Genomic DNA, 43,409 nt, shown 5'->3' with positions numbered 1-43,409 from the left:
CCTGGCGCCGACGGCGCTCCCGACACCGCCGACAGCGCTCCCGTCGACGCCGACCCCGCTCCCGACTCCGCCAAAGACACCCCACACACCAGCTGACGGGATTCGGCGTTCGAGCCGGCTCGGATCACCTCGCCATCACGGGCACCCCGCTGGTGGGTCGGTTACAGTGGGATTTCACGGTTTGCGGCAGCCCATACCCGCGACCGACGTGCTCCACGGGCCAGCGCTGTCCCAGAGGACATCATGCATGCGATTCGTCACGAATCCGGTGGAGGTATTGATGTTGTTTTCGGCGCTCCCTGCCAAGCAGGGCCTGTACGACCCCGAGGCCGAGGTCGATTCCTGTGGTGTGGCGATGGTCACCGACATCCACGGCCGACGCTCACACTCGATCGTCTCCGACGGGTTGCTGGCGCTGGAGAATCTGGAACATCGTGGCGCGGCCGGCGCCGAGGCCAACAGCGGTGACGGTGCAGGCATCCTGATCCAGTTGCCCGACGAATTGCTGCGCGCCAGTGTTGATTTCGAACTTCCCGCGCCGACCGCATCGGGAGTCAACACCTACGCGGCGGGCACCTGCTTCCTGCCGAGGGACCCCGACCTGCGCTCGACGGCGATCGCTCGGGTGACCGACCTCGCGGCCGCCGAGGGCATCACGATCCTCGGCTGGCGCGAGCTCCCGGTCGACGCCGAGGGCGCCGATATCGGCGAGACCGCACTCGATTGCATGCCGCACATGGTGCAGCTGTTCGTCACCGTCGACCCCGGGCCAGGAGTCACACGCATCGGTGGCATCGACCTCGACCGGGCGATCTATCCCTTCCGCAAGCAGGCCGAGCGGGTGACCCCGGAGATCGACGCCGAGGGCACCGGACTCTATTTCCCGTCGCTGTCGAGCCGCACGATCGTCTACAAGGGCATGCTCACCACGATGCAACTGCCGCTGTACTACCCGGATCTGCGCGACGAACGGTGCACGAGCGCGATCGCCATCGTCCACTCGCGTTTCTCGACCAACACCTTCCCGTCCTGGCCGCTCGCACATCCCTTCCGATTCGTCGCCCACAACGGCGAGATCAACACCGTCCGCGGCAACCGCAACCGGATGCGCGCGCGGGAGGCCCTGCTGGAGACCGACCTGATTCCCGGTGACCTCAAGCGCGCGTTCCCGATCTGCACGCCGGAGGCCTCCGACTCCGCGTCGCTCGACGAGGTGCTCGAGCTGCTGCATCTCGGTGGACGCAGCGTCGCCCACGCGGTGATGTTGATGGTGCCGGAGGCGTGGGAGAACGTGCCCACGATGGATCCCAAACGGCGGGCGTTCCTGCAGTTCAACGGCTCGCTCATGGAGGCGTGGGACGGGCCGGCATGTGTCACCTTCACCGATGGCACCGTCGTCGGTGCGGTCCTCGACCGCAATGGCCTGCGCCCGGGACGCTGGTGGCAGACCCGCGACGGGCGGGTGATCCTCGCCTCCGAGGCCGGAGTGCTCGACGTGCCGGTCGACGACGTCGTCTCCAAGGGTCGGCTCGAGCCGGGCAAGATGTTCCTCGTCGACACCGCCGCCGGTCGGATCATCCCCGACGAGGAGGTCAAGGGTGACCTGATCAACGCCGAGCCCTACGACGAATGGCTGCACGCGGGTCTTCTCGACATCGCGACGTTGCCGCCGCGACCGGTCTACACGCCGAATCACGACACCGTCGTACGCCGACAGGTCTCGTTCGGATACACCGAGGAGGATCTGCGTGTCCTGCTCACCCCGATGGCGGCCTCCGGCTACGAGCCGCTCGGCTCGATGGGCACCGACACCCCGGTTGCGGTGTTGTCCAAGCGTTCTCGCCTTCTCTACGACTACTTCGTCGAACTCTTCGCACAGGTCACCAACCCGCCGCTGGACGCCATCCGTGAGGAGATCGTCACCTCGATGGCCCGGGTCATGGGACCCGAGCAGAACCTGTTGCGCCCCACCGCGGCATCGTGCCGACAGATCTTGTTGCACTGGCCGGTCATCGACAACCACGATCTCGCCAAGCTCGTCCACATCGACGACGACGGCGACAACCCCGGGTTGTCGGCCAAGGTGCTCCACGGGCTGTACGAGGTCGCCGACGGCGGGCCGGGATTGGCTGCGGCACTGGAGGATCTGCGGTTGCGCGCCAGCCAGGCAATTGCCGAGGGGCATCGCACCCTGGTGATCTCCGACCGCCACACCGACCGCGAACACGCACCGATCCCGTCGCTGCTGGCCACCTCCGCGGTGCATCACCACCTGGTCCGCACCAAAGAACGCACCAAGGTCGCGCTGGTCGTCGAGTCCGGTGATGCCCGCGAGGTCCACCACATCGCCCTTCTCATCGGATTCGGTGCGGCCGCGGTGAATCCGTATCTCGCACTGGAATCGATCGAAGATCTGATCGCGCAGGGCGAGCTGATCGGGGTGGCCGCCAGCAAGGCCATCCGCAATTACGTCGAGGCACTCGGCAAGGGTGTGCTGAAGGTGATGAGCAAGATGGGTATCTCCACCATCAGCTCCTACACCGCCTCGCAGGCGTTCGAGGCCGTCGGCCTGTCCTCGGAGGTGGTCAGTGAGTACTTCACCCGGACCGTCTCCCGCATCGAGGGTGTCGGCCTCGACGAACTCGCCGAGGAGGTCCGGATGCGCCACCATCGCGCGTTCCCGGAGAACCCGACCGAGCAGGTCTATCGCCGACTCGAGGTGGGTGGCGAGTACCAGTACCGCCGCGAGGGTGAACTGCATGTGTTCACCCCGGAGACGATCTTCCTGCTGCAGCACGCCACCAAGACCGGGCGCGACGACGTGTTCCAGAAGTACTCCGACGAGGTCGACCGCCTACAACGCGAGGGCGGCACGCTGCGCGGTCTGTTCGAACTCGATCTCGGTGCGCGCGACCCGATCCCGCTCGAGGAGGTCGAGCCGGCCGAGGAGATCATGAAGCGTTTCAACACCGGCGCCATGAGTTACGGCTCGATCTCGGCCGAAGCGCACGAGACCATTGCGATCGCGATGAACCGCATCGGTGCCCGGTCGAACTCCGGGGAGGGCGGCGAGGACGTCGACCGGCTCTACGATCCGGAGCGGCGCAGTGCGGTCAAACAGGTGGCGTCGGGCCGGTTCGGTGTCACCAGCGATTATCTGATCAACGCCACCGACATCCAGATCAAGATGGCGCAGGGAGCCAAACCCGGTGAGGGCGGCCAGCTTCCGGCGTACAAGGTGTACCCGTGGATCGCCAAGACCCGCCACTCGACCCCGGGCGTGGCACTCATCTCGCCGCCGCCGCATCACGACATCTACTCGATCGAGGATCTCGCCCAGCTGATCCACGACCTCAAGAACGCCAATTCGCAGGCCCGAATCCACGTGAAGCTGGTCAGCGCAGTCGGCGTCGGCACGGTCGCCACCGGTGTGTCCAAGGCGCATGCCGACGTCGTGCTCATCTCCGGTCACGACGGCGGCACCGGGGCCTCGCCGCTGACCTCACTCAAACACGCCGGCACGCCGTGGGAGATCGGTCTGGCCGACGCGCAACAAACGTTGATGCTCAACGGTTTACGCGATCGCATCACCGTCCAGTGTGACGGCGCGCTGCGTAATGGTCGGGATGTGATCATGGCGGCGTTGCTCGGTGCCGAAGAATACGGATTCTCCACCGCGCCGCTCATCGTGACCGGCTGCATCATGATGCGTGTGTGTCACCTCGACACCTGTCCGGTGGGTGTGGCCACCCAGAATCCGCAGTTGCGTGCGCGGTTCAGCGGGCAGGCCGAGCACATCGTCAACTTCTTCCGGTTCATCGCCGAGGATGTGCGGAAGTATTTGGCACAGTTGGGTTATCGGACGCTCGACGAGGCGGTCGGCCAGTCGCAGCGGTTGCACACCGATGCCGCCGTCGCGCACTGGAAGAGCAAGGGCCTCGATCTCAGCCCGATCTTCCGTCGGATCGAGGACAAGGGTCCAACGCGTCGGGTGCGCGGCCAGGACCACGGACTCGACAAGGCGCTCGACCAGACGCTGATCCAGCTCGCCGAGGGAGCGCTCGAGGACGCACACCCCGTCACCCTGGAACTGCCGGTGCGCAACGTGAATCGCACGGTGGGCACGCTGCTCGGCGCCGAGGTCACCCGCCGCTACGGTGCCGCCGGACTCGCCGAGGACACGATCACCGTCGAGCTGACCGGCTCGGCCGGTCAGTCGCTGGGCGCATTCCTGCCGCCGGGTGTGACGATCAAACTCAGCGGCGACACCAACGACTACGTCGGAAAAGGCTTGTGCGGCGGCAAGATCGTGGTGGCACCGGACCCCGACGCCTGGTTCATCGCCGAGGATCAGGTCATCGCAGGCAACACCATTCTCTACGGCGCGACATCCGGGCAGGTGTATCTCCGCGGCCGCGTCGGCGAGCGGTTCTCCGTGCGCAACTCCGGTGCCACCGCCGTGGTCGAGGGCGTCGGCGACCACGCCTGCGAATACATGACCGGTGGTCGGGTGGTGATCCTCGGGCCGACCGGACGCAACATGGCGGCCGGCATGTCCGGCGGGATGGCCTTCGTCTACGACCTCGATCCCGCCAAGGTCAACATGGCGATGGTCGAGCTGATGCGCCCCGACCCCGACGACCTGCGCTGGCTCCATGAGCACATCACCATCCACACCGAGCTGACCGGGTCGGCGATCGGGGCGTCGATGCTGGCCGACTGGCCACGACGGTGCCTCGCGTTCACCAAGGTCATGCCCACCGATTACAAGCGTGTCCTCGACGCGGCCCAGATGGCCGAAGCCGAAGGGCGCGACGTTGATTCAGCGATCATGGAGGCGGCACGTGGCTGATCCGCGCGGATTCCTGGAGGTCCCGAAGAAAGAGGCCCGATACCGGCCGGTTGCCGAGCGCATCCGCGACTGGGGCGATGTCTACGAGCACGCCGACAACCCGATCAAAGTGCTCTCCGAGGTGAGCGATCAGGCCCGGCGATGCATGGACTGCGGTATCCCGTTCTGCCACTCCGGAACCGCGGGTTGCCCGCTGGGCAACCTCATCCCGGAATGGAACGACCTCGTCCGACGCGGACGATGGGACGCGGCAAGCGAACGCCTGCACGCGACCAACAACTTTCCCGAGTTCACCGGAATGGTGTGCCCGGCCCCGTGCGAGGCGGCGTGTGTCCTGTCCATCTCGGAGAACACCACCGGCGGCAGCGTCACCATCAAGCGGATCGAGAAGACGATCGCCCACGAGTCCTGGGCCGAGGGCATCATCGGACCCGAGCCGCCCGCCCTCAAGACCGGCAAGTCGGTCGCCGTGGTCGGCTCCGGACCGGGCGGCCTCGCCGCCGCCCAGCAACTGACCCGCGCCGGCCACGACGTCACCGTCTACGAGCGTGACGACCGGCTGGGTGGACTGCTGCGCTATGGCATCCCCGAATACAAGCTGCAGAAGTCCGACATCGACCGCCGTATCGCCCAGATGCGCGCCGAGGGAACGGAATTCGTCACCAGTTGCAACGTCGGCACCGACCTGTCGGTGGCGGAGCTGCGCGAGCGCCACGACGCCGTCGTCCTCGCGATCGGTGCGATGGCCGCCCGCGACAACCCGGTACCCGGGCGCGACCTCAACGGTGTGCACCTCGCCATGGAGCATCTGGTCCCGGCGAACCGCGAATGTGAGGGCGACGGCCCCGCGCCGATCACCGCCAAGGGCAAACACGTCGTCATCATCGGTGGCGGCGACACCGGTGCCGACTGCCTCGGCACCGCGCATCGGCAGGGAGCGGCCTCGGTGGTCCAACTCGACTACAACCCCGAACTGCCCTCCGATCGCGACGACACCCGATCCCCGTGGCCGACCTGGCCGCTGGTGATGCGCACCTCCAGCGCGCACGCCGAAGGCGGCGAACGCAAATATCAGGTGGCAGTGCAACGATTCGTCGGTGACGAACACGGCAACGTCACCACGTTGGTTCTCGCCGAAGTCGCCGTCGTCCGCGAACCCGACGGCCGACGGGTGATCACGCCGGTCAGTGAAGAATTCGAGATCCCCTGCGAACTGGCGCTTTTCGCGATCGGATTCGAAGGTGTCGAACGAGGACCGCTACTCGACGGGCTCGAACTCGCACCCAACGGACGCGGTGCGCTGTCCTGCGGCAGTGACTGGCAAACCGACGCCGACGGGGTATTCGTCTGCGGCGACGCGCACCGCGGTGCGTCCTTGGTGGTGTGGGCGATCGCCGAAGGTCGTTCGGCGGCAAGGTCGGTCGACGAATACCTGATGGGTGCCTCCGATCTTCCGTCACCGGTCCGCCCGGCGGCGTTACCACTTTCGGTGCGTTGACAATCCACCGAGGCCGCCGCCGCGATCACGGCACAGCCGTCGGGCGGCGCGCCCGGACTGCGACCCCGATCGGGCTGAACACAATGAAACGGTAGCGCCGCCACTGACCTCGGGGGAGTGGACGAACGCGGTGTGGCCGGGTGATGACCAGTGGCCGCCACCGATAGAGATGCTGATCCGACACGACTAAGGTGAGCACCGTGACACGTCGTACCAAGATCGTCTGCACCCTGGGTCCCGCCACCAACTCCGAGGAGCGTCTCAAAGAGCTCGTCGAGGCGGGCATGGATGTTGCTCGACTCAACTTCAGCCATGGCAGCCATGAGGACCATCGCACCGTCTACGAGCGTGTGCGTCGCGCGGGCGATGCCGCGGAGAAGGCCGTGGGCATTCTCGCCGACCTACAAGGACCCAAGATCCGGCTCGGCAAATTCGTCGACGACGGCGCACTCAACGGACAGGTCATGTGGGCCACCGGAGAAGAGGTCCGCATCACCGTCGACGACGTCGTCGGGACCCACGACCGCGTCTCGACGACCTACAAACAACTCGCCGAAGACGCCGAAGCCGGAGACCGCCTCCTCGTCGACGACGGCAAGGTCGGACTGAAGGTCACCGCCATCGACGGCAACGACGTCGTCTGCCTGGTCACCGAAGGTGGTCCGGTCAGCAACAACAAAGGCCTGAACCTGCCGGGCGTCAAGACCTCGATCCCCGCCCTGAGCGAAAAGGACATCGCCGACCTCGAGTTCGCGCTGCAACTCGGCGTCGACCTCGTCGCCCTCTCCTTCGTGCGCAGCCCGGCCGACATCGAACTCGTCCACGAAGTGATGGACCGCGTCGGCCGCCGCGTTCCGGTGATCGCCAAACTGGAAAAGCCCGAGGCCGTCGACAACCTCGAAGCGATCGTGCTGGCCTTTGACGGAGTCATGGTCGCCCGCGGTGACCTGGGCGTGGAACTGCCGCTCGAGCAGGTCCCCCTGGTGCAGAAGAAAGCCATCCAGATGGCCCGCGAGAACGCCAAACCGGTGATCGTGGCCACCCAGATGCTGGACTCGATGATCGAGAACTCCCGGCCCACCCGCGCCGAGGCCTCCGACGTCGCCAACGCCGTCCTCGACGGTGCCGACGCGGTGATGCTCTCCGGCGAGACCTCCGTCGGCAAATGGCCGATCGAGACCGTACAGACGATGACCCGCATCTGCGTGGCCGTCGAAACCGGCTCACGCGACGTACCGCCGCTCTCCCACGTTCCCCGCACCAAACGCGGCATCATCTCCTACGCCGCCCGCGACATCGGCGAACGCCTCGAGGTCAAGGCCATGGTGGCCTTCACCCAGTCCGGCGACACCGTCCGCCGACTGGCACGGCTGCACTCCCGTCTGCCGCTGCTCGCGTTCACGCCCACCCAGGCCGTACGCAGCCAACTCGCCCTGAGCTGGGGAACCGAGACCTTCATCGTGGATCACGTCGACACCACCGACCACATGATCGATCAGGTCGACCACCAGCTGCTGCGCATCGGTCGGCTCAAGGACGGCGACGTCGTCGTCATCGTCGCCGGCGCTCCGCCCGGCACCGTCGGATCGACCAACATGATCCACGTCCACCGGATCGGCGAGCAGGACCACTGAGTTGTTGGCGCGGACTCCGTCCGCGCGTGCCCGGCGAGCTGGAGGCACCGTGTCTTCCTCCTCATCGCATTGTCGCTTCGCTCCTCGCTCTTCGTCGTGCAGACACGGCGCGCTCGCCGGGCGGTGAGTGGGGAGCACACGGGCGCGCGCTTCGTCGTGCAGGCGTGGCGCGCCCGGTGAGCGGTGGGCTGTGCGCGCCGCGGTCCCGGTGACCACCGGGCACGCGGGGGTCCCTAGTCTGTTCGCATGACTGCGGACCCCACCAGCGACCTCGGCAAGCTGCTCGAACTGCTCGACGTCGAGCAGCGCGACGCCGACCTGTTCATCGGGCAACACCCCGAACAGAAGACGGCGCGCACCTTCGGTGGGCAGATGCTCGGTCAGGGTGTGGTGGCGGCAGCCCGCACCCTGACCCGCGGAACGCCGCCGGTTCATGCCCTGCACGCGCACTTCATTCGCGGCGGCGACGTCAACGAGCCGTTGGAGTACCACGTCGACCGGTTCCGCGACGGCAAGTCCTTCGCGAATCGGCAGGTCACCGCCAAACAGAAGGGTGAAGAGATCTTCACCATGCTGGTGGCATTCCAGGACAACTCGGCCGGTCTCGAACACGCGGTGGAGATCCCACAGGTGCCCTATCCGGAGGAATTGCCGCCCCTCGGTGAGCATTTCAAGGGTTTCGAGGATCGGATCGCGACCTTCGTCGACGCACTGCACCCGATCGACATCCGGTTCGCCAACGACCCGTCGTGGAAGATGCGTGAAGCAGGGGAGAAGCTGCGCGACAACCGCGTGTGGATGAAGACCGACGGCCAGATGCCCGACGACCCGATCATGCATGTGGCCGCCATGTGCTACGCCTCCGACACCACCGTCCTCGACTCGATCATCACCACACACGGCTTGTCGTGGGGCATCGATCGACTCTTCGCGGCCACCGTGAACCATTCGATGTGGTTCCACCGTGACTTCCGCTTCGACGAGTGGATGCTCTACGCGACGCGGTCCCCGGTGGCGACCGGATCGCGCGGGATGGGTTCGGGGCGGTTCTGGATGCGGGACGGAACACTGGCCACCTCCGTCGTGCAGGAAGCACTCATCAAGTACTTCCCGCCCAAGAAGTAGCGCGCCCTCGCCCACTTCGACGGACCAGAAGCCCCTGGAACTGGGAATTTTACCGTCTCATTACCTTTTCTTCGGATCGGCTGTGCCGGTGGATGCCCGCGGCTAGTGTGATGCACATCATCACCCAGACCACTCTCGCCGGGGGCAACCATGTCCGAATCCGAACCGATCCTCTTCCCGCACGAGAGCGGCCGCTCCGTCGCCACACTGCCCGAGGCCTTCCAGGCGACGGTCGGCATGCGCCCGACCGCGATCGCGCTGCGCACCGTCGGCGGTATCCGAGAGGTCACCTGGGCCGAATACGGACGCCGGGTCGAGGCGATCGCCCGCGGTCTGGCCGCGCTGGGCGTCGGCCCCCGCGACACCGTGGGCATCATGCTGACCAATCGGCCCGAGTTCCATCTCGTCGACACCGCGGCGCTGCACCTCGGTGCGGTGCCGTTCTCGATCTACAACACCAGCTCCCCGCAGCAGATCGAGTACCTGTTCGGCAATGCCGGCAACGCCGTCGTCGTCACCGAGCAGATATTCGGCCCGGCCGTCCGCGCCGCGTCCACCGCGGTGACGACGACGATCGTGGTGGACGGCCCGGCCGCCGACGCGATCACTCTCGACGACGTAGAACATTCCGGCGCAACGGATTTCGACTTCTCCGCCGCGTGGCAGGCGGTACGGCCCGAGGATCTCGCCACCATCATCTACACCTCGGGCACCACCGGTCCGCCCAAGGGTGTCGAGATCACCCACCGCAACATCATCTCCGAGTTGACCTCACTGGCCGAGGTCGTCGACGTCGGCTTCGACGACCGCGTCATCTCCTATCTGCCCGCCGCACACATCGCCGACCGGGTCTCCTCGCACGCGGCCAACATGGTGCGTGGTATCCAGGTCACCACCGTCCCCGATCCGCGGGAGATCGGCGCCGCACTCCCCGAGGTCCACCCCACCTTCTTCTTCGGGGTACCCCGCGTCTGGCAGAAGATCCGGGCCGGCATCGAGGCCAAGCTCGCCGAGGAAACCAGCCCGGTCAAGAAGAAGCTGGGAGCCTGGGCGATGAGAACCGGTGCCGCGGCCGCACAAGCGCAGCTCGACGGCCGTACGCCCAACGCCATCGCCACCGCCCAGCACACCCTCGCCGACAAGCTCGTCCTGCAGAAGGTGCGGTCGGCGATCGGCATGGACCAACTCACCTTCGCCGGGTCGGGTGCCGCCGCGATCCCGCCGGAGGTGCTGCAGTTCTTCCTCGGGCTGGGGATACCGGTGCTGGAGGTGTGGGGCATGTCGGAGACCACCGGCGTCTCCACGATGACCACGCCGGAGAACATGAGGCTCGGTACCGTCGGCAAGCCGGTGTCGGGTGTCGAGGTCACGCTCGCCGACGACGGCGAACTGCTGATCCGGGGGCCGGTGGTCATGCGCGGTTATCGCAAACAGCCTGACAAGACAGCCGAGACGATCGACTCCGACGGGTGGCTGGCCACCGGTGACATCGCCGAGATCGACGCGGACGGCAACGTGCGGATCGTCGACCGCAAGAAGGAACTCATCATCAACGAGTCCGGAAAGAACATGTCGCCCACCAACATCGAGAACGCGCTGAAGGCGGCGTCGTCGCTGATCGGTCAGGTCGTCGCGATCGGCGACGCCAAACCGTTTGTGTCGGCGCTCGTTGTGCTCGATCCCGACGCCGCGGCGGCCCGCGCGAAGGCGCTGAACATGCCGGACGCCGACGTCGCAGCCCTCACCGGGCATCCGCAGGTTATCGAGGAGGTCATCGGCGCGGTCCGTCTCGGCAACGGCCGACTCTCACGTGTCGAACAGGTCAAACGATTCACCATCGTGCCCGAGGCGTGGGAGCCCGGCGGCACCGAACTCACCCCCACGATGAAGTTGCGGCGCAAGCCCATCGCCGACAAGTACGCCGAGCACATCGAGTTGCTCTATGCCGCCGACGCCGGTGACGGTGTGATCGACCTTCGCTGAACGGCCACCGCAGCACCCCACACCACCAGATACAGCGTCATGCCGCCGATCTGAATGCGTTGTGCGAGCCCCAGCAGCCAATCCCCGGACAGGTTGTCGGCGGCCAACATCCAGACCGTCGCGACAGAGATGACCACCAGGATCGTCAGGCCGAGCAGACGCAGCACCGGCCAGATCGGCGTTCGCCGGGCCGCGACCACGCCGAGGATCATCGCGATGAAGATCGCGAATACCGCCACACTGCTGGTGAAGGCGTGGATGTGATGGAGTTGGGGCAACAGCCCACTCGGCTCCGACGGGCAATTCGGGTCGACGTGCGGAATGCACTCGATGGGCGACAATGCGTCGGTGATGGTGGACACCCCGAACACCACGAGCGAGACGAGCGCCCCGCGGGCGAAGCCGCCGGCCACCGCGGGACGAGGAATGAACGCCAGCACCCCGGCAAGCATGGCGCACACCGCAGTGATGACGTCGCCGTAGACGTAGACCAGCCGATGCGGGCGGTGCTCCGCGTCGAGTTCACTCATGAAGCTGCGCAGCGGATCCAGAGGCGAGGCCCAGAAGAACTCCAGCACCCACGACGAGTAACAGACGCCTGCGGCGGCGATGAGGATGCCGACGACGATCAGGCGCGGCGACAGCTCCCGGACAGACAGCACCTCGTCAGGTTATGTCATCGGTGTTCACCCACCGTCGACCCCACGTTCGCCGTACCCATGCACCGGCGACACCTCTCCGACGCTGTGATCCGAGTCACTACCTGTCACATTCTCGGCCTGCGTGGTGTCTCGGGTATGTCAGATCCCCGGCAGTCAAGGAGTGAGAACCATGAGTGAACAACACAGGGTGGTGGTCGTCGGTGGCGGGTACGCCGGCACGATGGCAGCCAACAGACTGGCCGCAGAGTCGTCGTTCGATGTGGTGATGGTGAATGCGCGCGACCACTTCGTCGAACGTATCCGGCTTCATCAATGGGCGGCCGGCACCGCCACGCCCACCCGCGACTTCGAGACGCTGCTCTCCGCGCGCGTCCGCCGCATCGTCGCCACCGCGGAACACATCGACGCACCTGGACGTCAGGTCGGCCTCGACTCGGGTGACCGGCTCGACTACGACTGGCTGATCTACGCCGTCGGCAGCTCCGGCAGTGCGGCGATCGGCAGTGCGGCGATCGGCAGTGCGGCGATCGAGGGTGCCGCCGACCACGCCCAGCTGGTCACCGACTGGGAATCGGCCACCCGCCTGCGCAACCGGCTGGCCGAGCTGCGAGGCGCCGGCCGCGTCACCGTCGTCGGCGGCGGCCTGACCGGGATCGAGACCGCCGCCGAACTCGCCGAGGCCGGCCACCGGGTCACCCTCGTCACCGCCGACGAGATCGCCTCGAGTCTGTCCGTCCGTGGGCGTGAGCGGACACGCCGCGCGCTCGAGCATCTCGGCGTCGTCTGCCACGAGCACACCCGGGTCGAACGCATCGGCGCCACAACGGTGACACTCGTCCACGCAACAGGCGAGTGCGTCGAGGCGGCCACCGACATCACCGTCGTCACCACCGGTTTCGCGGTACCCGATCTCGCACGCCGCAGCGGGCTGACGTGCGACCACCTCGGTCGGCTGTGCACTGACGCCGCCCTGGTCAGCGTCGACGACGAGCGCATCCTCGGAGCCGGTGATGCCGTCGCGCCGGCGGGTAACGTGCCCCGCATGAGCTGTCAGGCCGCAATGCCGCTCGGTGTGGCCGCCGCGCAGTCGGTGCGTTCGCTGGCCATCGGTGAGCACCCGGTCGCGGCGTATCCCGGGTTCGTCGCGCAATGCGTCAGCCTCGGACGGCATGCAGCCACGCTGCAACTCACCCACAAGGACGATTCGCCGACGCGCGGCGTGGTCACCGGCCGTGGGGCCGCGCTGATGAAGGAGCTGATCTGTCGGGGCACGATCTGGGGTCTGCAACTGGAGGCCCGGCATCCGGGGATCTATCCGGCCGCCCGCTCGACGGCCTCGGTCGACCACCGCGACCCGACCCCGAACGGACAGGTCGTGCGGTGAGCACCGGTGGCACACGCGACGAGCACCTGCGGATCTTCCTCGATCACCGCCCGCTGCTGTTCACCATCGCCTACGAGATCCTCGGCTCGGCCACCGAATCCGATGACGTGCTGCAGGAGAGTTACCTGCGCTGGTCGGAGGTCGATCTCGACGCCGTCGACGACCCGCGGGCCTATCTCGCGAAGGTGGTCACCCGGCAGGCGCTCAACGCCGCACGCGCCGGACAACGGCGCCGCGAGGACTATGTCGGTCCGTGGTTGCCCGAACCCATCGTCATCGACGTTCGCGATCCCGCCGACGACGTCGTCCTCTTCGAAGCGGTGTCGACGGCGATGATGGTGGTCCTGCACTCGCTGGGACCGGACGAACGTGCGGTGTTCCTGCTCCGTGAGGTGTTCGGGTTCGCTCATGCCGAGATCGCCGACATGACGCAGAAGTCCGTTGCCGCGGTCCGGCAGATCTCCCACCGGGCCCGCGAACACGTGCAGGCGCGACGGCCGCGGTTCGCTGCCGACGCCGACACGGGAACGCAGGTGGCGCACGCTTTTCTGGCCGCAGCGGCCACCGGTGACGTGCAGGCGCTGCTCGAGGTGCTCGCGCCCGACACGGTGTATCTCGCCGACAGCGACGGCAAGGCGCCGGCGGCGCGGCGCCCGATCCACGGTGCCGATCAGGTCGCGCGGATCATGGCCAACCTGATGCGCCTTGCTGAGAAGCGGCAGATGCAGGTCGGCGAGATGGAGGTCAACGGGATGCCGGGATTCACCGTGGCGGTGTCCGACGATCCGGGTGCGATCCTGTGGCTCGATGTGGTCGACGGTCTCATCCGGCACGTCTTCGTCATGCGGAATCCGGCCAAGATGGCAGCGGTGCATACGGTACGGGAGATCTCACGTCACTGAGGTGGCGCGTGCACATCTGCGGTTCAGGCGACCTGCCGGTCGGCGGAGTGGACGTCGTGCAGTTGTCCAGCCGGGTCGACGACCATGATCACCGGGCCCATCGTGTCGGTGGCGCGTTCGATCAGTGCCTCGATCTGCGTCGGATCGGCCGGATCGCAGACGACCGCCCAGACCCGGTCGTGGACGGCGGCGTCCACATAGGAGACGAGATCGCGCGTGTGACGCCCCGCGACCACCGCATTGCGGCCCGAGCGCAGAACCTGATCGATGACGGTGCGCGACCGCAGCGAGCCGTCGGTGACGACGAGGACGGTGTCGGTGAAGGAGTGCTTCGTGGTGTGCATACCGATCATCACACTGCGCGCAGCTGGGATGGCACCGCGATCACGCTGGCAGTTGGCTGGACGTCGCGCGGTGGGTCGCCACGGCGGCGCATTCGGTGATCCTCGATCAGGGAATCGCGAAGGCCGCCAACAGCATTCGCGCACAGGTGTCGACCAGTCGCCGGCGGTCGGCGGTCGCCGGGCGGGCCAGGGCCACGCGGAGACACAGGCTCGCGGTGGCACCCATGGTGAGGAACACCAGGTCGTCGAGCTCCGCGGGCGACAGATCCGGCCGGAAGCGCGTCGGGAGGATGCGGCCCAGCGGGACCAGTGGCGCCTCGATCTGTCCCCAGGCCGATCCGAACTCGGCGTTGTCGCCCGCCAGCGATGCCGCGATCACCGGCGCGTGCCGCTCGAACGAAGAAGTGAGGGCATCCACCACGGCGGTGATCGCGGCGAGTGGTTCGGCGTCGATCGCCTGCCCGATACCGACGGCGAGGTCCGAGCTGATCTGCTGGATCGCCTCCTGCCGGAGATCGAACAGGATGTCGCCGACGTCGGCGAAGTAGCGATACACCGTCCCGATGCTGACATCGCAGTGATCAGCGATGTCCTGGGTGGTCGGGAGACCGTCGGGCCGCTCGGCAAGCAGCGTCGTGGTCGCGTCCAACAGTCGCCTGCGCATCGCGACGGCGCGCGGCTGACGCGGCGCGACGCGCGTGCGAGCGCCCGCCGCGGAGCTGGCAGGGGTTCGGGCCATGAAATGAATGGTAAGTGAGGATTCCTCGTGTTTGGCTGGTGTCATGACTCTTGTGCCGCCCACCGGGTTGGTGAACACCGACCGAGCCCGCACGTTGTACGGACACGCGGGAGACACCTGGATCGCCGCCATGTGGCGTGCCGATGATCTCGCCGACGCCGTCGTCGCCGAACGGGGGTCCGCCGCTCTGATCCGCCCTGCTCTCGCCGATGGCATCGGCTCGCTGGCCGAAGCGCCACCGGCACTGGTCGCGCTGTTCGACTCGATCGAGCGCGAACCGGACTGGCTCGACCACGATCGTTGCGACCGCGCCGCCGACGCCCTGGTGCGGCACTTCCCGGCCATGGCGATCGTGCTGGCGGCGGCCTCGCTGCTGCGCGGCGCGGGCAACAGCATCGCGGGCAAGCCGTTGGCGCTGACCGGACGGTACTCGACGATGCCGGGCGTGCGTTCGGTGGAGGTCGGCGAGTGGCTGCGTCGGGTGTTGACGCCGGGCGGAATGCGCCGTGACGGTGCGGGTTTCGCCTACACGGTGCGGGTGCGGATGATCCACGCGCACGTCCGGGCACATCTGCTGCGCAGCGGCATTTGGGAGCACGATGCGTGGGGTGTCCCGATTCCGCAGCCGTACATGGCATTCACGCTTGCCGAGTTCGGGCACATCGCGATCGAGGCGATGGGCACACTCGGGGTTCGTTTCACCGCGGACGAACTCGACGACATCTATCACCTGTGGCGCTACGTCGGCCACGTGATCGGCATGGACGACGACCTGAATCCCCGAAACGAGGCCGATCACCGGCGGATCGAGGAACTGTACCGATTGACCTCGCCCGGCCCCGATGCCTACGACCGCGAATTCGTCACCGCGCTCAACGCCGACTATCTGATTCCCGAGTTCGCCAACACCATGTCGTTGCCGCAGCGGTGGCGGGTGCCGATCGCCACGGCCGTCATGGAGGGATACGAGCGGGTCTTCCTCGGCGACGCCGACGCCGATGCGCTCGGCATCCGTCATCGCCGGATCGCCCGGCTGCTCCCTCGATTATCCGGGGTCATGCAGCTCATCAGCCGCGGACAAATCCGCCGCGCCGGCGGGCTCGACGAGTTCACCCGACGCGCCTACGCCGACCGGGACACCGAGATGGCGCGCATGCGTGCCGCCTACGCGATGACCCACGACATGGTCGATACCGCGCCGGACCGGGCGTCCGTCTGAGCGTCGCCCGTGTGACGCCCGGTCTGTTCGTCGCCGATCGCGGTCACCGCGCCCGCGTCGAGGAGGCGCTCGAGGTGCAACTGTGCGGTCCGACGCTCCACCGATCGCACCCACGGCGCCTCGACATGTGGGCGATACACCAGCCGGTGCGCCACGATCTCGTCGAAAGTCCTTGGCTGTCGTAGGAATTCGAGTAGCCGTTCCTCGCGCTCGAGAATCCGATGACGGTAGGCCGCGAGCCGGTTACCGAACTCGGAACGCCCGGTCACCACACCTTTGTGGTGGAAGGTTCCGTACCAGCGGGCGTCGATCTCGCCGACCCGGTCGATGGAGGCGAGGAAGTCGTCGAGACTGGACCCGAGATCGCCGTACATCGGCCCGAACGACGTCAGGTCGATGTCGGCGATGTAGAGAAACCCGGCAGGTTCGATCAGCACGCCGCAGTGCCCGGCGGTGTGTCCGGGCAGATGGATGACCGTTGCGGTGTGGTCGCCAAGGTCGAAGGTGTGGCCGTCGGTCACACCCAGGACGCCGTCACGTACGGCCGGCAGGTGGTAGTCGTCGGTCATCACCGTGGTCATCGCGGCGCGGAGATCCGGGTCGAGTCCGTAGCCGGCGATGAGGGTGTCGAGCGAGCCGACGGCGGCCGCGTCGTGACGGTGGGCGAAGGTGTCGGCGGTGAAGTGCCGCAGCCCGGCGATGTGGTCCTCGTGCGCGTGACTGATCATCACCGCGTCGGCGCCGACTGGGTCGTCGTCGAGGGCGAGTGACGGATCGATCACCAGCACCGCGTCCGATCCGCGGACCACGACGGTGTTGCCGTACGGTACGACGCCGCCGTTACCCGCCGTCAGGACGTCGACCGCCCCGAAGCGGTTGACGGTGTACATCTCTCAGCCCTGCGCGGTCAGGGAGGCGACCACGCCGCCGTCCACGAGCAGATCGGTGCCGGTGACGAACGACGATTCGGGGCCGAGGAGGAAGGCGGCCGCGGCGGCGATGTCGGACGCGGTGCCCAGCCGTCCGGTGCCCGAGCCCTCGATCATCGACCGCATCGTCTCTCCGCTGGCGCCGGCGAGTTCCTGGCGACCCATCGCCGTGGCGATCACCCCGGGAGAGATGCTGTTGATCCGGGCGCCGCGGGCGCCCCAGCTGCGGGCTGCCGCGCGCACGCGGATGTGGTTGGCCTGCTTGGCGATCCCATACGCCAGTGCCGGATTCGAGGCGACGTCACCCTGCAGGAAACCCAAGCCGAGCAGGTCCTCTGCGGCGGTGGCGGCCAATGCCGCGGCCTGATCGGCCGGCAGCGGCCCGAACATGTGCCCGGCCATGCTCGCGATCACCACACCCGCACCGCCGGGGGCGATGACCTCGCCGAAGACGTCCAGCGACAGGGCGACCCCGAGGAGATCGACTCGCAGGATCGCCTCCGCGCTCGCCTGCACCGGCGACAAACCGGCCGTGTGGACGACCTGGTCCACGGCGCCGAGCCCGGATGCATGCTCGGCCAGTGCCCGCAGCGAATCCGCCGACGCCACGTCCACCGGATGGCCGGACACGTCGAACCCCTCGCCGTCGAGGGCGTCGACCCGCGCGTCGAGAGCGGTCGCATCGGCATCGGCGAGCAGCACCCGCCGCCCGCCGCCCTGCCGGCGCGCGATGGCCACACCCATGCCCCCGGTTCCGACGACGACCAGCACACTGCGGCTCATTGCAGACCTTCTCACCGTTGACTCCAGATCATCTGATGCCGCCGAATCTTCCGGTCCCCGGCGGGGATGTCAAGGGCGGGATGCCAAGGGGGATGTCACCGACCGTCGAGCTCGGTGCGATCCCGAGGGCGTTGCGACCGGACGGGATACGCTGGCACTCATGCGTGTGGTGTCATCCGATGACCGATGCCCGTGTACCTCCGGGCTGACCTTCGGCGAGTGCTGCGGACCGCTTCTCGCGGGTCGGCGGCGCGCACCGACCGCGCAGGCATTGATGCGATCACGATTCACCGCGTTCGCCGTCGGCGATCGGGAGTACCTGCTTACCACCTGGCATCGACGTACCCGCCCCGGCGATCTCGAACTCGACGACGAGATCGACTGGTATCGCCTCGACGTCACCGAGACCTCCGGCGGCGGTCCGTTCGACGATGCAGGCGAGGTGTCCTTCGTCGCCCACCACCGAGCCGACGGAGCGCGCCGGACGATGTCCGAGCACAGTCGCTTCATGCGCGAGCACGGCCGGTGGTACTACGTCGACGCGCTCGGGGTGAGGTGATCGATCGGGGGTGACTCAGATTTCCTCGGCGAGCACGGTCGAGGCGATGCGGAATGCGGAATTGGCATCGGGCACCCCGCAATAGATGGCGCTCTGCAGGATGACCTCCTTGATCTCCTCGACGGTCAGTCCGTTGCGGCGGGCGGCGCGGATGTGCATGGCGAGTTCTTCGTGATGGCCGCGCGCGATCAACGCGGTGAGGGTGATCATCGACCGGCTGCGCCGGTCCAGTCCCGGGCGCGTCCAGACCGTTCCCCAGGCATAGCGGGTGATGAACTGCTGGAACTCCTCGGTGAGGTCGGTGATGGCGGCGTTCGCCCGGTCCACGTGGGCGTCGCCGAGAACCTCACGGCGGACCGTCATTCCGGCGTCGTAGGGATCGGTGTACGGATCGGTCACGAATGGGCTCCTTCGAGATAGCGGTGCGCGCGCGCCACGACGTCGTCGACCAGGATGTCGGTGGCGCCGAGATAATCCGGCGACGCCGCATGTCCCGCCAGTCGTGACATCGTGTCCTGCTCGGTCAGAATGCCTTGGGCCGATGCGAGATTGGCGGCGGCGCGGTCGGGATGGAACTGTACACCGAACAGCAACTGCGCGGCCTGGGCGGCGGCGGTGACGGTGTGACGGCTCAGGGTGCGCAGCGTCGACCACTCGGCGTGCCAACCCCCGTCGGAGCGTTCGTCGATGCTCGCCGCCGACGCGGCATGCAGGGTCGCGGCGAGGCCCGGTGCGACCAGCGCGGCCCGTCGGAGCAACACCGTGAGGACAGGATTGTTCTTGTGCGGCATCGTCGATGACCCGCCACCGCCGCCCTCGGTGAACTCGCCGATCTCGGGACGTCCGGCGATCGCCAGATCACCTGCGAGGTGCCCCCATGCGTCGCAGCAGGTCACCAGCGCGTCACCGATGCGGGTGGTGGTGGCGCGGGTGGTGTGCCACGGCGGTGAAGCTGCCAGACCCACGGTGCCTGCCGTTGCGGTCACCAGTGCCCGCGCGGCCTGCACCGAACCGGTCAATTCGACCGGTGCTGCGAGAGTGCCTGCGGCGCCACCGATCTGGACGGGAATCGGCGGGAGGGCGTCGAGGGTGTCGGCGGCGTCGAGGATGGCGGTCAGCCATACGCCGAACTTGCGTCCCGCGGTGCTCGGCAGTGCCGGCTGGGTCAGTGTGCGCGTCAGCAGGGGGGCGTCACGGTGGGCCTCGATCAGTGCCTGTAGCGCCCGGACCTGCGTCCGCACGTGGTCCTCGACGCGGCGCAGGACGTCTCGCACACACATCATGAGTGCCGTGTCGAGGGTGTCCTGACTGGTCAGTCCCCGGTGCAGCCACCTTGCAGCGGTGTCGCCGGTGCGCGAGCGCAACAACGACACCAGGCCGCTGACGGGGTTGCCGTCGGCCTCGGCGTCCACGGCGATGGCCGTGAGATCGTCGGCCCCGACGAGTGGACGGAGGTCCGCTGCTGCCTCGGCGGGTGCCACACCGTTGCTGACAAGTGCTGTCAGCCAAGCGTTCTCGACCTCGATGAGGGCCCGCAAGAGCGCTTCGTCGCTCATCAGGTCGTCGGCGCGGTGATCGCCCGGCCAGAACAGATCGCTCAACGTCTACTGTCCCGGGTAGTGGAGGAAGACGGTCTCGTCGGCACCCTGTAAGCGCAGGTCGAAACGGAATCCGTCGGCATCGGCCGCCGCGATCAGGGTGGCGCGCCGATCCTCGGGCACGCCGGCCAGGAAAGGATCCGCCTCGGCGAGCGGACCTGGCAGGTAGGCGCGGGTGAACAGTCGATGCAGCAGGCCGCGACCGAACACGGTGATCAGGAAGTATGGTGCCGCGCCGTCGATCGGTCCGGGTTGGACTGTGGTGAACGAATATTCGCCGGCGCCATCGGTGGCGCAGCGTCCCCAACCGGTGAAGGTCCACCCGTCTCGGCGAAGCGATCCGGCTCGCTGCACGACGGTGCCGTCGGCGTCGGCCTGCCAGAGTTCGAGCAGCACGTCCGGGATGGGTTGGCCGTGGCCGTCGGTGACGAGTCCGTGCAGGCGGATCGAGCCGGGGGAGCGTGGCGGCACCAGCTCGTTGTCACCCTCGAAGGGCAGTGCGTACCCGTAGAACGGTCCGATGGTCTGAGCGGGTGTGGGCGGCAGCAGGGCGGTCATCAGTTCTCCTCGTCGTCGAGCGGGGTGCGATTGCTGCCGGTGAGCACGATGTCCCAACGGTAACCGGTGGACCATTCGTGACTGGTCACGTCGTGATCGTAGGCGGCGACGAGTCGCTCGCGTGCCTTCGCGTCGACGATCGACTGGTAGATCGGGTCGAAGGGGAACAGCGGGTCGCCCGGGAAGTACATCTGGGTGATCATCCGCTGCGTGAAATCGGTTCCGAACAGCGAGAAGTGGATGTGCGCGGGCCGCCACGCATTGTGGTGGTTCTTCCACGGGTAAGGGCCGGGTTTGATGGTGGTGAAGCGATAGTTCCCGTCCTCGTCGGTCAGGCACCGCCCGACGCCGGTGAAGTTGGGGTCGATCGGCGCGTGGTGCTGGTCCCGCTTGTGGATGTAGCGCCCGGCCGAGTTCGCCTGCCAGATCTCCACGAGCTGGCGACGCACCGGCCGGCCCTGACCGTCGAGAACACGACCGGTCACCACGATGCGCTCACCGATCGGCTCGCCGCGATGCGCGATCGTGAGGTCGGCTTCGAGTTTGTGGACATCACGTTCGCCGAACACCGGCGAGGACAGCTCGAGGGTCTCCGGATCGGCGTGGTGCGGGTCCTTGGTCGGATGGCGCAGCAGGCTGCTGCGATAGGGCGGATAGTCCAGACGCGGCTGGGTCTCCTCGATGCCGGCGTGCTGATATGCGGTCTCGATCGCGGTGATCTCACCGCTGATCTCCCGCTGGCTCGCCGACGCGCTGTCGGGGTTGGTGTTGAGGGCTGTCATGTGGCTCACAGTAGGTCGGTCGGTGTGAACCGGGAAAGAGTAGGCTTCCGCTGAGCGGAAAGCGTGTGTCAGAAGGAGTGCTCATGGCCGGCAACACCTCGATCGCCGGGGCCACCGTCACCTCGCGCGTCCTGGCGATCATCGGGGCATTCGACGAGCGCCACCGAGTGCTCACGCTCAGCGAACTCGCCCGGCGCTCGGGGCTGCCGGTGGCGACGACGCACCGACTCGCGGCCGAACTCGTCGCCGGGGACGCGTTGGCCCGCCGTCCCGACGGCCGGTTCGTGGTCGGTCGACTCCTGTGGGAGGCAGGCCTGCGCGCACCGGTCACGGGCCGACTCAAGCAGGTCGCGGAGCCGTTCCTGCACGACGTCTATGCGGCGACGCTGGCGACCGTGCACCTCGCGGTTCGCGATGGAGCCCAGGTGCTCTATGTGGAGCGGATGGCCGGGCGTGCCTCGGTGCCGATCGTCAGCACCGTCGGCAGTCGGCTCCCGTTGCACTGCACCGGCGTCGGCAAGGTGCTGTTGGCGCACGCACCGGATGATGTTGCCGCAGAATCGATGTCGAACCTGGTGCGGATCACCGCGCACACCATCACCTCGCCGGATGTCCTCGCACGTCAACTCGAGGACATCCGGGCACGCCGATACGCCACCACCAGCGAGGAGATGTCGCCCGGAGCCTGCTCGCTGGCCGTGCCGGTGATACCGGTCAGCGATCCGACGTCGGTGGTCGCGGCCATCGGGGTCGTGGTACCCACGCTCAAACGGGACCGCAATCGGCTGCTCGCGGCGCTGCAGGTCGCCGCGAGTGGTATCGGGCGGCAACTGTGATCGCCGTGCTCACGCGGGAACGGCACCCGGCACGTGTCTGTGGGCCATCATGACAGGGTGACCTCGACGACGGCAGAGGTGCGGCAGCGACCGGCTACGGTATCGGTCGCCGGCATCGCCGTGCTGCTCGTCGTCGTTCTGCTCGCCCTGTCGGGCCGTTACGGGTATCACCGCGACGAGCTGTACTTCCGGGTTGCCGGTCAACATCCGGCGTGGGGGTATGTCGACCAGCCGTTCATGACGCCGATGCTCGCACGCGTGGGAATCGCGGTGTTCGGGGACTCGCCGACGGGGCTGCGCGTCCTCCCGGCACTTCTCGCGGGGTCGACCGTGCTCATCGTGGCGTTGCTCGCGCGGGAATTGCGGGCCGGCCCGCCGGCGCAGGTGCTGGCCGCCTTCGCGGCCGCCGTCAGCGCGATGGTTCTGCAGGGTGGGCACATGTTGTCGACTCCCACCACCGACGTGCTGGCCTGGTTGGTGATCTCACTGCTGGTCGTCCGGATGCTGCGGTGCGCGGAACCACGCTGGTGGGTGCCGATCGGGTTGGTGAGTGGGTTGGCGGTGGACAACAAACTCACGGTCGGGATTCTGCTCGGTGCCATCACGGTGACGTTGCCCGTCGTCGGGCCGCGCGTCGTGCTGCGTTCGTGGTGGCTGCCCGTTGGCGCGGTACTCGCCGTTCTCGTGGCCCTGCCGACCATCGGATGGCAAGTGGTACATGACTTTCCGCAGGGACGGGTCGCGTCCTCGATCGCCGGCGATGACGGGTTCACCGATCGGGTGCTGTTCGTGCCGATGCAACTGGTGCTGCTCGGCCCGTTGATCGTGCCCCTCTGCGTGGCGGGGTGGTGCGCGCTCTGGCGCGATTCGCGGATCCGATATGCCAGGCTGTTCGCTCCGGCCTACCTGCTGGCGGCCGTCGTCGTGATCGTGGCCGGCGGCAAGTTCTACTACACCGCAGGCCTTCTGCTCGTGCTCATGGCGGCCGGTGCGCAACCGGTGGTGGAGTGGGCACGTACGCCCACCCGACGACGGCTGCTCGTCGCCGGGTCGATCGTCACCGTCGTCTCCAACGCCGTGATCGCGCTGCCGGTGCTACCGGTCGGCCTGGTGGGAATCGTCAACCCGGTCAACAAGGAACAAGGCGAACAGGTGGCGTGGCCGGAGTTCGCCGCAGCGGTCGACAGCGTGTGGTCGGCGATCCCGGCCGATCAGCGTGAGCGCGCCGTGGTGGTGACCGCCAACTACGGCGAGGCCGGGGCGATCGACCGCTTCGATTCCGGGCTGCCGGTGTATTCGGGACACATGAGCTACTACGACTGGGGCCCGCCGCCCGACGCGCGAACCGGGCCGGTCCTGCTGATCGATCACCTCGGTGACACCGGACTCCGGGACCTCGTCGGATCATGTTCACTCGCAGTACGTTTCCGGAACCACGAGCACCTCGACAACGACGAGGACGGCGTCGGCATCTGGCGATGCGACCCGCCGCACGAGCCGTGGTCGCAGGTGTGGCCGCGCTTCCGGCACACCTGAGGGTCTCCTCATGCATTGCCGTGTCGCAGAATCCATTCGATCAATGGCGTGGTGGTCCGCCAGTCGACCCGAACGCGGTCGACGAGATCGGCGGTATGGATGACCGGATCGAACCCGTAGTCCCGCATGACCGTGATCGTCTTGTGTCGCAGCAGATCGATCCGCGGATGATCCCGGTCGAATCCCCGCGGCGCGGTCTTGAGCTTGTCGCCGCCGACTTCCCAACCCGCGTCGGACAACTCGCCGACGATCCGCTCCAGCTCGGTTCCGCTGCGTTCGTTGACGATCGCGGCGCGGATGGCGGTGAGCCGGTCGGCCGAGGTGTCGTAGATACCCCCGCCGACCCGGACCCCGGGCGCACCGATCTGCACGTAATACCCGGTGGCCGGCGCGACCGCGACGTATGCGCCCTGATGGGTCTTGTAGGGAGATTTGTCCTTGGCGAACCGCACATCCCGATACGGCCGGAACAGTTTGGCCTCACCGAATTCCTCGGCGAGGTCTGCGGTCAGCGCAGCCATCGGTTCGGCCACGGCCGAGGAGTACGTGGCCTTGTGCGCCGTCCAGAATGCCTTCGTGTTGTCGATCTCGAGATCGTCGTAGAAGTCCAACGCAGCCTCGGGAAAACCGGTGAAGCCCATGACGTCAGCTTAGGATGCCGACCGTGGTTGCGGTCGTCACAGCCGAGCGAGCTGGTCGATGTCGTCGAGAAAATCCGCCACCACGTCGGAGGCGACGGTCGCTCGCGTCGCCGAGAGGGCGTTGAGGTAATCCGCGGTGGACGGACCGTCGGACTTGTCCGGTGCGTCGTCGCGCAGGGCCCGTTCGAGTGCGTCCTGTGCTGCGCGCCGGGCAGCGTACTCGATATCGGCAGGCGTCAGACCGTCGCTGGCTGCCACGAGGCGTTCCACGTCGACGCCGCGGGCGGCAGATACCTGTTCCAGATGGCCGCCCTGGCCTCCCGATCGGGAAGACCGATCGGGATGACGTAGTCGAATCGTCCGTGCCGCAGGAACGCCGTGTCGAGTGCACGGATGAAATTCGTGGCACAGATCAGCAATCGGCCAGGGCTGGAACGGAATTCGGGAATGAGTTTGAGCAGTTCGTTGGTCACGCCCTGTCCGGCGTGGGCCGGTTCGCCGGTGCGTCGGGACGCGATCTCCTCGACTTCGTCGATGAACACGACCACCCGGTTGATCTCCACGATACGACCGAAGGTGTCCCGTAACCCCGATGCGAGTCCACCTCCGTCCACCGCCAGCCGAGAGGGGAAGACCTCAACAAACGACCAGCCGAGTCGCGCGGCGACCGCCTTGGCAAAGGTGGTCTTGCCGGTTCCCGGTGGTCCGAACAGGATCACCGCCCGCGGTGGCACGACGCCGAACCGCACGGCGAGATCGGGCCGGTCGAGCGGGGTGATGAGCCGCAGTTCGAGGAGTTCTTTCTCGCGGTGCATGCCACCCACCGCAGTCCACAGATCCGGTGGGAGAGTGTGGCCGCCCAGCTCACGGAGCACGGCCAGTTCATGCGCACTGACGGTGACCATCCGCTCCAGATAGCGCAGGTTCTCCCGTGCGGAGAAGCCCTCGCGCACATAGTCGTCGAAACGGGCCTCGTCGCTGGACACGATCGCCGAGAGGCGGTCGAGCCCCAACGGTCCCATCTTGCGAGCCAGATGATTCACCAGCGCGCTCGCCACCGTCGAATCGTGACGGCTCGGTGTCACGCCGAAGAACACGATCCACCCCTGAGCATGCGCGGCCCGGCCGACGATCGCGCCGACGACGGTCTCGTTGTCGTCGACAGCCACCAGAGCATGATCCTCACGGCAGGACGCGAGCACCTCCGACAGCGAATAGACGGCGTCGGCGGGGCGCGTGACGGTCCGCTCCCAGAGATCGACGATCCCGTCGATGTCTCCCGGATGGAAATCCCGGGTGTGCGGTGGTGACGGTGTCGGGTCATCGCTGATCGTGGAACTCATGTTCTGCCTTCCGCTGTGTCGACGAATCGCCACAGCCTAGGGGTTACCCGCGGGTTGGACCAACGAATTCCGAGGTGCCCGGAGAGCGGCATTCGTGCTGGTGGACGGCGTCGTGACGAGGAGCCGGACCGTCGACGATTTCGGTGGGACGGCCCCATGGGTCCAAAGATGTGCTCATAGTGGAGGTGAGGGCGGTGCCGTACGGGCACGCCCCGTTCGAGGAAGGATCACCGATGGCACTCGATGACGACGACATCACCACCTCCGGCCCCGGCGGTGAGGGACCGGCCGACGGCGGCTCCAACCCCGGTGGCCACGACGGCGGAGCCGACGGCACCGCAGACGGTGAAGGTCCGGCCGACGGTGGCTCCAACCCGGATGGCCACGATGGCGGAGCCGACGGCACCGCAGACGGTGAAGGTCCGGCCGACGGTGGCTCCAACCCCGGTGGCCACGACGGCGGAGCCGACGGAACTGCCTGAGCGACAGCGATGTTGGAACGCTGCATCGCGATCGACCCCGATGTCTTCGCTCGCGAGCATTGGGGTCGATCGCCGTTGCTGAGTCGCGCGGTGAATCTACCGCGCGACTTCGTCGACCTCCTCTCACCCGCTGTCGTCGACGAACTCCTCGCCGAACGCGGCGTGCGCACGCCCTTCATCCGCATGGCCAAGGAGGGCACGCTGCTCGCCCGCGAGAGATATGTGGGTCCGGCGGGTTTCGGGGCCGAGATGCCCGACCAGGTGGACTCGGCAAAGGTGTTGGCGCAGTTCGCCGACGGAGCCACGATCGTCCTACAGGGACTACACCGGCTGTGGCCCCCGGTCATCGACCTCGTCCGTGGCCTCGTCGACGATCTCGGTCATCCGGTGCAGGCCAACGCCTATGTGACCCCGCCCAGCAATCGGGGATTCGATCCCCACTACGACGTCCACGATGTGTTCGTTCTCCAGATCTCCGGCGAGAAACATTGGACCGTGCACGCACCGGTGCACCTCGATCCGGTGGACTCGCAACCATGGACCGACCATCGCGAGGACATCGAGCGGCGGACCGACGACCCGCCCGTCATCGACACCGTCCTGCGCAGCGGCGATGCGCTCTATCTCCCCAGGGGTTGGGTACATTCGGCCCGAGCGTTGGGCACCACGTCGATCCATCTCACCATCGGCACCGCCGCACTCACCGCGCTCGACGTCCTCGGAGCAGTGGTCGAACAGCTCACCGATATTCGTGAACTACGCGAATCATTGCCCATGGGAATCGATCTCACCGATCCGGACGCGACCGCGGCGCTGGTCGGCAAGACACTGGCCGCAGCCCTCGAGGCGGTGCGGGACCGCTCCACGGAGATCGAAGCGGGGGCCGCCGAGATACTCGCCCACCGGCACGCCGATCGCACCCGGCCGGCGTCGGTACGTCCCCTCGCGACGGTGGAGGCGTTGTCGAACCCGGCATCGGTGGGAACGGTGCAGTGGCGACAGGGGCTGCCGCAGTGGTGGTCGAGGTCGCCGGCCGCGTCGAGCTCCGCCTCCCGGATCGGACAATGAGCTTTCCCGGATTCTGCGCGGACGCTCTCGTCGAGGTGCGTCGCGGGACAGCGGTGCGCGGCGACCGGCTACCGGGACTCGACGCCGCCGACGGGGAGGTCCTGCTGCGTCGGCTGCTGCGCGAGGCGGTCGTCGTACCGGCGCCCAGAAGTACTGAGACAGAACAAGAGTCATGACCGATCGCCGCCCGTGCAGTGATCAGTCCCTCGCTCGTGACGATCCGATGTACGGTACCGCGTCGGCGGGCTCCTCATGGCTGCTGCTCGAACTCTCCGGTCCGTGGGGGCCGTCGGCATTCCTCACCTCGCCGTCGGTCCTCGACCCCGACCTGGGACGCGTCATCGTGCGCCGCGTCGAGTCGGCGGGAATGCGGATCGTCGCGATCCGCAGACCGGGCCGACGACCACCGACACCTCGATGGCGGTGGTTCGTCGTCGACGCCCGCCCCGGACACGAATCGGTGCGTCGTGGCGAGGTATCGGGTCCGGCCGACTATGTGGACCTTGCGCTCAACGGGTCGGCCGGTGAGGTCTCCCGCGATCCCGTCGTCGCGGTCTGCGCCCACGGCAAACACGATCAGTGCTGTGCGGTGCGCGGTCGTGCCGCCACCGCCGCGATCGCCGAGGCCTATCCCGAATGGACATGGGAGTGTTCGCATCTGGGCGGTGATCGCTTTGCCGCGACGATGCTCGTGCTTCCGCACGGACTCTGTTACGGGCGGGTCGATTCGGCAACCGATCCCGCGATGCTGATCCGGCACTATACGGAAGGACGACTGGTCGACTCGTTGCTTCGTGGCCGTACATCACTGCCGCACGCGGTACAGGCGGCCCAGCATTTCGTGCGTGAGCAGACCGGCGAGGATCGGATCGATGCGCTCGAGCCGCTCGATGTCCGGCACGAGGACCACCGCATCATCGTGGCCCTGACAGGTCCCCACGGACCGATCGAGGTCGTGCTCACCGAACACCTCACCGATCCGCTGTACTCCAATTGTTCTGCGCGCGTGGCGGGTCGGGTGCGCCAGTTCGTGCTGGTGTCGATCGCCGGGCTGTCGTCGGAGAGCTCAGATGCCGGCGAGTTCGCGTGACTCGCCGAGCTCCATCGTCTCCAGTGGTGTTGCGGTCAGCGAGTTCTCACCCAAGAACATGCCGGTCGTCGACTTGCCGGCATCGCTGAGCATCAGGTCATGAATGGCGATGCTGCGCTGCGGTTTCACCGCCCGCACATAGTCGATGGCCTGCTCGGTGGAGATCCACGGTCCACTGACCGGTAGGAGCAGGGTGGTGATCGGTCGTCCGGGGTTCAGGTAGGCGTCACCGGGATGGAAGACGGTGCCGTCGATCAGGAAACCGATGTTGTCGACCACGGGGATCTCGGGATGGATCACTGCATGATCGGTGACGAATGCCTCGACCGTGAATCCGGCGATGTCGAGGGTCTGATCGGTCGAGATCGCATGTACCTGGTCGGCGACCTCCGAGAGGGGCTCGGCGATCGAGGCCGGGCCGTACAACTGCAGCTCGGGGTGATCACGCAGGGCCGCAAGGATCTTCTCGACATCGAAATGGTCGAAGTGCTCGTGGGTGATCACGACGGCGTCGGCGTCGGCCAACAGTTCCGCGGCATTCGGCGTGAAGGTGCCGGGATCGACGAGGAGCGTCGAGCCGTGATCGGTCACGGTGATGGTGGCGTGGGTGTGCTTGGTGAGAAGCATGACGACCTCCGATGATCGGAAAGCTGGTGGGACTGCCATCGACACTACTGTCGTGGAGGAGGTTGTCGAGTCCGGGTCCGGCCGTACAGGGCAGGGACGCGATACGGACAAATACCTCGAAAAGGGTTAGGGTGAACGCTTTTTCGTCATCGCCGGCAGTATGTCCGACTGACGTCGGGCACCGTCGGTTGTGAGAGGATCAGACGATGGGCGACACGGGCGACGGACGGCGTGTCCGACCCGGTCGCGCAGGTCGGACCCGAGGCCGTCGAGGACCGGTGACGATCCTGTTCGGCCTACTGATCCCGGTGGTCGTGACGGGGTGTCTGATCGCCGGGGGGATCAGCATGGTCACCGCTGCGACGACATGCGCAGGAGAACCGATGACCACCACCGAGGAGTGTGTGCACTTCGGTCGGGAAGGTGAGGAACTCATCGACAAGGGCGATCCGCTTCCGCCGCACGCCTCCAATGTGTCCGACCGGAGTCACGAGGCCAGATCGAATCGGGTATTCGGCGGATTCCTGATCGCGATCGGGGTGGGCTTCGGTGCCTTCTACCTGACGGCGGTGGGTCGCCCGCTCGTGCAAGCATATCGGCGGCGGCGCAAGCGAAGGGGCTGACGGTCCGCACAGAGCACCGAGCGCCGGTCCCGGCCGATGGTCGTGACTTCTATGTCGGGAAAGCGTACTTTACGATCCGTTTACCTTTGGTGACATCGTCGACCCATCACCGGCCTAATCTCACCACTGCGTACACCGTCGGTACGCCTTGTTCAGTGAGAAGAAACAGTTCGCGTGCCGGGAGGTTCGATTTGTCCACCGAGGTCACCGACGCCATCACCACGATGGCGTCGGTCAACAACGAGTTCTTCTACTGGGTCTCCATCGCATTGATGATGTTGATCCACGCCGGGTTCCTGGCGTACGAGGTGGGCGCCTCGCGGTCGAAGAACGTATTGGCCACCGCCATGAAAAACCTGCTCGCCTTCGCCACCATCGTGGCCTCGTTCTACTTCGTCGGGTGGTTCCTCTACAACGCGATGCCCAGCGGTTTCATCGAGTTCAGCGATGCCGCCAAGGCCGCGCTTCCGTGGAGCGACAACATGGGACCCAACGTCGAGGACTCGGCCAGCGGCATCTTCTGGGGTGCGTTCGCCCTGTTCGCCGCGACGACCGGCTCCATCATGTCCGGAGCGGTGCTGGAGCGAATCCGCACCAGCGCATTCCTCGTTCTCACCGTGCTCGTCGGCTCGGTGGTGTGGATCATCGGCGCGGCGTGGGGTTGGCACGGCGCCGGCTGGATGTTGACGAAATTGGGGTTCCATGACGTCGGAGCTGCCGGTTGTGTGCACATGATCGCCGGATTCGCCACTCTCGGAATACTTCTCAACCTCGGTCCACGCATCGGCAGGTTTCGCGCCGACGGGTCGGCGGTCACCATCCGACCCCACAATCTGCCGCTGACAATGCTCGGCCTGATGTTGATCTTCACCGGCTTCTTCGGCTTCCTGATGGGCTGTGTCATCTACGGGCCCGGCGGTTACGCGACGATCTACGGAAGCCCGACCACGTTGTCCGCGTTCGCCTTCAACACGTTGATGGGTCTGGCCGGTGGCATCATCGGCGCCTATCTGACCTCGCGCGGCGAGCCGTTCTGGACGATCTCCGGCGGGCTGGCCGGGGTGATCGGCGTCGCGTCGGGCATGGATCTCTATCACCCGGCACTGGCGTTCATCATCGCCCTGGGTGCAGGAGCGTTGATCCCGTTCATCGGAAAACTGTTGGAGAAGTTCAAGATCGACGACGTCGTCGGTGCGGTCTCGGTCCACGGCGGTATCGGATTGTATTCGGTGCTCATGGCCGGGGTGTTCCTGGCCGGCTACCCCAACACCGACGGCAACCCGTCGATCTCGTTCTGGGGACAGGTCGTGGGCGCGCTGACCTTCGTCGCGCTCGGATTCATCCCCGCCTACCTCGTGTCCCTTGCCCTGAAGAAGGTGGGGATGCTGCGCATTCCACCCGAGGTGGAGGAGCAGGGACTCGACCTCACCGAGGTTCCCGCCACGCCGTATCCCGAGGGCATTCCGGTCACCGTCATGCGCACCACCGACGAGTTGCTCGTCGCCACCGAGGAGGTCAAGTAAATGTTCAGTCCCATCGAGTCCTACGACGGAGCCTCTGTGGTGTTCACCTTCGGCGGGTTCTCCGTCGGGGTGTGGATCGTCTTCGTGCTCGCGGTGCTCCTGTTCGTCGCCTTCTTCGTCCGCATGGTGCGTCACGAGAATCACGCGTACAAGTCGATCATCGAGAACACGCCCGTGGAGAAGGGGCCGGCGGCCGAGGGAGAACCGCCGGCCTACTGACCCTGAGGCCCGTCGTCAGCCGGCCGGTTCGTCGACGATTCGGTAGTCGGCAGAGGTTGCCCCGTGCTCGGCCGTCGCGACCACCAGGACCAGCGCGCCGTAGGGGTCACGCCACGACGAGTGGGTGCGGCGTAGTTCGGCGGTCGGCACTTGTGTTGTCGCCGTGAATGAATGGTCGTCGCGGTCGACCTCGACCGCCGAGCCGTCGACGAACACCTGCACCATCGGGGCATCGGTGCTGCCGGTGACCTCGATGACGGTGACGTCGCCATCGCCGCGAGCTGTCGCGGTCATCGTGAGTTCGGGGGCGGCACCGGCGGCGAGGGTTCCCGGCCGGGTGAGTGCGGGCAGCTCGGGGGTTCGCGGTGGCGCCGTACGCCGACTGGTCCGGTGCTCGAAGGCCCACCCGTAGGCGAGCAGCGCGTTGTCGGTGTAGGCGCGGCCGGCGAACGTCAGGTTCACCGGCATGCCGATATCGCTCATCGTCCCCATGGTGACGTTGACCGTCGGAATGCCGTAGTGCCTGATCATGGTGTTGCCCGTCGACACCCACACCCCGTTGGCCATGGCGTGATCGTGGGCCTGCGGGTCGGTGTCGGCATCGGCGGCCCCGACGTCGAGAGCCGACGGGAACACCAGGGCATCGAGCCCCAGCTCGTCGAGCCAGTCCTCGAAGTCGATGCGGCGCAGTTCTTCCAGGCCCCGCACGCCGTCGGCGAGGTCGGGGATCTCGGTCAGCGGTGTGATGCCTTGCGCTGCGCGGTGGGGGTACTCGCTGATGTCGAGGTTGTAGCGTGCGTAGTAGCCGTCGAGCGGGTCGGGGATCGCGCCGTCGGGTAGCGGGAAGATCAGCTCGCCCTTGACATCTTCCAGGCGGTGCAGAGCCGGATCGCCGGTGGCCTGCAAGAAGTCATCCCACGCCCAGGTGGTGAGATCCCACATCTCGGCGTCGAAGAAGCCGGCAGGCAGGATGCCCCGCGCGTAGCCGTCCTGTGCGCCGGGACGGTCGAGTTCGTAATTGGTCAGCGCCGGGAAGTCGACGTCGACCACCGTGGCACCGGCGGCCTCGAGATCGGCGCGGGCTCGCTCCCACAGCTGCAGCACCGACGGCCGCGGCGTGATCGGCCACCCGGCCTGATCGTCCTGCCCGAGAATGATGCGTGGTACACCGAAACGTTTGCCGCGCAACGCGTCCCCGTCGCGCAGGTCGAGGTAGGAAGCAGGCCGAACCTGGGATGCGGCGGGCAGGTTGACCCACGGCTGGGTCCGCCAGAAGTCGCCGCGGGTCTGCGGATCGTCGTCGACCAGCACGTCGAGCAGCGCCAGCATGTCGTCCATCGTGCGGGTGTGCGGCACCACCACGTCCATGGTCGGTGTCAGCGGCCAGTTACCGCGAACCGAGATGACACCCCGGGAGGGGGTGTAGGCGGCCAGCGCGTTGTTGGACGCCGGCGACCGTCCGCTCGACCAGGTTTCCTCGCCGAGGCCGAAGGCGGCCATGCTCGCCGCGGTCGACACGCCCGATCCGTTCGACGACCCCGACAGGTACGCCGCCGCGAGATAGTCACCGTTGTAGGGACTTTCGGCCCGGCCGTAGACGCCGCGCTGCATGCCTCCGTTGGCCATCGGCGGCATGTTGGTCAGGCCCACACAGATCGCTCCGGCCGCGCGCAGTCGCTCGATGGTGAAGGCGTCGTCGCCCGCGATCAGGTTCTCGAACGCCGGAGAACCCGCCGCCACCGACAATCCCGCAACCCGGTAGCTGTCCTTGGCGGTATAGGGAATCCCGTCGAACGGGCCGAGTGTCTCACCGCGAGAACGTCGTTCGTCGGAGGCTCGAGCCTCGGCGAACATGTCCGGATTGAGCACCGGGACCGCGTTGAGTGCGGTGCCGTGGCGATCGTAATACGCGATGCGGTTGAGGTAGGCGGCGACGAGCTCGACGGCGGTCACCCGGCCCTGCGCGAGTGCCCGGCTCAGCTCGGCGATCGACGACTCCACCAACGGCGGAGTCTGTGTGCGCGGAGTGCTCTCCAGACGGCTGGTCATCACACATCCCCGACGGACGGCTGCTGCTGAGTGATGCAGTGGATTCCGCCGCCACGCGCCAGGATCTCCCGCGCGTCGATGGTCACGACTCGTCGTCCGGGATACACGGAGGCGAGGATCTCGGCGGCGCGCTCGTCGGCGGCGGGTTCGCCGTAGCCGCAGGCGATCACCCCGTCATTGACGACGAGATGGTTGATGTAGCTGTAATCGACGAATCCGGTCTCGTCGCGAATCGCGTCGGGGGCGGGCAGGTCAACGATGTCCCATTGGCGCCCCGCTGCATCGGTGGTCCCGGCGAGGAAGTCCCGGAGCTCGCGCATCACGACGTGGTCGGGGTGTTCGGGGTTGGGCTGCTGGTGCAGGAGCAGCGTGCCGGGGGAGGGGATGGTCGCGACCATGTCGACATGTCCGCGGGTGCCGAAGCGCTCGTAATCGCGGGTCAGACCGCGTGGCAGCCAGATCACGTTATGCGCGCCGATCGTGCGGGCGAGTTCGGCCTCGACGGTCTCTTTGGTCGCGTACGGGTTTCGGCCGGGATCGAGCTGCACGGTCTCGGTGACCAGGACGGTGCCCTCGCCGTCGACGTGGATCGCGCCGCCTTCCTGGACGAGCATCGAGCTGATGACCGGCACGCCCGCGGCTTCGGCGACGACGCGGCCGATGCGGCGGTCGTTGTCCCATTCGGCCCACTCCTGGGCGCCCCAGCCGTTGAAGGTCCAGTCCACGGCGGCGAGGTGTCCCGCACCGTCGGTGACGAAGGTCGGGCCGATGTCACGCATCCAGGCGTCGTCGAGTTCGGCCTCGATGATGTCGACGGCTGCAGTGAGCATCGTGCGTGCGCGGGAGGTTTCGGTCGGGTCGACGACCACCGTCACCGGTTCGAACTCGGAGACCGTGTTGGCCACCGTACTCCAAGCGGCATAAGCGGTTTCGGCGTCGGCGGCGCTCTCGGCGAGGGTGGTGTTGGCCCTCGGGAAGGCCATCCACACACGGTCGTGCCGAGCGGTCTCGGCGGGCATGGTCCACGACACTTGATGTTCCCCTTGCTGGTCCGATATTGATCTAGTGGTCAATAACTGTCGAGAGTAGGCGGTTGTCGACGCGCGAGTCAAGGGTTTCCGAGAAATATTGACGGACCGATCAATAGCTATTGACTGTGTGATCAACACGCTACATGATCGCTGTCACACCCCGACCCGATCGGGTCGCGGTTTCGAATTAGCCGAGGAGTACCGCCATGACGCCTGCACCATCCGAGCCCGACCAACCCGACGGCGCCGAGGTGATCGCGGACCCGACCGACCGGGTCGGACGGATCGAGGAGTCCGGTGTCGACTACCTGCCGGAGAGCCAGCGAGACTCCAACCCCCGCAACGTGTTCGCCGTCTTCGCCGGCGGCAATCTGGGCTGGACGATCGCCGTGTTCGGCTGGGTCTCGATCCAACTCGGACTCGACTTCTGGGGAGCTGTGATCTCGACCGTCGTCGGCACGCTCATCGGGACCGTCGTCGTGCTGCCGCTGGCCGGCGTCTCGCCGCGGACCGGAACCAACATGACCGTTTCCAGCGGGGCCTTCTTCGGCATCCGGGGCCGGCTCATCGGATCGGCGCTCTCGCTGGTGATCGCCATCGTCTTCGCCGCCATCACCGTATGGACCAGCGGCGACGCTCTCGTGGCAGCAGCGCATCGCCTGGTGGGTCTGCCGCAGAACCCCGTCATGCTGGGGGTGGGGTACGCGGTGGTCTCGGTCGTGATCGTGGCCGTCGCACTGTTCGGCCACGCCACCATCGTGGCCATGCAGAAGTTCCTCGTACCCGTGGCCGGGGCGGTCTTCGTGCTCGGCTTCGTGGCGTTCGCGCCGACCTTCGACGTGCACAGCGCCACCGGACATTTCGCGGTCGGCGGCTATTGGTCGACGATGGTGCTCTCGACGGTGCTCGCCACCGCCGGGCCGATCTCCTACGCGCCGATCATCGGCGACTACACCAGGCGTATCTCGATCAAACGCCACAGTGATTCGTCGATCCGGTGGGCGTTGTTCGCCGGCTTGATGTTCGGCACCCTGCTGCCCGCGATCCTGGGCGCCTTCGCGGGATCGGCGATGACGGTGAACTCGGGGGAGTTCATGGCCGACCTGGTGTCGTCGTCGCCGTTCTGGTTCCTGATCCCCATCCTGATCGTGTCGATTGCGGGTGGTTTCGGTCAGGGCGTGATGTGCATCTACGCGACGGGACTCGACCTGGAGACCTTCTTCCCCCGGCTCAAGCGGGTCCACACGACGGCGCTCGCGGCCGCAGTGGCGGTCGCCCTGCTCTACGTCGGTGTCTTCGTCCTCGACGCCGTCGATGCGATCACCGCGGCAACGGTGGTGGTCAATGCGGTGGCCACACCATGGGCTGTCGTCATGGTCGTCGGCGCGCTGCGCACCCGCACCTACGATCCGTTTGACCTGCAGGCATTCGCTCACGGACGCCGTGGTGGACGGTACTGGTTCGTCCGGGGCTGGAATCCGGCAGCCGTCGCGGCGTGGGTCGGAGGTTCGGCCTTCGGACTGCTGAGCGTGCAGACGGATCTGTATTCGGGGCCCCTCGCCGGCATCTTCGGGGGCATCGACCCCAGCGCGATCGGGTCGGGCGTGGTGGCGGCCATCATCTACCTTGGACTGGTGATGATGTCGCGACAGCGTATGGAGGTTCTCGACGCTCCCGCCTTGGCGACTCCGGCCGGACCGGAGCCCGCATGAGCAGATCGTCGAGTGCGGTCCGACCGCGCGCCGCGCGCAAGTCGCCCGAGGAGCGCGCGGAGGAGATCCGGTCGGCTGCATGTGAACTCGCCCGCAGTGACGGACTCCCCGTGCTGACCCTGCGGTCGGTGGCCGCCCGGATCGGTGTCGCCCCGGCGCTCGTGGCCCACTACGAGCCGAGTATGGACGAGCTCGTCGCCGCCACCTTCACCACCGTGACCACCGCCGAGGTCGACGAGATCGCCGAACTACTTGCCGAGGCGCCGTCCGCCACCGACAAGCTCCGTCGACTCGTCGCGACACTGCTGGAACCCTCGCGCGACGACGTGACCACGGTGTGGGCCGACGCCTTCAGCCTGGGCCGTACCAACGACTCACTCGCCGCCGCGGTGCGCGCCGTGATGGACACCTGGCAGGCGCTCGTGGTCGGGGTGATCGAGGAGGGCGTCGCGTCGGGGGAGTTCACCACCGATGAGCCGGCGGATGTGGCATGGCAGTTCCTCGGCATGGTCGACGGTGTCAACGCGCACGCCCTGGTGCACTACGCCGGCACACCCGACCGCGGACGCCTCGTATGCCGCGCCCTGGAGAACGAGCTCGGTCTCGCTCACGGCACGCTACGAACCCAGAGCGGAATGTCTTCGGAGACAACCGAGTAGGTCTGCACTACCGTGCTCGTGCCGAGCGGATCGTTGTCGTGGCGTTGGCCGTGGCCACGATCGTTCCGCTCGGAGTGAACAGTTCGCCGGCGAGGAACGCGATGGTGTTGCCCTTGCGAACGATGCGGCCGTGACCGACGAACAGGCCCGGTTGTGCAGGTGCGAGGAATTGGACGTGCAATGAGGCTGTCGGTGCCCACTGATCTGGCCCGAGCGTGGCGACAAGAGCAGGTCCGAGAGTGTCATCGAGCATGGCGGCCAGGAATCCACCCTGAACGTGGCCGACGGGGTTGGTGAAACGTTCGTCCACCGAGAACCCGACTTCGATGGTGCCCGCTTCGGGATCGATCGCGCGCAGCGTCCAGCCGAGCAGGGCGGCCGCCGGAGCCGGCGGTGCAAACCCGTTGATGACGTCCCAGAATGGTCCTGTGCGATTCGTACTCACGGTTGCGAGTCTCACAGATTCGGGTTCGCGTTGCGCGGATGCAGGGCGCTATAGGTCTCACCCTCGGCGCGGGAGGTTCGCGGCCGCCGGGCAGGTCACATACCACTTCACGAGACTCCATTCAGGCGACTCAATGGTGGTCGAGAGCCAGCAGGCCATGTTCGCCCAGGTCGGTTCAACGAGCGCATCCTCGGAAACTACGAGAATGCGTGCGGTGTTAGTCGCTTGAGCGTTTCGGATGTCAGGCTGCCGCCAGCATCAGCCCTTGGGACTGCGAGCATGTCCTCTCCGACCTGGCAGTTGATCATTGGCGAGTGTGAGTTGCCGGTGGTGATCGAGCGTGTGTAGGTGGCTCGGTCTGCCCGACCTCGCAGGCCACCTGCGTTCGCTGCGCCTCCGGTGGTTGGGACGATGGGACGGTGCTGGATGGAACCGGAGCGTTCTGGTGACTCTCGGCTCAGGTCTTCGATCCCGCCATGGTAATTGTGAGCCGGGGGCATTTGCCTGTCGGTGCCGACCTCTAGTGTCGCCGTCATGGTCATGCAGTGGGTCAGGTGCATCAGCTGCCGGAAATCTCTTACTGGTGGCCGTAAGGCCGTAAGGCATCACGTCCAGGTGTGCATGGCGCGACGTGCTCGACATACCCACGCCCAGTGAGTCGACCTTGTAGCTACGTGATCATCGAACAGATCCAGGCGATGGCGACGGTCGTGGCCACTGGTGAGATGCCGCCGACGATGACGCCGACCTCGGGGTGTCGACGCATCCATTCGTACGTCCCGCTGTTTGGTTGCAGCCGGTGCCTACCTGTCACAAGTTCAATTTAGCGAACTGGCGATGGTCGCTGTTGGCTTTTTTCTGGTCGCTGCGGGTGCAGCCCTGCCGGAGCGCTCGACGCGGAGACGCTGGCTCTCGGTGACCATGGCGCGTCGGACAGACGCGCGAGCCTGTTGACCTTTGCGAATCCCGTTGCGGCGTGCAATTTGCCACGGCCCACCTCGGTTCGGTTGGGTGGGGCTTGGCGTACTTGCCGGGAATCGGACGCGGACCGTTGGGCGCCACCCAAAGGACTACGCCGCCAAGCCGGTTGCTGAGAGTGATTGTGCAGCAACAGAGTTGGCGGACGAGGGACTTGGGGAGCCAAGAACTCAGGGCTAAGTGACTGGTAGACCGTGCGCGTCGACCAGTGCGCCGATCAGGCTGTCGAGGTCGGTGAGACTGTTGATCTCGATGGTCGCTCGGATGCCGTCCAAGAAGACGGCGGGGCCTTCCTGGGCGTCGGATGGGAAGTTCATAGCGCTGGTAACGGTGACCGAGAGGTGTAGGCCGATCCAGGTGCGTGTCCAGTCGATCGGCTGCGGCGAGTATTGCGATCGGGGGCGGGGTATTCAGGGATGCGGTTGAGATCGATCGGTGGAGGCTTGGTGGCCTAACTCCTGAGTGCGGGGCCAGACGAGGAGCCCTGGTACTCGCGGGCGAAGGGTCAGTATGGCGAATCGGGGCCAAAGTAGAAAACATCTGTGACCCGGGTGGTTAGTAGATACGTTCGTACAGGCATCTGAGGGGTATTCGCGGGGTCGACGGGCAGTTATCGCCGTCGGTCTCACTGCCCGTCTGCCTCACTTCTGCCGCACAATTCGCTGCGTGGCAGTCATATAAAGCGAAAGACCCCTGCTGAACAGGGGTTTTGGTGCCCTCGGTGAGACTCGAACTCACACTGGACGGGTTTTGAAACCGATCCTGTAAAATCAATACCATACGATGTATGCGCTGGTCAATCGCTGATATTACCGCTGGTGGAGGCGATTTCGTCCATGTACCTGGTTCCGTGAGAACCCCTCAGGGGACAGTCTAGGACAGCGATTTGACCCACGTTGCCCCACTACCAAATCAGTCTTGCCCCACGCTACGATCATCCGCATGGCATGGGTGGAACCGCTCCCATCGGGCAGATACCGAGGACGCTACCGAGACGAGTATGGGAAGCGTCGATCCGCCGGCATATTCGACAAGGAACGAGTGGCACTCGGGAAGGCTCAGGCAGCCGAGGACGCGGCCCGTGCACGGAAACCCAAGGAGACGATGACGTGGGGCGAGTGGCGGGAGCGATGGACGCCCACGCGAACCGTTGAAGCGTCGACACTGACCCGTGACAACCACCGCATCGACACCCATATCGCACCACGGTGGGATGACGTCATGCTTGGCGACATAGACCGACCTTCAGTCCAGGAGTGGGTGCGTGACCTGTCCAAGCAGAAGGAAGACGGTGGTAGCGGCTTATCGGCGTCGACTGTCCGCAAGACGGTTGGGGTGCTGTCCGCGTCGCTGAAGGCTGCGATGCGTGATGGCCTATTGGATGCGAACCCCTGCACAGCGTTGGAGTATCCGGCGATCCCGCCGAGTCCTGAACGGTGGCTGTCGGACGTCGAGGTCGAGGCAATCAGGGCGGTCCTGGCGGACTCATACTTGTTCACGTTTGAGCTTCTGTTGGGCACGGGTTGCCGCTGGGGTGAGGTGTGCGGCATTCACTGGGATGACGTGGATTTGACGCGCAGGACAGTGACAGTTCGTTGGGCGTGGGAGCGTCGCGAGCGCTACATGAAAGCTCCGAAGAGCGGGAAGGTAAGGACCGTTCCGATAGGCCAGCGGCTGACTGAGATTCTTGAAGAGCGCCTAGGCATGGAGGGGCTAGGTGAGCCGCCGTCCGTTGAGTACAAGAACGGCAGGAGCCCTTTGTACGGCCTGGTGTTGCGGACCGACAAGGGCACGCCCCCGAATGGGACGTCGTTCGCTCACGGTCTAACGGCTGCCGGGAAAGCGGCGTTCGTGGGCTCGGGGAAGGATCGGCGTCGAGTGGGCAATGTGCGCCCACACGACTTGCGCCATACGTACGCGTCGCGGCTGGTTCAATCTGGTGTTCCGCTGGATACGGTGTCGAAGCTGATCGGTCACTCGTCGGTCTTGGTGACCCAGAGGTACGCGTCGGCTGCAGAGTCGCAGTGGGACGCGGTGCGTAACGCGCTCGGGTGACGACATCTACGGCAAGGTCCTGCAAAGTGTTCTGGTTGGCCAGATGCGACCTCGGGGAGATGTCGTTCTACTTCGTTCATGACGCTGAACTGCATAAACCCGCACGCACCCATCCTGAGATGGACGAACGAGCGGGTGGTGACACGCCGATCAGCCCATCGAACATGCGTTCTGACCTGCGCAGATGAAGGCTTCTGATTCACAACATCTTGGGGTGCTCGGAAATGTCAGACACTAGGTGTAGTGTCCCCTCATGTAGTTCAGAGGTGCACGGATGGCCCCACGAAACCCAACTCGGTGGAGATGCCCCGGCCCTGGACACCCGTTCATTCAATCCATGTTGGCAGGGGTGAACTCTGCCCAAAATCTTTGCAGGAGAATCAAATTGAACATTGACTGGTTGACCGTCTGCGAGGCGGCGCAGGAGGCGAAGGTCTCGGAGAAGACGATTCGCCGTTGGTATCGGTCGGGTCGGTTGCGTGCTGATCGTTTGGGGGAGCGGACGATTCGGATTCGGCGTTGTGAGTTGGTGGCGATGGCCGGCGACGCGGTGACCGCGTGAACATGGCTACCGACCAGGAGCCCATTCGCATCACCTCTTCGCGCGGCCCGAAGCGTTTGACGTGTGTTCGTGAAGCAGGAACGTGCACGGTCGAGATCGAGTCAGACGAGCCGTTCGAATTGAAGGTAAGCGTGCGGCAGATTGTGCGTCAGGCCCGCGCCGACACCTGAGTTGCGTTTCCCGAGCATCCGGAAACACCCGTGCTCGGTCCAGGATAGTTGCAGGTCAGAGCGTTTCCCGTACCTGCAACCCCTAGGTGTGCAGAAACCGGGAAACAGAAGTGAGTGAGTTATGTATGTGAATGTTGCAGAGCGTCTAGCTCAAGGTGTGCAGGCACCCGAACCAGACATTATGCGGATACAGCCGGGAAGTCATCTGTTCTACTCCGGCGAACTGAACCTTGTGTTCGGTGACAGTGAATCCGGCAAGACTTGGCTGTGTCTTGCGGCTGTTGTCGACACTTTGCGCGAGGGCGGCAATGCCGCCGTGGTTGACCTCGACCACAACGGGAGTGCATCAACGTTGAACCGGCTGCTGGAGATGGGTGCGCCAGCCGATGTGCTCAATGACCGTGAGCGTTTCCGCCTTGCCGAACCATTCGATGATCTGGACCTCAGAACGGTAATCCAAGACCTCGCGCACTGGCATCCTGACGTAGTGACGTTGGACAGTCTGGGGGAGATCATGCCGTTGTTCAAAGCGAACTCCAACAGTGCCGACGATTTCACGGACGTGCATCGTGATGTGATTAAGCCGTTGACGGCTGTGGGTGTGGGGGTGCTGCTCGTTGACCACTTGGCGAAGGGTGCCGATTCGCGGTCGTTCGGTCCTGGTGGCACGAGTGCGAAGAAGCGTGTGGTGGGTGGTGCGAGCATTCGAGTTACCTCTGAAGGGGCATACACACCGGGCAACGGTGGGTCGTCAAAGTTGGAGTTGCACAAGGATCGTCATGGGGGTTTGCGTCGCCACTATCCGGCAGTGAGCGGCAAGGAGGCTGTGATCGGGTCATTTCGGCTGGACGAAGACGAGGATGGGGTTAAGGCGTTCTCGATCACTCCGGCGTTGACGCGGACTGTCGCTGTTCAGGAGGATGCCGACCGGAAGCAGTTGGAGTCTGATGTGACTGCGTTGTTGGCGGTGGCTGATCCGCCGAAGAGTGTTCGTGAGGCGCAGGGGATTTTGAAGTGTAAGACCACTCGGGCGTCTGCGGCGATGGCGGCGTACCGTCAGCGAGCGGGAAACGATGACGGAAACGCAGCGTAGCGTTTCTGGTCAAACATGCCCTTGACCTGCGGTGTTTCCCGTTTCCCGGAGTTTCAGGGTGCTAGGGTGCTGGGTCTCGGGAAACACGCGTGCCGGGTTTGGAGTCGTTGTGTCGATCTAGTGGTTGATCGTGGGTCGAGTGCCGCGTGTGATGCTCGGCCCACGGTCCTCCTTTGTTCTCGCCGTCAGGGTGCCTGGGTTCGTCTGAACCCACGTCTAGCATCGTCGGCATGACCGAGAGTCAGCAGGCTATGACCGTTCAGCAGGAGGCGTGGTGCTTCTTTTGCAAGCGCCGTGTGGTTGGCTCTCGGAAGCGAATTAGACATCATGTGCAGATCTGTGTGTTCCAGCGTGCTCGTCGTGCTGGGGTCCGCTGACTGACTGCGTAAAGGGCTCTCATTTCAGTTCTAAGCGAGTTTCGGTAGTTTCGTGGGTGAATACTCGTGAGGTCCGTAATGCATGGTTTGACACGATGCGAGCAAATGGGGTCAACCGCAAATCGGCGGCAGAAGCGTCCGGAATCGCGGAAGAAACAGCGAGGCGACGCGAGAGTGTCAAAGTGTCAGATGGCACTTTGACAAATGATGAGAAGCGCGAGGCAGTCCGCAACCACATCAACAACCACCCCGACGACAAAGACCACCACATAGCCGAAGCAATCTCGGAGTCTCCAAGAATACAGTCTCCAAGGTCGTGACGAGATGCGCGAAGACGCTCGACTATATGCTGCTTGACATAACAAGAAATGTCATTGTCTACCCATTTGATACTTTAACGTTAGAACCAACAAATAGGGAAAGACATGACGCAATGACTCAACTCTACGAACCGGTGCACAATCGGCTTACCGATATCACCGGAAAAAGCAAACGAGCACTCACAAACGGCATCAGTGCCGGCACAATTCCAGGCGTCAAAGTCGCCGGAACATGGCTGGTCTCGACAAGCTACGTCGATGAGCTGATCGACCGGGCGACCAGTGGTCGACAGGCTTGACTCCAAGATCAAACTGCCTGATCGCAGACCAAACGTTCGTATCGGTGACCTAGACGAACTGCCCGCCAGTCCGCTCGGAGTCTCCTGCCCGCGCTGCAATCGGTATGGCGTTGCCTGCGA

General features: G+C 65.9%; 39 protein-coding genes and 1 pseudogene. 23 read left to right on the top strand and 17 right to left on the bottom strand.

Annotated elements, in window-relative coordinates; all coding sequences use genetic code 11:
- Positions 1 to 280: 280 nt before the first annotated feature.
- From gltB to GOPIP_RS10760, 5 genes are all read left to right on the top strand, one after another.
- The gene (gene gltB / locus GOPIP_RS10780; protein WP_035727730.1) at positions 281 to 4,852 is read left to right on the top strand and encodes a glutamate synthase large subunit; all 4,572 of its coding nucleotides are present in this window, start codon (positions 281 to 283) and stop codon (positions 4,850 to 4,852) included.
- Positions 4,845 to 6,350, top strand: a complete 1,506-nt coding sequence (locus GOPIP_RS10775; protein WP_006369673.1) for a glutamate synthase subunit beta — start codon at positions 4,845 to 4,847, stop codon at positions 6,348 to 6,350. The genes gltB and GOPIP_RS10775 overlap by 8 nt, the downstream gene beginning before the upstream one ends.
- Positions 6,351 to 6,550: 200 nt before the next feature.
- Positions 6,551 to 7,984 (top strand): pyruvate kinase, encoded by a 1,434-nt coding sequence (gene pyk, locus GOPIP_RS10770; RefSeq protein WP_006369672.1) that lies wholly within the window; start codon positions 6,551 to 6,553, stop codon positions 7,982 to 7,984.
- Between the two features lie 246 nt (positions 7,985 to 8,230).
- Positions 8,231 to 9,109, top strand: coding sequence for an acyl-CoA thioesterase (locus tag GOPIP_RS10765; protein ID WP_006369671.1), 879 nt, complete (start codon positions 8,231 to 8,233; stop codon positions 9,107 to 9,109).
- 150 nt (positions 9,110 to 9,259) lie between these two features.
- Entirely contained in the window at positions 9,260 to 11,092 is a 1,833-nt protein-coding gene (locus tag GOPIP_RS10760) for an AMP-dependent synthetase/ligase (protein WP_006369670.1), read from the top strand.
- On the opposite strand, the gene GOPIP_RS10755 is transcribed toward GOPIP_RS10760, so the two are convergent.
- Positions 11,050 to 11,754, bottom strand: coding sequence for a DUF998 domain-containing protein (locus tag GOPIP_RS10755; RefSeq protein ID WP_006369669.1), 705 nt, complete (start codon positions 11,752 to 11,754; stop codon positions 11,050 to 11,052). The two genes, GOPIP_RS10760 and GOPIP_RS10755, sit on opposite strands and share 43 nt — an antisense overlap.
- A gap of 169 nt (positions 11,755 to 11,923) precedes the next feature.
- Here GOPIP_RS10755 and GOPIP_RS10750 point away from each other — a divergent pair, with 169 nt between their 5' ends.
- Both GOPIP_RS10750 and sigJ read left to right on the top strand, forming a co-directional pair.
- Entirely contained in the window at positions 11,924 to 13,138 is a 1,215-nt protein-coding gene (locus GOPIP_RS10750; protein ID WP_006369668.1) for an NAD(P)/FAD-dependent oxidoreductase, read from the top strand.
- Positions 13,135 to 14,040, top strand: coding sequence for an RNA polymerase sigma factor SigJ (gene sigJ, locus GOPIP_RS10745; RefSeq protein WP_006369667.1), 906 nt, complete (start codon positions 13,135 to 13,137; stop codon positions 14,038 to 14,040). Before GOPIP_RS10750 ends, sigJ begins: the two co-directional genes overlap by 4 nt.
- A 23-nt stretch (positions 14,041 to 14,063) precedes the next feature.
- On the opposite strand, the gene GOPIP_RS10740 is transcribed toward sigJ, so the two are convergent.
- Both GOPIP_RS10740 and GOPIP_RS10735 read right to left on the bottom strand, forming a co-directional pair.
- The gene (locus GOPIP_RS10740) at positions 14,064 to 14,384 is read right to left on the bottom strand and encodes an SDR family oxidoreductase (RefSeq protein ID WP_006369666.1); all 321 of its coding nucleotides are present in this window, start codon (positions 14,382 to 14,384) and stop codon (positions 14,064 to 14,066) included.
- Between the two features lie 106 nt (positions 14,385 to 14,490).
- Positions 14,491 to 15,123, bottom strand: coding sequence for a TetR/AcrR family transcriptional regulator (locus GOPIP_RS10735; protein ID WP_006369665.1), 633 nt, complete (start codon positions 15,121 to 15,123; stop codon positions 14,491 to 14,493).
- 43 nt (positions 15,124 to 15,166) lie between these two features.
- On the opposite strand from GOPIP_RS10735, the gene GOPIP_RS10730 reads away from it, so the two are divergent.
- On the top strand, positions 15,167 to 16,342 hold the full coding sequence (locus tag GOPIP_RS10730) for an oxygenase MpaB family protein (RefSeq protein WP_006369664.1): 1,176 nt from the start codon (positions 15,167 to 15,169) through the stop codon (positions 16,340 to 16,342).
- Here the strand turns inward: GOPIP_RS10730 and GOPIP_RS10725 are convergent.
- Both GOPIP_RS10725 and GOPIP_RS10720 read right to left on the bottom strand, forming a co-directional pair.
- On the bottom strand, positions 16,288 to 17,232 hold the full coding sequence (locus GOPIP_RS10725) for an MBL fold metallo-hydrolase (RefSeq protein WP_006369663.1): 945 nt from the start codon (positions 17,230 to 17,232) through the stop codon (positions 16,288 to 16,290). The two genes, GOPIP_RS10730 and GOPIP_RS10725, sit on opposite strands and share 55 nt — an antisense overlap.
- A 3-nt stretch (positions 17,233 to 17,235) precedes the next feature.
- On the bottom strand, positions 17,236 to 18,054 hold the full coding sequence (locus GOPIP_RS10720; RefSeq protein ID WP_006369662.1) for an SDR family oxidoreductase: 819 nt from the start codon (positions 18,052 to 18,054) through the stop codon (positions 17,236 to 17,238).
- A gap of 160 nt (positions 18,055 to 18,214) precedes the next feature.
- Here GOPIP_RS10720 and GOPIP_RS10715 point away from each other — a divergent pair, with 160 nt between their 5' ends.
- Positions 18,215 to 18,613, top strand: a complete 399-nt coding sequence (locus GOPIP_RS10715; RefSeq protein ID WP_020170980.1) for a YchJ family protein — start codon at positions 18,215 to 18,217, stop codon at positions 18,611 to 18,613.
- A gap of 15 nt (positions 18,614 to 18,628) precedes the next feature.
- On the opposite strand, the gene pcaC is transcribed toward GOPIP_RS10715, so the two are convergent.
- Genes pcaC through pcaH form a run of 4 tightly spaced genes read right to left on the bottom strand, consistent with a single transcriptional unit; the run spans position 18,629 to position 21,551 of the window.
- Positions 18,629 to 19,012 carry a 4-carboxymuconolactone decarboxylase gene (gene pcaC, locus GOPIP_RS10710; RefSeq protein WP_006369660.1) on the bottom strand — a complete coding sequence of 128 codons (384 nt, stop codon included), beginning with the start codon at positions 19,010 to 19,012 and terminating at the stop codon, positions 18,629 to 18,631.
- Complete coding sequence (locus GOPIP_RS10705) at positions 19,009 to 20,214, bottom strand: lyase family protein (protein WP_006369659.1); 1,206 nt, start codon at positions 20,212 to 20,214, stop codon at positions 19,009 to 19,011. Before GOPIP_RS10705 ends, pcaC begins: the two co-directional genes overlap by 4 nt.
- A 3-nt stretch (positions 20,215 to 20,217) precedes the next feature.
- Positions 20,218 to 20,769, bottom strand: coding sequence for a protocatechuate 3,4-dioxygenase subunit alpha (gene pcaG / locus GOPIP_RS10700; protein ID WP_006369658.1), 552 nt, complete (start codon positions 20,767 to 20,769; stop codon positions 20,218 to 20,220).
- Positions 20,769 to 21,551, bottom strand: a complete 783-nt coding sequence (pcaH, locus tag GOPIP_RS10695; protein ID WP_006369657.1) for a protocatechuate 3,4-dioxygenase subunit beta — start codon at positions 21,549 to 21,551, stop codon at positions 20,769 to 20,771. The genes pcaG and pcaH overlap by 1 nt, the downstream gene beginning before the upstream one ends.
- 83 nt (positions 21,552 to 21,634) lie before the next feature.
- Between pcaH and GOPIP_RS10690 the strand changes: the two genes are divergently transcribed.
- Complete coding sequence (locus tag GOPIP_RS10690) at positions 21,635 to 22,387, top strand: IclR family transcriptional regulator (protein ID WP_006369656.1); 753 nt, start codon at positions 21,635 to 21,637, stop codon at positions 22,385 to 22,387.
- Between the two features lie 57 nt (positions 22,388 to 22,444).
- Positions 22,445 to 23,923 carry an ArnT family glycosyltransferase gene (locus tag GOPIP_RS10685; RefSeq protein WP_035727714.1) on the top strand — a complete coding sequence of 493 codons (1,479 nt, stop codon included), beginning with the start codon at positions 22,445 to 22,447 and terminating at the stop codon, positions 23,921 to 23,923.
- An 8-nt stretch (positions 23,924 to 23,931) separates the two neighbouring features.
- Here the strand turns inward: GOPIP_RS10685 and GOPIP_RS10680 are convergent, their stop codons facing one another.
- Genes GOPIP_RS10680 through GOPIP_RS10675 form a run of 3 tightly spaced genes read right to left on the bottom strand, consistent with a single transcriptional unit; the run spans position 23,932 to position 25,907 of the window.
- The gene (locus tag GOPIP_RS10680; RefSeq protein WP_006369654.1) at positions 23,932 to 24,564 is read right to left on the bottom strand and encodes a DUF2461 domain-containing protein; all 633 of its coding nucleotides are present in this window, start codon (positions 24,562 to 24,564) and stop codon (positions 23,932 to 23,934) included.
- A gap of 36 nt (positions 24,565 to 24,600) precedes the next feature.
- On the bottom strand, positions 24,601 to 24,822 hold the full coding sequence (locus tag GOPIP_RS29440; protein WP_006369653.1) for a hypothetical protein: 222 nt from the start codon (positions 24,820 to 24,822) through the stop codon (positions 24,601 to 24,603).
- The gene (locus GOPIP_RS10675; RefSeq protein ID WP_006369652.1) at positions 24,801 to 25,907 is read right to left on the bottom strand and encodes an ATP-binding protein; all 1,107 of its coding nucleotides are present in this window, start codon (positions 25,905 to 25,907) and stop codon (positions 24,801 to 24,803) included. The genes GOPIP_RS29440 and GOPIP_RS10675 overlap by 22 nt, the downstream gene beginning before the upstream one ends.
- A gap of 233 nt (positions 25,908 to 26,140) precedes the next feature.
- On the opposite strand from GOPIP_RS10675, the gene GOPIP_RS10670 reads away from it, so the two are divergent.
- The 3 genes and pseudogenes from GOPIP_RS10670 (at position 26,141) to GOPIP_RS10655 (ending at position 28,547) form a co-directional block, all read left to right on the top strand.
- Positions 26,141 to 26,389: a hypothetical protein gene (locus GOPIP_RS10670; RefSeq protein ID WP_006369651.1), complete on the top strand. Its 249-nt coding sequence runs from the start codon at positions 26,141 to 26,143 to the stop codon at positions 26,387 to 26,389.
- A gap of 9 nt (positions 26,390 to 26,398) precedes the next feature.
- Positions 26,399 to 27,633, top strand: a pseudogene (locus GOPIP_RS10665) (cupin domain-containing protein).
- Positions 27,630 to 28,547, top strand: a complete 918-nt coding sequence (locus GOPIP_RS10655; RefSeq protein ID WP_006369648.1) for a ferredoxin family protein — start codon at positions 27,630 to 27,632, stop codon at positions 28,545 to 28,547. The pseudogene GOPIP_RS10665 and the gene GOPIP_RS10655 overlap by 4 nt, the downstream one beginning before the upstream one ends.
- Here the strand turns inward: GOPIP_RS10655 and GOPIP_RS10650 are convergent.
- Positions 28,524 to 29,213 carry an MBL fold metallo-hydrolase gene (locus GOPIP_RS10650; protein WP_240523948.1) on the bottom strand — a complete coding sequence of 230 codons (690 nt, stop codon included), beginning with the start codon at positions 29,211 to 29,213 and terminating at the stop codon, positions 28,524 to 28,526. The two genes, GOPIP_RS10655 and GOPIP_RS10650, sit on opposite strands and share 24 nt — an antisense overlap.
- Before the next feature lie 239 nt (positions 29,214 to 29,452).
- On the opposite strand from GOPIP_RS10650, the gene GOPIP_RS10645 reads away from it, so the two are divergent.
- From GOPIP_RS10645 to GOPIP_RS10635, 3 genes are all read left to right on the top strand, one after another.
- The gene (locus GOPIP_RS10645) at positions 29,453 to 29,797 is read left to right on the top strand and encodes a hypothetical protein (protein ID WP_020170989.1); all 345 of its coding nucleotides are present in this window, start codon (positions 29,453 to 29,455) and stop codon (positions 29,795 to 29,797) included.
- 191 nt (positions 29,798 to 29,988) lie between these two features.
- Positions 29,989 to 31,320: an ammonium transporter gene (locus GOPIP_RS10640; RefSeq protein ID WP_006369645.1), complete on the top strand. Its 1,332-nt coding sequence runs from the start codon at positions 29,989 to 29,991 to the stop codon at positions 31,318 to 31,320.
- Positions 31,321 to 31,539: a hypothetical protein gene (locus GOPIP_RS10635; protein ID WP_006369644.1), complete on the top strand. Its 219-nt coding sequence runs from the start codon at positions 31,321 to 31,323 to the stop codon at positions 31,537 to 31,539.
- Between the two features lie 15 nt (positions 31,540 to 31,554).
- Here the strand turns inward: GOPIP_RS10635 and GOPIP_RS10630 are convergent, their stop codons facing one another.
- Both GOPIP_RS10630 and GOPIP_RS10625 read right to left on the bottom strand, forming a co-directional pair.
- Entirely contained in the window at positions 31,555 to 33,588 is a 2,034-nt protein-coding gene (locus GOPIP_RS10630) for an amidase (RefSeq protein ID WP_006369643.1), read from the bottom strand.
- Positions 33,588 to 34,619, bottom strand: coding sequence for an agmatine deiminase family protein (locus GOPIP_RS10625; RefSeq protein WP_006369642.1), 1,032 nt, complete (start codon positions 34,617 to 34,619; stop codon positions 33,588 to 33,590). The genes GOPIP_RS10630 and GOPIP_RS10625 overlap by 1 nt, the downstream gene beginning before the upstream one ends.
- Positions 34,620 to 34,825: 206 nt before the next feature.
- On the opposite strand from GOPIP_RS10625, the gene GOPIP_RS10620 reads away from it, so the two are divergent.
- Positions 34,826 to 36,331: a purine-cytosine permease family protein gene (locus GOPIP_RS10620; protein ID WP_006369641.1), complete on the top strand. Its 1,506-nt coding sequence runs from the start codon at positions 34,826 to 34,828 to the stop codon at positions 36,329 to 36,331.
- A complete protein-coding gene (locus GOPIP_RS10615; RefSeq protein WP_006369640.1) occupies positions 36,328 to 36,990 on the top strand; it encodes a TetR/AcrR family transcriptional regulator in 663 nt (220 codons plus the stop codon). Before GOPIP_RS10620 ends, GOPIP_RS10615 begins: the two co-directional genes overlap by 4 nt.
- Before the next feature lie 7 nt (positions 36,991 to 36,997).
- Here GOPIP_RS10615 and GOPIP_RS10610 read toward each other — a convergent pair whose 3' ends face one another.
- Both GOPIP_RS10610 and GOPIP_RS29075 read right to left on the bottom strand, forming a co-directional pair.
- Positions 36,998 to 37,435, bottom strand: coding sequence for a PaaI family thioesterase (locus GOPIP_RS10610; RefSeq protein WP_035727711.1), 438 nt, complete (start codon positions 37,433 to 37,435; stop codon positions 36,998 to 37,000).
- A 1,154-nt stretch (positions 37,436 to 38,589) separates the two neighbouring features.
- On the bottom strand, positions 38,590 to 38,730 hold the full coding sequence (locus tag GOPIP_RS29075; protein ID WP_020170994.1) for a hypothetical protein: 141 nt from the start codon (positions 38,728 to 38,730) through the stop codon (positions 38,590 to 38,592).
- Positions 38,731 to 39,355: 625 nt separating this feature from the next.
- Here GOPIP_RS29075 and GOPIP_RS10605 point away from each other — a divergent pair.
- From GOPIP_RS10605 to GOPIP_RS10590, 4 genes are all read left to right on the top strand, one after another.
- A complete protein-coding gene (locus GOPIP_RS10605; protein WP_006369637.1) occupies positions 39,356 to 40,468 on the top strand; it encodes a tyrosine-type recombinase/integrase in 1,113 nt (370 codons plus the stop codon).
- 385 nt (positions 40,469 to 40,853) lie between these two features.
- Positions 40,854 to 41,030, top strand: a complete 177-nt coding sequence (locus GOPIP_RS10600) for a helix-turn-helix domain-containing protein (RefSeq protein WP_006369636.1) — start codon at positions 40,854 to 40,856, stop codon at positions 41,028 to 41,030.
- A 291-nt stretch (positions 41,031 to 41,321) separates the two neighbouring features.
- The gene (locus tag GOPIP_RS28270; RefSeq protein ID WP_006369634.1) at positions 41,322 to 42,293 is read left to right on the top strand and encodes an AAA family ATPase; all 972 of its coding nucleotides are present in this window, start codon (positions 41,322 to 41,324) and stop codon (positions 42,291 to 42,293) included.
- A gap of 810 nt (positions 42,294 to 43,103) precedes the next feature.
- Positions 43,104 to 43,289, top strand: a complete 186-nt coding sequence (locus tag GOPIP_RS10590) for a helix-turn-helix domain-containing protein (protein ID WP_006369632.1) — start codon at positions 43,104 to 43,106, stop codon at positions 43,287 to 43,289.
- Positions 43,290 to 43,409 lie beyond the last annotated feature (120 nt).

The sequence above is a fragment of the Gordonia polyisoprenivorans NBRC 16320 = JCM 10675 genome, assembly GCF_000241325.1.
Taxonomy (GTDB): Bacteria; Actinomycetota; Actinomycetes; order Mycobacteriales; family Mycobacteriaceae; genus Gordonia; species Gordonia polyisoprenivorans.
Note: the sequence above shows the minus strand (reverse complement) of the source record. Positions and strands in the feature narration are given on the sequence as shown.

Coding starts and splice junctions, on each gene's coding strand:
- gltB (WP_035727730.1), top strand. CDS start 281: ATGTTGTTTTCGGCGCTCCCTGCCAAGCAGGGCCTGTACGACCCCGAG.
- GOPIP_RS10765 (WP_006369671.1), top strand. CDS start 8,231: ATGACTGCGGACCCCACCAGCGACCTCGGCAAGCTGCTCGAACTGCTC.
- GOPIP_RS10760 (WP_006369670.1), top strand. CDS start 9,260: ATGTCCGAATCCGAACCGATCCTCTTCCCGCACGAGAGCGGCCGCTCC.
- GOPIP_RS10750 (WP_006369668.1), top strand. CDS start 11,924: ATGAGTGAACAACACAGGGTGGTGGTCGTCGGTGGCGGGTACGCCGGC.
- GOPIP_RS10740 (WP_006369666.1), bottom strand. CDS start 14,384: ATGCACACCACGAAGCACTCCTTCACCGACACCGTCCTCGTCGTCACC.
- GOPIP_RS10735 (WP_006369665.1), bottom strand. CDS start 15,123: ATGGCCCGAACCCCTGCCAGCTCCGCGGCGGGCGCTCGCACGCGCGTC.
- GOPIP_RS10730 (WP_006369664.1), top strand. CDS start 15,167: ATGACTCTTGTGCCGCCCACCGGGTTGGTGAACACCGACCGAGCCCGC.
- GOPIP_RS10725 (WP_006369663.1), bottom strand. CDS start 17,232: ATGTACACCGTCAACCGCTTCGGGGCGGTCGACGTCCTGACGGCGGGT.
- GOPIP_RS10720 (WP_006369662.1), bottom strand. CDS start 18,054: ATGAGCCGCAGTGTGCTGGTCGTCGTCGGAACCGGGGGCATGGGTGTG.
- GOPIP_RS10715 (WP_020170980.1), top strand. CDS start 18,215: ATGCGTGTGGTGTCATCCGATGACCGATGCCCGTGTACCTCCGGGCTG.
- pcaG (WP_006369658.1), bottom strand. CDS start 20,769: ATGACCGCCCTGCTGCCGCCCACACCCGCTCAGACCATCGGACCGTTC.
- pcaH (WP_006369657.1), bottom strand. CDS start 21,551: ATGACAGCCCTCAACACCAACCCCGACAGCGCGTCGGCGAGCCAGCGG.
- GOPIP_RS10690 (WP_006369656.1), top strand. CDS start 21,635: ATGGCCGGCAACACCTCGATCGCCGGGGCCACCGTCACCTCGCGCGTC.
- GOPIP_RS10680 (WP_006369654.1), bottom strand. CDS start 24,564: ATGGGCTTCACCGGTTTTCCCGAGGCTGCGTTGGACTTCTACGACGAT.
- GOPIP_RS10675 (WP_006369652.1), bottom strand. CDS start 25,907: ATGAGTTCCACGATCAGCGATGACCCGACACCGTCACCACCGCACACC.
- GOPIP_RS10670 (WP_006369651.1), top strand. CDS start 26,141: ATGGCACTCGATGACGACGACATCACCACCTCCGGCCCCGGCGGTGAG.
- GOPIP_RS10655 (WP_006369648.1), top strand. CDS start 27,630: ATGACCGATCGCCGCCCGTGCAGTGATCAGTCCCTCGCTCGTGACGAT.
- GOPIP_RS10650 (WP_240523948.1), bottom strand. CDS start 29,213: ATGGCAGTCCCACCAGCTTTCCGATCATCGGAGGTCGTCATGCTTCTC.
- GOPIP_RS10635 (WP_006369644.1), top strand. CDS start 31,321: ATGTTCAGTCCCATCGAGTCCTACGACGGAGCCTCTGTGGTGTTCACC.
- GOPIP_RS10630 (WP_006369643.1), bottom strand. CDS start 33,588: ATGACCAGCCGTCTGGAGAGCACTCCGCGCACACAGACTCCGCCGTTG.
- GOPIP_RS10620 (WP_006369641.1), top strand. CDS start 34,826: ATGACGCCTGCACCATCCGAGCCCGACCAACCCGACGGCGCCGAGGTG.
- GOPIP_RS10615 (WP_006369640.1), top strand. CDS start 36,328: ATGAGCAGATCGTCGAGTGCGGTCCGACCGCGCGCCGCGCGCAAGTCG.
- GOPIP_RS29075 (WP_020170994.1), bottom strand. CDS start 38,730: ATGAACTTCCCATCCGACGCCCAGGAAGGCCCCGCCGTCTTCTTGGAC.
- GOPIP_RS10605 (WP_006369637.1), top strand. CDS start 39,356: ATGGCATGGGTGGAACCGCTCCCATCGGGCAGATACCGAGGACGCTAC.
- GOPIP_RS28270 (WP_006369634.1), top strand. CDS start 41,322: ATGTATGTGAATGTTGCAGAGCGTCTAGCTCAAGGTGTGCAGGCACCC.
- GOPIP_RS10590 (WP_006369632.1), top strand. CDS start 43,104: ATGACTCAACTCTACGAACCGGTGCACAATCGGCTTACCGATATCACC.